Genomic DNA, 56,255 nt, shown 5'->3' with positions numbered 1-56,255 from the left:
GCTGGGTAAAACATGTGAAATGGAACTGGAAGCACACGGCGAGTTCGAAGTTAACTCCGCTCTGCATACTTATTTCAACGTTGGCGATATTGCTGATGTGAAAGTGAGTGGGCTGGGTATCAAGTATATTGATAAAGTGCTTAACGCTTCTGAAGGCCAGTTGACCGACGGTGTGCAGACCTTCCCGGACCGCACAGACCGTGTTTATCTGGACCCAGAAGAGTGCAGCGTTATTCATGATGCAAGCCTGAACCGCACCATTGACGTTGTTCACCACCACCACATCAATGTGGTTGGCTGGAACCCAGGCCCGGCATTGTCTACTTCTATGGCTGATATGCCAGATGATGGTTACAAGACTTTCGTGTGTGTTGAAACCGCATGTGCAAGCGCAACACAGAAAGCGACGGCTGATAAACCAGCTCGTTTAGCGACAACTATCCGTGTAGCGAAAAAAGCTTAAACCATATCTAAAGGCGTTTTGCGGCCCGGTGCCAGGAACGCCTTTTCCATCAGTGTTATTTCTTCCTGACTCAAGACAACTTCACGTGCCGCCGCATTTTCTTTCACATGCGCCACACTCCCCGCTTTCGGAATGGCCATCACACCATCGTGATGAATAACCCATGCCAGTAATAGCTGCGCGACGCTCACACCTTTACGCTTAGCCAACTCATTGAGTGCCGGATGGTTCATCAACCCACTGCGCAAACGCCCTGCCTGGGCTAACGGGCAATAAGCCATAACAGGCATCTGCTGTTGCTGGCACCATTGCAGTAAATCATGTTCAATCCCACGAGATGCAAGGTGGTAAAGCACCTGGTTGGTAGCACAACCGCGCCCACCAGCCATACTCCATAACTCCTGCATATCTGAATAGTCGAGATTCGAAACACCCCAACGGCGAATTTTGCCTTGCTCAATCAGTTGCTGCATAGCACTGACCGTATCTTGCAGGGGAATATCACCACGCCAGTGCAGTAAATAGAGGTCGAGATAATCTGTTTTTAGCCTTTTCAGGCTCGCCTCGCATGCGGCAATAGCCTGCTGCCCTGCGGCGTTCCACGGATACACCTTTGAAACGAGGAAAACCTCATTTCGCCTGCCGCTAATAGCTTCACCCACCACCTTTTCCGCGCCACCATCAGCATACATTTCAGCGGTATCGATAAGCGTTAAGCCGAGATCAAGGCCCGTTTGGAGCGCACGCACTTCATCCGCACGTTGCGAGGGGTTTTCACCCATATACCAGGTACCTTGCCCGATACCAGATAAAGGTTTTGATGCAGAGAAAGAAATTTGATTCGCCATGACAACTCTCCTTAAATGATTGCACCACCATAATGAAAACGGGGCGCAAGCGCCCCGTTTAAGTGCATGATTTGCACCATCAGAAACTGTAAGTCACGCCTGTCAGCAATACCCCAGTCCACTGCTTATCGATCATTGGGCTGTCAGTTACTTCGTCTGCCAGACGAACATAGCGACCCATACCGAATACATTCCAGCTGTCTGTCAGTTTGTAATTCACCGACAGCTCAACATACGGTGACCAACTGCTTTCAGCTTCGTAAGAACTCAGGCCACTGCGGCTGGACTCTTTCTTGCTGACACCATAGTAGTAATCGTTCTGGTTATCGCTGCTCCACTGCACACCGATTCCTGGAGTCAGAGTCAACCTATCGCTGTTGTAGCGATACAACCACGCGGTATCCCATGTGACGCCATTACTGTTGTCCAGGGTATCACCTGCAAGCACGGTACGCAGGAAACCATAATCGGTGTAATGCACATAGGAAAGCCCAGCCATCAGCGTCGCGTGGCGGTTGTCCAACTGACGCATACTTTTTGAATCACTGTCTTTCGCACGGAAAAATAGTGGTGAATAGTAAGCGGTGATGGAAAGTTTGTCGGTCTTGTCATTCCAGAGGTAGTAACCCGCGTTTAGACCACGCAGATAGAAACTGTCCCCTTCATAGCCGACCAGTGGAACCGGATAAACACGGTCCTGATCACCTTTATAAGGATTCGGGGTGACCAGTGCGGCAGCACCTAAAGACCATGGGCCGTCAGCGGCATGCACAGCAGAAAAAGATGAGGCAAGCAACGCCCCTAATGTCAGAATTTTGAATTTGCTCACAATCCATTAAGTCCTTTAATCAAATAATCAGCGGTAAGAGTGTAACCTCCCAAGCTCTTCACCCCAAATTTTTTACTCAAACTAAACCTAAAATCAACTTATCAACATCTCGCATACAGGTTTCACCTTCTTTTCACTTTTATGTACGACATATGAACGCCGTAGCTTCCCTTAACAACAAAAGGAGAAATAAATGGATGAGTTATTGATATGTCATTGAAATTGGCTTGTGGCCGTATGCAAGTTTTGCAAATGCCATCTACGCTTTATTTTAGGAAGATGAAATACGCTGAACGCAGCAATAAAACTGCCACTAATCAAGTTGGCATAAGGGTTGCTCAAGATTCAGGAGACGTCTTCCGGGAGCCCCCATTACTATTACCTTCGGCTCTCTAACCTGTGCTAAAAACGAAAGGACGGCATGCCATGAATATATTCGATCACTATCGCCAGCGTTATGAAGCTGCCAAGGACGAAGAGTTCACACTGCAGGAGTTTCTTGCTGTATGTAAGCAAGATCGCAGTGCCTATGCTAACGCGGCAGAAAGGCTATTGATGGCCATTGGTGAGCCAGTGATGGTGGATACTGCCACTGAGCCACGGCTATCCCGTCTCTTTTCGAACCGGGTGATCTCCCGTTATCCGGCGTTTGAAGAGTTCTATGGCATGGAAGAAGCCATCGAGCAGATTGTTGCCTATCTCAAACACGCAGCCCAGGGTCTGGAAGAGAAGAAACAGATCCTTTATTTGCTGGGGCCGGTCGGTGGCGGTAAATCCTCACTTGCTGAACGCCTGAAAGCATTGATGCAACGTGTGCCGATTTACACATTGAGTGCCAACGGTGAACGCAGTCCGGTAAATGACCACCCGCTGTGTCTGTTCAACCCACAAGAAGATGCCTCTATTCTGGAAAAAGAATACGGCGTCCCTACCCGCTATCTCGGCACGATTATGTCGCCGTGGGCGGCAAAACGGCTGCATGAGTTTGGTGGCGATATCACCAAATTCCGCGTGGTAAAAGTCTGGCCGTCGATTCTGGCGCAAATCGCGATTGCCAAAACTGAACCTGGTGATGAGAACAACCAGGATATCTCGGCGCTGGTCGGTAAAGTTGATATTCGTAAACTGGAAAACCACGCGCAGAACGATCCAGATGCTTATGGCTATTCCGGTGCTCTGTGCCGTGCAAACCAGGGCATCATGGAATTCGTTGAGATGTTCAAAGCCCCAATCAAAGTGCTCCACCCGTTGCTGACCGCAACCCAGGAAGGGAACTATAACGGGACCGAAGGCATTTCCGCCCTGCCGTTTAACGGCATTATTCTGGCTCACTCCAACGAATCTGAGTGGGTGACTTTCCGTAATAACAAAAACAATGAGGCGTTCCTTGACCGTGTTTACATTGTCAAAGTGCCTTACTGCCTGCGAATTTCTGAAGAGATCAAGATCTACGAAAAACTGTTGACCCACAGCGAGTTGCTGCACGCACCGTGCGCCCCTGGTACGCTGGAAACGCTGTCACGCTTTTCGATTCTGTCGCGATTGAAAGATCCGGAAAACTCAAGCATTTACTCCAAAATGCGGGTATATGACGGTGAAAGCCTGAAAGATACTGACCCGAAAGCGAAATCCTACCAGGAGTATCGTGATTACGCTGGTGTAGATGAGGGCATGAACGGGTTGTCGACACGTTTTGCGTTCAAAATCCTCTCCCGTGTGTTCAACTTTGACCACGTGGAAGTAGCTGCTAACCCGGTACACCTGTTCTACGTACTGGAGCAGCAGATAGAGCGCGAGCAGTTCCCGCAGGATATTGCAGAGAAATATCTTGAGCACTTGAAAGGCTATCTGATCCCTAAATACGCTGAATTTATCGGTAAAGAGATTCAGACGGCGTACCTCGAATCTTACTCAGAGTACGGGCAAAACATTTTCGACCGTTATGTAACCTACGCTGACTTCTGGATTCAGGATCAGGAGTACCGCGACCCGGATACCGGTCAGTTGTTTGACCGTGAATCCCTGAACGCGGAACTGGAAAAAATTGAAAAACCGGCTGGCATCAGCAACCCGAAAGATTTCCGTAATGAGATCGTTAACTTCGTCTTGCGTGCCCGTGCCAACAATAATGGTCGTAACCCTAACTGGACCAGCTACGAGAAGTTGCGCACGGTTATCGAGAAGAAAATGTTCTCGAATACCGAAGAGCTACTACCCGTTATCTCGTTCAATGCCAAAACCTCGACCGACGAGCAGAAGAAACACGATGACTTTGTCGATCGTATGATGGAGAAAGGCTATACCCGCAAACAAGTCCGTCTGCTGTGCGAATGGTATCTGCGGGTGCGCAAATCTTCATAACGTCTAAGTCAAAATGGGTGCCACAACCGTGGCACCCCTGCGCAGTTGGCAAAGAAGTTTGGGGGAAATATGGCCTATTTTATTGACAGGCGACTGAACGGAAAAAATAAAAGCGCGGTAAATCGCCAGCGTTTTTTGCGCCGTTATAAAGCACAGATTAAACAGTCGATTTCCGAGGCCATCAACAAGCGTTCGGTAACCGACGTGGACAGCGGCGAATCCGTCTCTATCCCAAGTGAAGATATCAGCGAACCGATGTTTCATCAGGGGCGTGGTGGGCTGCGTCATCGTGTTCACCCGGGTAACGATCACTTTGTACAGAACGACCGTATCGAGCGCCCGCAAGGTGGCGGTGGTGGTTCAGGTGGTGGCCAGGGCCAGGCAAGTCAGGATGGTGAAGGCCAGGATGAGTTTGTCTTTCAAATCTCAAAAGATGAATATCTCGACTTATTGTTTGAAGACCTGGCATTGCCGAATCTGAAGAAGAATCAGCATCGCCAGATAACCGAGTTTAAATCACACCGTGCGGGTTACACCTCGAATGGTGTACCGGCGAATATCAGTGTTGTCCGCTCATTGCAAAACTCGCTGGCGCGACGTACTGCAATGACTGCCGGTAAACGCCGTCAGTTACACGAACTTGAAGACAGTCTTGAAACGGTAAGCAACAGCGAACCAGCCCAGTTGCTTGAAGAAGAACGCTTGCGCAAAGAGATTGCCGAACTGCGCGAGAAAATAGCCCGTGTACCGTTTATCGATACCTTCGATTTACGCTACAAAAACTACGAAAAGCGCCCTGAGCCTTCAAGCCAGGCGGTAATGTTCTGTTTGATGGACGTTTCTGGTTCGATGGATCAGGCCACCAAAGATATGGCAAAACGCTTTTATATTTTGCTCTATCTGTTCTTGAGCCGAACCTATAAAAACGTGGAAGTGGTCTATATCCGCCACCACACCCAGGCCAAAGAAGTCGATGAGCACGAGTTCTTTTACTCGCAGGAAACGGGCGGCACGATTGTCTCAAGCGCCCTGAAACTGATGGATGAAGTCATGAAGGAGCGCTACGATCCGGCGTTGTGGAACATCTACGCTGCACAAGCTTCTGATGGCGATAACTGGGCAGATGATTCGCCGTTGTGTCATGAATTACTAGCGAAGAAATTACTGCCAATGGTGCGTTATTACAGCTATATCGAAATTACGCGCCGCGCCCACCAAACCCTGTGGCGCGAATATGAGGATTTACAATCTACGTTTGATAACTTCGCGATGCAGCATATTCGCGACCAGGATGATATCTACCCTGTATTCCGTGAACTTTTCCAAAAGCAGGCGAGTAAAAGTTACAACTAACCCCAAAATCAGCCAGTCTTATACTGGCTGATTTTCTTTATATCCCTCAAATAAAGTCATTTGATTTTTATATTCCTCAGTAAAGACATAACCTGCGAAAAATCTGCAATATCAATAAACATCATGCATTTGCACAAAAAAACGGGGAATAACTTAAAAAGGCTGACGCCATAACCCTCTTGCACGTAAAGTGGTTAATAACAATAAAAATAGTTTTCTCTTATTATATTTCGCAAGGAACAAAGATGATTTTCGACTCCACGCTATTAATCCTGCTGGCTCTCGCTGGGCTTGGGTTTGTCAGCCATAACACCACCGTTGCCGTATCAATTTTGGTACTGATTATTGTCCGCGTCACACCTTTAAGTCATTTCTTCCCGTGGATTGAAAAACAGGGTCTGACTGTGGGGATAATTATTCTGACTATCGGTGTAATGGCCCCGATTGCCAGCGGCACTCTGCCCGCCAGTACTCTTCTGCACTCTTTCACCAACTGGAAATCGCTGGTTGCTATCGCTGTGGGGGTATTTGTTTCATGGCTTGGCGGGCGTGGCGTTACGCTCATGAGTAGCCAGCCGAGTTTAGTGGCGGGCCTTTTAGTAGGCACTGTTCTTGGCGTGGCTCTATTCCGCGGTGTACCTGTAGGGCCGCTTATCGCTGCCGGACTGGTTTCATTGGTCATCGGGAAACAGTAACAGCGCTACTGTGGTTCCAGGGATGCAAGATAACGCCCTGGCGTGTTGCCAAGGGCTTTCTTAAACATGGTGATAAAGGCGTTGGTTGAGTCATACCCGAGTTCGCTCGCCACCTGTTGCACAGACAAACCACTAATTAATAACCTCAGCGCGATGATTAATTGCAGCTGTTGCCGCCAGCGCCGAAAACTAAGCCCTGTCTCTTTTACCACCAGGCGGGCCAGATTGCGTTCACTCATCGCCAATTGTGAAGCCCACTGTTGCAGAGTCTGTCGTTGCTGCGGATGCTGCACCAGTTGGTCAGCGATAAAGCGAATCTTCGGATGCCCAGACATCGGTAAATGCAGCGGCTCTACCGCCTGGCGCGGCAACTCATCAAACAGAACCTGCACCAGTCTTTGAGTTGTGGGCTGCGATAAATCACCTTCATGTTGTTCAGTCAGATGCAGGATAAGCTCGCGGACAAACGGTGAAATTCTCAGGGTGCAGCACTGAGCGGGCATCTCTACCGCCCCCGGTTCAATAAACAAAAAACACAAACGTGCATTAGCCGTGGCCCGGTTACTGTGAGGCATTTCCCCGGGGATCCAGACCGCATGCTGAGTTGGCACCATCCACAGCGCCTGCTCAACTTCACAAGTAATCCCACCGTGCAAAGCCAGAATTAGCTGCCCTTTTCTATGCTGATGGAAGGCAATTTCGTTCTCACTTTCTGATACCAGGATGCGAAATGCCTGCGCAGGTTGGCAATTGCTATCAGGGTCGAATCCTTCGAGGGCTAAACCGCGCTCCATAACCTTGTCCGAATTTAGGGATAAACTGGCATTTTACGTTGATTTCATCCATTCCTAAAGCGTGTATCTTGAGCGCTTCGTATTAAGGGATATTTCTATGACGTCAATTTCTTCCACAAGCGTGAAAAAACACGGCTTGTTGCTGCTCGGCATTTTAATGATTGCCACAACACTTCGCGTTACGTTTACCGGCGCTGCACCGTTGCTGGATATGATTCGCGATACTTTTGGGCTGACTACGGCGCAAACGGGCATCCTCACCACGCTGCCGTTGCTGGCATTTGCCATCGTTTCTCCGCTTGCTGCGGGTATCGCTCGCCGCTTTGGTATCGAACGCAGCCTGTTTGCTGCCATGCTGATTATCTGTGCAGGTATCGCACTGCGTTCTGCGGGAAATACCGCATTATTGTATGTCGGCACAGCTATTATCGGTTGCGGTATTGCCATGGGGAATGTGCTATTACCCGGCCTGATTAAACGTGATTTTCCAGGCCAGGTCGCACGCCTCACCGGAGCGTATTCGCTGACCATGGGCGTTGCGGCGGCGATAGGCTCAATGATGGTGGTCCCGATCGCACAACAAGGTTACGGCTGGCCCGGTGCACTAATGGCGCTGATGATTTTCCCAATAGTCGCTTTGTTTATCTGGCTACCGCAGCTATCGAACCACACTAAAGCTGCGTTGAGTTCAAGTAACGCTCTCCATAGCCGTGGGATATGGACATCCGCACTGGCATGGCAGGTCACGCTCTTCTTAGGTATTAACTCGCTAATTTATTATGTCGTGATTGGCTGGTTGCCTTCGATACTTATCAGCCATGGTTATAGCGAAGCGCAAGCCGGTTCACTCCATGGGCTGATGCAACTGGCGACCGCTGCACCTGGTCTGCTGATTGGTTTGATGCTAAGCCGCCTGAAAGATCAACGAGGGATCGCGATCCTAATGGCTTTGCTGTGTGCAGCCAGCGCCATCGGGCTACTGTTTATGCCAGCTCTTGCCAGCCTCTGGGTGGTGTTATTTGGATTTGGCACAGGTGCGACGATGATCCTCGGCCTGACGTTTATCGGCCTGCGAGCTAATAGTGCACACCAGGCGGCGGCGCTGTCTGGCATGGCACAATGCGTAGGTTATTTATTGGCTGCATTCGGGCCGCCAGTCATGGGGAAAGTACACGACCTTTCTGGTCAGTGGAGTCTTCCTTTATTGGGATGCGCAGTCCTTGCATGCGTGATGGCGGTATTTGGTGGTTTCGCCGGGCGTGATGCGGAGATCAGCCCAGCGCGTTCTCATCACTCTTCCTGATTAACGCCGCGCCGCAATGAGCAACGCTTCAACCAGCGGCGCAGGTTTATCCTTCAGGGCGTTACGCTCATGCTGGAAAAGCGTTGCGACGAAGAAGGGATGGCCGCTTAACTCAACGACACGAATATCACCTTGTCCATCCCACCCGGTGGCGTGTAGTTGAGACTGGATCAGCTGTTCGGCAAAATTTTCGGCTATCCCATAATTACAATGGTAGCCTTCCTCAATTCTCCCCCTGCCATACGCTTTAGCAATTATTGAGTTGGCTTCGAGTTCTATAACGTCGGATTTCTCCACCAGCGCGCAGATGAGTGGCGCAATAACCAGTCGGCCCTGGCTTTCAGTTTCCGCATGACCAGCATCTTCCCAGCCCATTACGTTCCGTGCGTACTCGATAATTGCGTGCTGAAACCCACCGCAGGTTCCCAGGAATGGAACCTGGTGCTCTCGGGCAAAACGAATTGCCAAAAAAGCCCCCTCTTCATTCTGATAAGGACTGGCCGGAACACACCAGATGGCGTCATACCCCACCAGATCTTCCGGACTTGTGACTTCTGGTGTCGGCAACCAATCATAGTCAACAGTTACGCCAACATATTCAGCAGCATTATCTAAAGCAAGAGGAATAGCCTGATGTGCAATGACCGACGGGTTATAATCACCCACCAGCGCAACGCGAAGGGTTTGTTTCAAAGGCAATGGAGGCATTTAATTGATTATCCTTATGTTTAGTAATTCCTGCTGCATAAGGAATGATAGAGTATGCCATTACCTTTTGCCCTGCAACGCCCAAAATTAGCAGGGTGGCGTAAATACAACATACTGTAGTAACGTGCTTTGTCTCTCACTTCTGCGTGATGTAATGAAAACAAAAATACTGGTCAGTGCCTGCCTGATGGGCTTTAAAATTCGCTATAACGGTCAAGATAAACCGCTGATTGCAGAGGTGTTAGCACGCTGGCAGCAAGAGCAGCGTCTGGTCGTTCATTGCCCGGAATTAGCCGCAGGTCTTGCAACGCCACGACTCCCGGCAGAGTTGGTCGGCGGTGGCGGTCAGGAAGCACTAAAAGGCATGGCAACCATTCTGGAAAGTGATGGATCGGACGTCAGTCAGCACTATTTATTAGCCGCATGGCTAGCCTTAAAAACCGCACAAGATTCCGGGTGCCAGCTAGCTTTAATGACGGATGGCAGCCCTACCTGTGGCAGTCAGAAAATTTATGACGGCTCTTTTCAAGGGGTAACGCAGCCAGGGATGGGCGTTGCAGCCGCATTGTTGCGACAGCACGGTATCGAAGTTTATGCGGAAACTGAACTCGTCGAACTGATTGCCAGAGTCGACGAGCTAGATAAGGCTAATAGCTGATAGTCGTGAATGAAGGCAAGGGTTGCGAATAGCTCACCTGCTCTGCCCTCATACTCTTTAATAAACCACCTGCGCTTCATCAACCTCAGGCAATAATGTCTTATCCAGTGGCATAAGATACTCGCCGCGAACAAAGGTATAACCTTCGCGGCCATCAAATGCCACGACATTGCCAGTGACCAGCCACAGTGGATAATTCGCATCATGTGGGAGTTGTGTCACCACACCGGTTACCGGGTTAACAAAGCTTTCACCCGGCTCACACAGCCCAAAAAGCTCGACTGATTTACCCACATTGACACGCCCGGCGGCAGTACGGGAACCGATGATTATTGCCAGCATTCCCGGTTTTAACTGAAACATAAAGTGACTCTGTAGCTCATTAAATAATTGGCTATATCAGAACATTCTTAGGTGAAAATGTAAACAGGGGGGTGATGAGCAGTAATACGAGGAACACGGCAAAAGGTGTTGCCGATAGCACGTTACGCAACTTTATAGCTTGCGTAACGCACGTAAAAACTTGCCTGCGTGTTTTATTTTATTTATCGCGGCTTTGCACCCAGAAGGCATGAATCAGGCCAGGGATGTAACCCAGAAGCGTCAGTACAATATTCAAAAGAAATGCCCAACCGAACCCTTTACCCAGCAAGACACCAAGCGGTGGTAAAATAATCGTAAAAACAATACGCCAAAAGCCCATAAAAAAACTCCAGTTATTAATACATGCGATGCTGAAATAAGTCTATTTCACTGGAAGCATAGTCTACCGGGTGTAAACCAACTGAGGGCACAGCGTTATTTAATGTAAATAATTGATTAGCCACAGAAGATGTATGGCATTGATAATAAGGATAAAAGGCGGGATTCAGGAAATTCAGACAACAAAAAACCCGCACATGGCGGGTTTATTCACTTTGACTTAACGGCTCGGGTTATTCACCGTCTTCGCATGCGTCAGTCTTAGTATGCGTTAGCAGTCTTACAGAGCAACAACGTTAGTTGCTGAAGGACCTTTAGCGCCGTTCTCAACAGAGAACTCAACTTTCTGACCTTCGTCCAGAGTTTTGAAATCATTGCTCTGAATGGCAGAGAAGTGAACGAACACATCTTTGCTACCATTGTCAGGAGTGATGAAGCCGAAACCTTTTTCTGGGTTGAACCATTTTACTAAACCAGTCATTTTAGACATAGATACTTCCTCGATATTTTATAGCCATTTAATATGGCGAACGTGGTCTGTATTGCAGAACGTTTCTTATTTAGGCACTTAGGAGGAGACTCACGAAGAAGGGTATCTGATGACTTGATAGCGCTTGAACTGAGGACTGCTTTACTAAAACTGCTTTCATAAGGTCTGTCTTCCAAACCGATGACGCATTTACTCATAGACGCTCATTGGAAGCAAGAATTATTTTCAAATAATAATTTTCTCATCTGAACGGCTAGCCTTCTTTCCCTCTACTTTACTGCAACAATATAGCGCACAGTTTTTAACCAGAACGATTTAGCACCAGCTATAGTTAAACAGTACCCGGCTGGAATGAATAGATGGTGTAACAATGGCCCGCTTGTTATTGGTACTACTCTTAGTACTTACGTTTATACCGATGACGCACGCAGCCACCGAAGCCTCCCCTTTGAAATTCGACACCAAAGTTAATACGGTTATGGGCGACTTTGATGTGATGCAAAAAAGGCGCGTCGTGCGCGTTTTGATTCCTTACAGCAAAACTTTCTACTTTATTGATAACAGCGGGACACAACGCGGCATCATGGTTGAACTGATGCAAGAGTTTGATAAACAAATTAATAAGGGCTTAAAACCCTCTAAGAAAACACATATTCTGTTTATCCCGACCGCTCGCGATCAACTTATCCCCCAACTTGTGGCCGGGCGTGGCGATATAATTGCGGCTAATTTGACGATTACCGAAGAGCGCGAAAAACTCGTCGACTTCAGCGCTCCATTGGCACAAAACGTCCGTGAAGTCGTTATTGCCAGTAGTAAAGCGCCTAAATTAAAGAATGTTGATTCCCTGTCAGGTAAATCTCTGTTTGTGAATCCTTCGACTAGCTACATCTCCAGTATTGATGCACTGAATAAAAGCTTAGCAGAGAAGAAACTTCCTCCGGCAGTCGTCACTAAAGCCCCTGGTAATTTTGAACCAGAAGATATTCTTGAGATGGTGAATGCTAACCTTGCGGATTACACCGTCGTCGATAGATACCTGGCATTGCTGTGGAAACAGATTTACCCCAATTTGGTGGTCTACGAAAACATTACCCTGCGTGATGATGGATCTATTGCCCTGGCAATGCGCAAGGATTCCCCGCTCCTGCGCGCGCAACTCGATAAATTTATGACCACGCATAAAATCGGTACCTCATTCGGCAACCAGCAGGTTTATAAGTACCTGCGCAATACGAAATGGGTGAAAGATGCGCGTTCCCAAGAAGAGCTGGATAAGTTTTATCAGGTGACAGAAATTTTCCGCAAATATGGTGAGCAATATAATGTCGACTGGCTTTTGATGGCAGCGCAAGGCTACCAGGAGTCCCGTCTTGACCAGAAGGTGCGAAGTAAAAGCGGTGCGATTGGCGTGATGCAAGTGCTCCCCACGACAGGGAAAGAGCTAAAAGTCGGTGATATACGGTTAATCGACCCAAACATCAATGCGGGTGTGAAATATATCCGCTTTATGTGCGACCGCTATTTTGCAGACCAGCCGATGACTGAAATGAACAAACTGCTGTTCACCTTTGCTTCCTATAATGCAGGGCCAGCTAAAATTGCCCGGCTACGTAAAGAAGCCGAGGCTAAAGGTCTTGATCCCAACATCTGGTTTGATAATGTCGAACGCATTGCCCAGCAACGAATTGGCAATGAAACCGTGCAATACGTGAGCAATATCTTCAAATATTACATTGCTTACCAATTAATCATGGAACAGATGAAAGCACGTGAACATGAGACTCCGCTTACAGGCGTTAAAGCAGAATAACCCTCACCACTCCTCTGCATACACTGTGTTTTTCGGGAACAGGCTTGCCTTGGATACCGATATTTATTACTGTATATAAATACAGCTTTAGAAGGAGCATTTTATGTTCGTTGAATTGGTTTACGACAAACGAAATGTAGCGGGCCTTCCCGGTGCAAATGACAAAATTCTTAATGAACTGACTCGACGGGTCCAGGCCATTTTCCCCGATGCCGACGTCAGGGTAAAACCGATGCAGACCAATGCAGTTCACAGCGACTGCACCAAAAATGAAAAAGAAAAGATTAACCGTCTGGTTGAAGAGATGTTTGACGAAGCAGATTTTTGGCTGGTTTGCGAAGAGTAAAGCCTGGCGGTTCAGTAAAAACGTGAGGTTTTCCGTCTTCAACTCCTGATATCATCCTCGCCACTCATCGTCAGATGTTTTAAACGGGTTTCGCAGTTATGAGAAAAACAACAATAGTATTAATCGTGGTAGCCATTCTTGTGTGGCTGGCAAGCCAACAGGGTTGGATCTAATTGAGTACAAAAGGAAGCGCTACCAACAGCTAGCCTTCCTTTCTTTTCATTGGGTAAAATACAGACGAAAAAAAACCACCTGAAAGGTGGTTTTTTTAATGTATGGTGCCGACTACCGGAATCGAACTGGTGACCTACTGATTACAAGTCAGTTGCTCTACCTACTGAGCTAAGTCGGCGTGGAAAACATATTATACAAAGCCGAGCCGCTATGCAAACCCCTGCGAATCGTTCGCTTAAAAAACCAACTTATTGCTATTAAATCAACCAGTCATAAATAAAAAATAGCCATTTAGATTAAAATCCAACCAATAATTTACTGCGGTTAAATTATTTAGTGAGAGATGTTACCCTTCCATTCAAATTCATTACAAAATGAGCTAGTTTATGAAACTCATTCTCTTTATTAGCCTTCTGGGCCTCGTTCAATCCTCTGCTTTCGCCGCCACAGCCACCCAATTGTCGTGCTCAATGCGGGAAAATGTTGTCATATCACGGTTTAACCATGACCTTTCTACCATGAAGTGGGACGATCACTTTCTGGTTGCTTCAGGTGTGAAAAAATCCAAAACAAAAAATGATGTTCCCTTCCGCGTCACCAGCTTCCAAAACGGAGATGACCTGGTTTTCTTCCCTGAAAAACAACAGTACTTCATGTTTTATTCGGGAAACCCGAATCCAGATCGCTGCACAATCGAAAGCACGAAGACTTATCAGATAACCCAATTGCCTCGGTATGAAAAACCAGACACATAAGGTTCCCGGAAAGCGGGAGAAAATGCTTCCCGCTTTGGCCCCGGCTAAATCACGAATAACACTTTAAAACTCCTGAATAACTTGCTTCTATACTGGGTTTATTAATAGAGGCTGTATTCACACGTTTTCAATATTGCCGTGTGGAAAACAATAATTATTTTATTTAATAAAAAACAAAGTAACTGAAACACCATTTCATTTATTTGATCAAGTTATCTATTTCCAAACTGAAAATTAATTAGCATCGTTACCAGTCCGATGACTGATTTTTAATTCACAACATGGAAAGATTAAATGAAGAGTCTCTTTAAACTTAGTGCCTGCGCAACACTATTGATCTCTGTTTCTTCAAACGCGGTTACACTTGATTATCGTCACGAATATAAACCTGAGAGCGGCACCAATGCAGACAGGATTAAAATTGGTCACACTACCCAAGATGGTTATTTTGCGAGCGTAGAAGGGAGAGTCTCTGAAAAGACTGAAACTGACAGTGAAGGCTTCAAAAATGGTATTGAAAAGTACAGTGGCAGTGGCAGCGAATTTGAATTTGGTAAAAACTTTATTATTAATGAAAAACTTACGCTAGCACCAGCCATTAACCTAGATGTAGGCGACAGTTATATTGCTTACCGTGCTCAAATTAAAGCTAACTACCAAATAAATGATAACTGGCTGACAACACTGCGCTGGCGTCCGGGTATTGAAGTTAATGAGAACCAATCGGTTAAAAATAAAAACTACAACCAATTCAATTGGGAATTTGGTTACGCAAATGATCAATTCTCAATAATAGGCGATCTGGAATATCGTCTTACTAACTATGATGATTATGAAGGCGACCATAATTATTGGCTGTATAATGTTGTCGCCAGCTATAATATTGACAAGCACTGGAAGCCCTATACTGAAATTGGATATGTTCCTCGTTACAACGAAGACCATGAGAAAGACGAAATGGAAGTTCGTTATCGAATGGGTATCAAATACACCTTTTAATTCCAGATAATAAAAATCCCGCTAACGTGGCGGGATTTTTACTGCACGAACATGGAATGACTCTTACCCTTTGCTTTATCAGTGCTTGATATCACGCTTTTCCTGGCGGCAATCGGCATTACCAACCAGACCGTCACGGCACTCTTGCTTGGCTTGACGCCCATCCTGGCGTTCCTGCGCCTGCTCCGTTGCCAGAACGGGTAATGCAGTCATCAGGGTGGAGGCAGCAAGCAGCATTAATACATATTTTTTCATTGTAAATTCCTTAACGTGTTAAACCCCTAAAGTGGGTTAGCACACCATCATGGCGGGCCCAAATAATACACTTCAGTTGCTTTGCTCGTCGTGCCAGAAGAAATACAATTTTAAATTTACGTACCCATCCCTATGATTAATATTTTATATCGCGGGCTTTATCACGCCCTTCCTGTTTGTTCTGGCGGTGATCCTGTCGACAGTCGGCATTGCCGACAACACCTTGACGGCACTCCTGCTTGACGTTACGCGATGCCTCCCGTGTGCCCTGCCTTACATCACGGGCACCCTGCCGTTGCCTGGACTGCTCAGTTGCTTGCGAAGGTATAGCGGTGATAAGCGTTGAAGCAGCCAGCAGTATCAATGCATATTTATTCATAAATTATTCCTTGAATAGGCGAGCCGCGCCAGTTTGGCGTATCTAAATTATAGACTTTATGGTTGCAACTGCTTAAGCATGATCCAACTTTCATGGGCGGTATTTATGCAAGCAGTCCAGACGCAACGGCAAAAGCAAATTCGCCTGCTTATAATCAGGTATACCAACTGGGACAAGACGAAAAAAACTATGGGTTTGACGCCGATACAAGCACAAACTCTGGCTGATGAAATTTATAAAGTTAACGCTAATGTGACTCGTAGTACGGTAACGTTTATGAATCATAAAGAGCATAAAACACAGATAACACGAGATGAGCTGGGGGCAAACACTGGATGGTTTTAAAGATGTTAAATAATCGAATGCAAAATGGAATTGTTTAATCTGTATTAATTTATTACCGTTTTGCAGAAGTATTTTGCCAGGTTTGACAGAAGAGTTTTAGAAGGATAGTAATACAAACTGTTTTCCAGTCCAGATTTTAGGGCATGATTGAATCTGTCAGTCTGCTTTGAGCTGACTGTTAGATATGAATAAACCAGAGAACAAAGTTCGCAGATTAAATTTGAGAAAAACAGTCTTTTAGGAATTTTTTGGAAAGGTTTTTGATTAAATGTTGATAACCATTGAAATGCTAATAATAAAAAACGGGAGCACCGGGCTCCCGCTTTGAAATCAGCAGTATCGCTAACTACATATGTTCGATCATTGCGTCGCCAAACTCTGAACATTTCAGCAGCTTAGCGCCTTCCATCAGGCGTTCGAAATCGTAAGTTACGGTTTTGGCGTTAATCGCGCCTTCCATACCTTTAACAATTAAGTCAGCCGCTTCGAACCATTCCATATGACGGAGCATTAGATTAGCGGTTTGTAACTAACTCATTGATATAAAATGCAAAGAAGATAAATAACGATGAGGTTTTCACTAAAAAGGGCTTTATCTAACTTATTGTTATAGCGAACTATTACGATAGTTTTGGGGAATGATTTTCTATCTTATCCGGCGAATTACCCACCCAAATAATGGCGGTGGGTTCAACTCCCCCCAGCTCCACCACTTAGGATAGGACAGTGCAAGGACAACACCTTGATAAACATGATGTTACGGCCCCAGACCGGACACTGTCGAGACACAAACAGGACTAAAAAGGATACGCAAAAGATACGCGTCTCCCGGTCCTAACAGAAACCCGCCTTGCGCGGGTTTTTTGTTGCCTGCTGTCACATTACCGGCACATCGTCGAACTCTCCATTCCTGGCATCGTTCAGTATCCACATCACCACGCCAAACACTCCATCGTCCTCAAAATAGTCATCCATCTTAAATTTCTGCTCAGGCCAGTCGATGTCTTCAAGGTGAACATTTGGCAGAGTCTTGTAACGCAGCACACGAAACTCACTCTGTACTGTCGCAACCACTATCGAGCCATCACATGGACGCTTGCTGCTGCGGTAAGTAATGAAGAGTAGTTGCTGATCAAAGTGGCGCAACATGCTAAAGTTTTGGAAAAATCCCATGTTCATATGAAGAAATACGAAATGCTCTTGAGAGATGTATTGAAAAAAGAAAATAACAACCTTGATTTAATCAGAATAATTGCCGCATGCTTGGTTATTTATGGGCATGCTTACTTCATATCACCCCAGGCTGGGGCCGATGATTTTGTTAGGAGTCTAATTGGGTTTGATTATTCTGGCTCTATGGCTGTAAAGGTATTCTTTTTCATTAGCGGCTTAGTTGTGACAAATTCATATTTCAGGAAAAAAGATATCCATGACTTCATAATAAGTAGATTTTTCAGGATATGGCCCGCTTTGATTACCATAATCGTAATTAGCTATCTATACGCATTAATAGCAACAACTTTTTCAGCCAGTGAATTTATGGCGTCGTCAAATCCACTTGATTATTTAGTAGGTTCTTTTTTTCTAAAATTTACATGGTCATTTCCTGGCGTATTTTCTAACAACCCATCTAGTACTTTCAATGGTTCTTTGTGGTCAATTACGTATGAGGTTGGCTGTTATATCATATTAATGTCCATTGCTTCACTTTTTAAATTCAATAAACTAGCAATATCAATAATTTGTGCCATGGTGATTATTGATTCAGTTTATCAGCCACTTGGTGTTTTTAGAGAGTCAATTGGCAGAGTGGAGGTGAAATATCTTCCTGCGTGTTTTGCAATTGGTGTTATTTCATCCATTTACCAGGATAAAATTCAAGTAAATATAAAAAACCTATCTACAATAATATTAGTCACAATGATTTTAAACGCTCAGCTATCGTCTTTATATGAACTATCATTTTACATTGCAATAATGTATTCAATTTTATTTATATGTTCTAGAAAATGTTTCATTAAAATAAAACCAAAATACGATATTTCATACGGGATTTATCTTTACGGGTTTCCGATACAACAAATAATACACAATAATTTTAAAGATTACGGAATCTCCACAAATCAATTGTTATCAATCACCATATCAATTTGCGCCGGGTTGTTTAGCTGGATATTAATTGAAAAAAGATTCATGAATATTGCAAGTGAGATATCAAGAAAAATCACAATCAGAAATACAATGTAAAAGACCACCTTCTTAGAAGGTGGCTTTTGAGAATGCCCCCTGTAAGGGGGGCTAATGTCACACTCCGCTTACTACTCTAGCAATTCCATCTGCTGTTCATGCGTTTGTTCCGTTTTCTCCTGATGTCTCACATACTGTCTGATTATTTCTTCGTTTACCCCAACCGTATCGACAAAATAGCCTCGGGACCAAAAATGGTTGCCCCATAACTTCTTTCTTATGTGTGGGAAACGATTGTAGAGACTGATGGCACTACGGCCTTTAAGGTGCCCCATCAGGGTTGATATCGAGATCTTTGGCGGGACGATCACAACTAGATGTACATGATCTGGCTGAATATTTAACTCCAGTATCTCACAATCTTTTATTCCATAGAGAATATATATCGTTCTGTAAAGCTCCTTGCCCAGCTTGTCCTTTAGGATCCTGAAACGGTACTTTGGCGTCCAGACTATGTGGTATTTGCAACGCCAACATACATGTGATGAACTCCTGTAAAGCCCCATGTCGGTTTGTCTCCTTTTACTTGTGGTGAGTAGGTAGAGATATTCGGACATGGGCATTCTTCAGGCTATAGCCTTACAGGAACAATCACCACCTCCCTAGGAGGTGGTTTAGGGGTGACAATAAAATTTATAAAAGTCTACCGCCATGCGGCAGTGATTTATAGAATTCTTATAATTCCCTCAAGTGTAAAATCTCCACTTGCTAACCATCCGCTATCCCCTCCCTCTGCCGGGTCTTCAATTCTTATTAATGTATTATCTCCATCCCTTTCGTAGTTGGTTGGGTTCCCTGCCATTTGATTTTTAAATCCATTCATCAAAAGTGCAGTGGAGTTATGCGTATTAGAAGGAAGTGAGCTCTGGTAATATGTAATTGCCACTAATATTAGGTTATTATCTGACCATTTGATGTCCGTTGATATGTTTAGTGTATTAGAGCTTTGAGTATAAGCGGCACCAGTTGCGCCTATTGCCTTTCTTGGTATTCTCGGAATATAGCCTGATATATTAACAGGAAGTTTTGCTAGATTTGTTTGTGATGTGTTTATTGGTACACCATCAGCGCTGAATGTTTCACCATCAAATATAATAATCGAAGCGCTGTCAAAAAAAATTCTGGATGCAAGACTGTCTATAGTCCTGTATTTACCGAGATCATTATAACTTACAACCCTTGCAACAGAATTATTAAATTGAATTTTACTCCCTTGGATTGGATTGTAATCATATTGGACTGCTTGCCATATTTCGCATCGCCCTTTCAAGTTATTGAAATGCCCTTGATTTTCAACACCATACACCCATAATGGCTTCCCTATAAATACATCAAAATGGTCTACTGTTGTAAACTCAAAAAGGTTGTCGGCAAGCTGTTCGGCATACCAGCCAGTATTCTGATACCCATAAGTTATGATTTTAACCTGCACACCTTTTGTTACCCCCTCATAGGTACACTCAGTGTGTGATATATTCTGGCAATTTGGCACTGCCCCAGCGGTAGTTGGTATGATATCGTCATCAATTAACTCACCATACTTACGCTCGGCAATGGTAATCTTTTCGAATCGAACCTGATTACATTGATGGCGCAACTGGTACGCGCTTACATCTTCAAAACCAGATTTTACTCCACGGATGAGTATATTCTTAAAGAACGGATAAAAAGATAGCCTTGCATCCCATGCGATCCCACAGTCCTTAAATGTCAGGTCTTCCATTCCGCAACGCTCAGTAAAACAGTTTAGGTGAAATACTTTTGAGACGCCAGAGAACATGATTCCTTTTATTACGACCCCGCGCAACGGGGCTTGACCTATGGCTACTGCATCATCCAGCCCGTGATTAGTTACAATATTACCATTACTATCTTTATAGGCCGATTCAAATATCCAATCTGATGATGTAGATGTAATAGTGGCCCAATTACCAATTAAACGCACATCAGTTGTAAGTAATACCTTACCTTCAATCCTGTAATGACCGTCAATAATAACATTAGAACTTGTACCCCAATGATTAGCTGCGCGAGATTTAATAGCCTCATTTAAAGCAGAAGTAGCATCCCCGCCCTCTATCGCCCCCCACCCGCGTATATCACCAGTATCTCTCCATCTGGCAATCTGCAATTCAGGATATTTAGTTGCGCCTTCAGGGTCAGAAATTTCCCCTCTCAGCACAGTATCTCCAACACTTAGCCACTTCCCAGGGCCAATCCCCCCTGCTGAATCTGGGGTTGAATCAGCTGGAACAATCTTTCCGCCCGTTGGGAACGCGCCAGTCCATTTGTAATATGTATCATTGGCATCGTTTAGTAATGCCTCATTCAACTTGACAGTGGCTCCGGTTGTGAACGTGACTCCGGATAAAGTGATAATTCCGTAAGATGCTGCGGCCTCTGCAACCATGACTTCTAATCCAAACCAACTACGACGGCCAACGCCAAATCGGTCAAGCCATATTGCCTGGGTAAGACTGTTTAATGCAAAGTCCAAATTCTGGGCGTTATCGTAGAGATCTTTAGCTGCTGAAGAACCAAGAGGATTACCGGTGTTATAGGTGGTCATGCTGGCCTCATAAAAAGAAAAACCCGCCGAAGCGGGTTATTAAAATTGGTGGTTAAGTTCAGGATACATTTCCGGGGTACAGAGTATTGTCGTACTGGTAGAAGCTGTCCTTGTATTCTTTAGCCGTTACCTGACAAGTCCCGTCAGATTGTGGCGCTATCTCAGCAATAATTCCGTTATAACCGACCCGGGAAGAATCACAGAAGATCAGGCGTGGAGGCTCAATTGCACCGTCATCCATAATGATGCTGGCGAACTCAGGCTGCTCTGGAATAGATAATTCATAGTCGCCAACTTTGGTTGCAATAAGCAGTCCCGACGCCGAACCATCCTGATAACGAATGAGCGCTCGCGGATTGGAAAAAGACCAGTCAAGAGGTTCACTTACCGTGAAGATGGTTGCTCCCCCATCGATAACCATGTCCTCCACCAGCGTGCTGACTGTTTTACTTCCCGGGATATCATCCGTGAAGACAATGCGGTCACCAACGTTATAACAAAGTGCATCCATTTCTGTGGTAGTGGTATGGGTGAGCCGCTGCTGTAAGTACTTCATCAACCGGCGCATGCCAATCTGGTAGGCATGGTCACGATCAAGAACACCATCCAGTGTGTAATCTTCAATCTTCACTGGGGTTGGATTATCACTGGTTCGACACTGCACAGTTTCTTCAGCCCAGGTTGAACCGTTGATATATGTTACATCCACTCCGTCATAGTCATCGGAAGAAGGTGCAATGAACGCAGTCTGAAGCAGTTCTGTCGTCTCCTGCGGGCTGATGATGCCAGCCCATGGCTTAACTCCTTCACGCGCTACCGAAGCAAGACCATCCGAAAGAAGAAAATAGCTTTTCCCAGCGTTGGTTATTGTTTGCAGAATTTCCAGTGTTGATGTGCTGTCATTTGTTTCGAAATCGAAAAACTCATTATTTGGCGACCAGTATGTTTCTTCCAGTTCTTCAATTGCCTCTACATCCATATTCAGGCCAATAGAATGACCAACATGAAAGAGCGCTGCAGAAATAGTTCGCTGAATGCCGGAATCATATATTCTTGTGGCCACAATATTTACACGCCGATCCGACTGTGCTGCCAACTTCCCGCCTGTTTCTACTGTGATGCCCATGGTGGTAACACCTGGATATGAAGATGGACGAGTTAACAACCTCCCGCGCAGTGATTGCCAGTACATATTGTCACGGGAATTATCCTCGCCCTGTTCGTTCGTGCGACGGGTTCGCACTTCAACAAGCCCTGGCGCACCCAGTGTGACTCGTTCGGTGAAACCAAGGCCGTTGATATTTTTCATATCATAGATACCTGTTTTACTTGACCACCCAGAGCCCGAACCATAAACACGGTACTGAATCTCCCACTTAACCTGGCGATTCTTTTTACTGCCACTATCTTTGTAACCACAAATACCGCTCGGGAAGAAGAAATTCACCTCGAACATATCGCAGACTTCATTCTCAGGGCAGGAAAGAAAAGGCCCCATCCAGTTATCATTTTCATTCAAACCTGAGGCAGTAAAGTCAAGAACAGTACGTGGATTAAAACCCGGCCATGATGGGTCAACAACACCAGCTACCAGCCGTTGAAGCGTTGTCGAAGAACCATCAACCTCAACTATTTTATATTCACTACCTGAGTGAGAAATTGAAAGACGAATGAATCCTTCAGGGATCCCCGTGAATGCTGTTCCGGTGGCGCTGTCATACGCCAGAGTTATTGAGGCTGTGACCTCTTCATCACTTCCAGATGCATCTGCATGCGGGGTATATGAAGCAATGAAGAGTTCATAATCAGAGCTGTTGTACCAGAGTGATACAGGCATACCAACATAGGGGGAGATTTCACTCAGAACATCACTGGTAATAAGGCTGTATGCCCCTTCGTTTGTCACGACATACGAATCAGGTACGATAATTTCTACTGTCGCTCCGGCAACCCATGAATCAGGTAGGTCATTTGTCGCATCGTCGCCATCATCTGTACTTAGTCCATTAAACGTGATTGTTGGCCCAGAAACCGTCAGGGATTTTGCGACAACATCATCAGTATCCGGTGCTGTCTGAGCCATATCTAAACCCGATCCAGATGTCGTTCCGCCAACCTCAGTGGAGTTAAACCAGTTCTCGCTTCGTTCGTCACCAGACACGTTTGAATCTGGCAAATATGTAAGATATGAGAACCCCTCTTCAAGTGATGAAACGGGAGTGGAACCGACACGCATATCCCCTTCACCGAATGAAGATTTACCCACGCCAAGAGATACAAACATAAGAACTCTCATGATTGTTGGGTCGTCAGGGTCAAATCGGGTCACTGGTTGAACAACATAATCTGGATAAATACGACGGCGGCCGAAAAGCTCTCGAATTGGATCACCTAACTTTGCCTGGTTCGCTTTTGCCGGATTTATATCAAGTCGGTTTCCAGATCCTGATGAATACCCACCTACATCACCAACGCCGGGTGCAAAAAATAATGCGTACGCTACAGACGCAACGGCCACAGCCGCCGCAATCCATGCAATTGCTACGACAGAAAGACCATAAGGGATTGGGTATATTTGTATGTCACTTTCCGGCTTGATTGCATAATCGAACCAGGCGGTAGCAGGTATATTCACGCCATCGACTTCAATGACGATAGGGTGTTTCATATCAGCACGATAATTTTCTACATTCCGTTTCAGCCATTGATGGATGGTGATAGCACCATGCTGATGCGTTTCCAGAGGTTCACCAGGTAAGCGGGAGGGATAAATTTTTATCGTCACTTCCAGAACTCCACTTTAACAAAACGGCGCTTCAATCGACTGAGCGGAATAAATGAAACGTTTTTCCCTGGATTGCACTCTGCTACATGTAGCTGTCCGCTTATTTCCACAACAACACCGACATGGGTCACTGTTGAACCGGAATAACACGCCACTCCTGCACCGGCGCAGGGAGCACATTTTTGCAAAGACAACATTAACTGGCGCGCTTCTCTGTTTAGTCCTCCATCGTCTTTGGTAATACCGGCAAAGTCAGGCCACTCCGGTAAACCGAGATCACGCCTGATTTCATTAACAATGCCAAAACAGTCAAGTTCTGGATAAGCGCGTCCGCCCTTCAGCCAGGTGACTGAAAGGTATTTATCTGGATTAAACATAGTGGTGGGTCCTTAACTCATATAACGAAGCCCTGGGTAATATGGCAGTGTGTAGCGATATCTCGGCCACGCCGTATCCAGAACATTCATATAGCCGGCTGTGATTTGTGCCTGAGTTGCAGTCCAGTAGCCATTTTTAACCGCTAAGGTGTATGGAGCAGCAGCTGGAGCAGCGAGGTCAGTAGATACGTAATTACGGTACGTCAGCGTAGCGCCGGTAAGATTACCCAGAGCATTGCGAACGGCCGTAGAAACCACCCCGTCAATATTGTCGATCGCAAATTGAAGGTCTTGTGTTCCGTCACTGTTCCTGGCCGGAAGAGCAATATCTATTGCGGCGGCCTTGAACGTAACAACATCACCATTTTCGGTAGTGGCAGTTATATCCTCATACCCTTTGCACAGATAATGAATTTCAGGACCTATATTTATCTGCAGCGTTTCAATTATCACCTCTTCACCAGAAGAAGCATAAAGCCTGTTCAGGATAGTCATGCGCCGGGCCACTCCCTGTTCAGAGCAACATCTATAATGCTGCTATTGATAATGTAATCCGGGAATTCTGCCCAACCCGGTGCAAGTACTGGCCGTTCCCATAACTCAAGAACTGCGGTGTATCGCCAATAATTTCCACCTTCAATTGTCGGCCCTTCGTAGATATCAACAAAACGACAGACATATAAATCAGTAGTACCCAGCGGGGAACGCAGTGGCATGTTGAACCAATCTGCTCCATCGTGAATTGTATCCCGGTACCATGCTTCGAAAAGCTGCCCCTCTGGATCACTGAACGACCAGGAGACAGCCGCCTGAGTTGGCGTAGACGTATACAAGCGCCGCTGCCTTGCCCTTCCTGATACCAGGTCAGTCCTGAGTAGTGGACTTACCGGCTTTAGCCCATAGCCATCCTGTAATGGAATAGGCAAATAATCGGCTGGGTAGTTTATGCTGGTTTTCTTGCCCATTAGCCCGTTCTCCTGCCGGTGTTCCACCGTTGCATTGCTTTTGAAATATCACCTTTGCCAGTCGCCAGATCACTCGATGCCTGCCGGTACCCCATCTTTGCCCCATCTGCCGCTGCTTTCTTCATCATGGCAATCTGAGTATCAGAAGGGTCACCGTTTACGTTGAACTGGAACGTTGGCGCATATTCCTTGCCGCCCGTGGTTTGCTGATTTACTCGATTAAGCGTTTCATCAAGCTTTGCCGAGGTCTGAGAAGTAACAACACGCTCACCCTTTTGAAGTAACCATGTCCCCGTTTCTGGCACACTATCGATACCATCATGGGCCATACCTGCCAGTGCTGAAGCTCCGACGCCGGCAACTAATGGCATGGTTACAGCGGCGGCGGCCGCCATTGCGCCCGGTGCTAATGCAGGGCCAACAATGGGGATTGCAGCTGTGGAAGCGAACGCAGCTAATTGAGCCTGTAATGAGGTGGCCTGAGCATTAGCAATCAATGTTCCTGCCGCAGAAGCCTGAGTGGTTTTACCCACCAGCAATTGCACTGCCTGATAAACCAGCCATTGAGCGGCCATATCAGAAAGCGTCTTGATGATGGTTTCTCCGAGGTCGGAAAAGATATTACTGAAGAAATCACCCAGGCCTTCAGTGTCATGAATTAATGCCTGGATGTTTTCTGATATCGAAGATGTGGCGCCGCCGATTATTGAGGTCATGCTGTCAGCGGCGATCTGATAATAATCACTCGCGTTGTCAGCATAGTCATTGAGCGAATCCATGATGCCGTCTTGCCAGTCCCCCATCTGAGCATCTGACTTTTTGTAGTAATCCCTCTGAATCTCCAGCCGCTCATCTAAAGCCTGCTGCAGAGCATCCGTTTCCTGATCGTAAAGGGATTTACTGATGTCACCACTTTGATATTGCTTCTGAAGATCAGCCTGCTTGTCCAGGAATTCCCGCTGAATATCCAGCTCTTCCTTCATCCGCTGGCGTGCTTTATCACCCATGCCAGCGCCGACAAACTCAGCATCGTTTGAGGCTTTTGAGTTCTGATTCTGCTTGCGAAGGTTGGCAGTAAACTCAGCTAATTTTAGGTTATCCTCATTAGCTTTTTTTATGCTGGTAAGAGTATCTAGCTCAGTAGCAAGCTGCTTTAACCTTTCCTGCTCGGCGGCATTCAGGCCATTTAATTTACCGGTAGTAAGGTCAAAGTTAAGTTTCGCCAGTTCAGTAACATCTGCCGTTTTTTTACCTGTGGTATCAATGAGAGCTATTTGACGAAGATAGCTTTGCTCAGTCGACTTGAATGCACTTTCGAGTTTTTTGATATTGGCATCAGGAGTGACTTTTCCGTTTGTCCCGCCTGGAGGTAAAGCAAATGCACTTGATGTTCCTGTCGTCGCCGGTGCCAACGGCAATACAGGTTGCTTCTGCTTACTGAGTTTATCTCGCGTAGCAATGAGCGTATTGAGCTCTTCACTTAACGTTTTAACGCTATCGTCGCCACCCGATATCCATCCAAAAAATGATTTTTCCTTATCGTAGAAACCATCCCGTCCATCAAGGTTCTTTTTGAGATAATCAATTCTCTCGCTGATCTGGTCAATATTGGTGAGATCAACGTTCCCACCAAGTGCAGCCATACGGTTGCCAGTGTTAGCAGCCAGTTCTCCTGCTGACGCCGCAGCCTTAACCAGCCAGCCGGCTAACTGTGCAACCTCAGAAACAAGATTTGTGATCCCCTGTAGTATTTGAGGGTCAGTTAATACATCGCGCAACTGCCCAAGTGATGACTGGAGTGGGGAAAGGTCAACCTTAGCCAGGCCCGCCGCAATCTCCATTTTTAGCCCTTGAACCTGGGCTTCCATGTCTTCAAACAGGGCATTAACCTTTACCAGGTCGTCAATTGATTGCGGATCGGGTGCGATTCCGTAATCTTTCGCCAGGCTGATGAACTGTTCTAATTTTTTATTATTGTTGTCAAATAGCGGCAACAATTTGGACAGGTCATTACCAAGGCTTTCGAGAATTGTGGTTTTCTCGGCGTGGGTGCCAATTTTCCCCAAAGCTTCACTGATAGCCAACAGTTGTTTATCGACCGGTACTTTGGATAATTTCTCAGCCGACAGACCAAGGGCATTTAAAGCATCGACCGCTTCGCCCGACTTATTGAGTACCGCATCACCAATTTTATCGCCGATATCTTTGAAGATATCAGCCATCTGATCACCAGTTACCCCGGCTTTTTCAGCTGCAAACTGCCAGGCCAGTAAATCCTGAGTGGCAATATTTAAAGATTTTGCCCAGCGATCGGTTTCAGCAATTTGCTTCGAAGTAGATTTAAGCAACTGAAAACCAGCAGCACCTATTGCAGCACCAGCGGCAATAGCGGCGGCAGCTGTTCCGGCTATTGCCGTACTCGTGGTTTCAGCATCCTTCTGTACCTGCTTACCCCATTTTTCTGAGGCCCTTTCAGCCTGGTTCATTCCTGATATGAAGCCGCCAGTTTTAGCGATCAGGTCAATCGTCAGCGTGCCGAGTGATTTACCAGCCATGCTTATGTCCACTCCTGCATTGCCTGGTCCAGGGAAATGGCAGGCTCATTAATATGGGGGGTAAAATCAGTAACTTTGAAAGGTGGGGTGTCTTTTCCCCGATTGACGTTTGCCAGCACAGATGAAACGAGGCCAGCAGCCCACTCCGTGCGCATCATTGGATTAAGGCTTCCATACTTCTGCCTGTACAGCACCCAGTCACGGTACTCGGTTATACTGATGCGCTCTTTTGCCTCGGCTACTGTTCGCCCGCCTATCCCGTTAAGTACTAGTTCGCACCAGAACTCGTCGTCTGCGCTGAGCTCGCCTTTCCCATACTGTTAACTTCCTGAATGGCTACCAGGAGAGCAACTGTCAGGCTACCGTCAAGAGCACCGCGTTCCGGATCCGCTTCACCAGTAATATCGGCTATCGTGAATACCTGCTTGCCATCTTCATCACAAATGGAAGCTGCAATGCGACCGGCCACACCATCAACTTTCCCTGTGATCGCCAACACTTCACTAGTCGCTGTGTGATATCCCATTGGCCGGACATACGTAGTTGCTTTGTGCTCGGTACCGTCCTGGGCTTTCCAGTTAATTTCTTTCTCAACCGGGCGCCCGGTAAATGCGCCTGTCTGCTTAAGTGAGTTCAAAGTCAGTTTCATTGCATATTCTCAATTGGCGGGGTTTCCCCCGCTGGTGATTAGCTGGTTGGTTGAGCTTTACGAACCCATTGCCCCTGGCCATTACGCTGAATGGTTGCGGAAGTCTGGACTACCGTATTAGCTTGGAAATCAAACGGGAAATCTGACACATACCCTTTAAATAAATACCAGGTTCTGTCATCAGGAAGCACAAGCCCATCGACTGCGTCAGGATTTAAGCCAGTTGCATCGTATGTTGGAACTGAGTCACCATCGGCCCAACCGATAGCAAAAACCAAGTCTTGCTGATCGTTACTCTCTGCAAGGTCGCTGAGCATTACATGACTATCATTTGCTGGGTCAGCATTGAGAGTTGCTGTTGCCTGCCCTGGGGTGCGAAGCCCCTTTTTATAACTACGAGTGTTTCGCTCGCTTAAACATGTGTCCTCAATTTGATCTGCTGGACTACTACCAGGTGAGAATGAAGTAATACATTCAACTTCACTGACCACGTTGTTATTGACTACAAAAAGCTGCGTGCCTTGAGTCACTACTGACATAATTATCTCCGGACATAAAAAAACCGGCTCAAGGCCGGTTATGAAAGGTTTCGTTATCTGCTGACTATCCAGTCAACATCGAAAGAATATCGGTATCGTTTCGTTTCAGGATCGCGCTTCTGATCACCCCATCGCGTGATGTAAGCTTTCCCTTCAATCGCATCTCGCAACGCGCGCGCCACATTCATCGACTGAATTGGAGTGTCACCATAGATATCAACTTGCAGCGAATACTTATCCGCGTCAGGACGCTGATTAAGATAATTTTCAGGCCCACCACCGGGAATATTCTGCCAGACAGCATAGGGATAAACCTTTACGTCATCCTGAAGACCAAATGGGTAGAGACGAACTGGGGAATCGCCAAGCAAACTTTTAACCGCTGCATCTGCAGAGCAAACGGCGAATATCGGGGGGATCACGGTTTCACTCCTTTTTTCTGTGCTCGCTTAATGGCCCGGTCGATACCGATTTCATATTCATTAGCAAAGGTGTTGAATGTTTCGTTCATCCTGGATGTGGCCGCGGCGCGAACAAGTGGTTTGGAGGCCATGTTCTCGGTACCGAACTCGAGCAAGCGCCAGTGCGGGGTCGGGGCGTCTTTGCCCAAGCTGGGTTTCTTCTTCAGTACGGCGCCCTGGAGTATCCCGATACGAAATGCGAGATCTCCGGTTTGCTTGAATACCTTCCCGTTCCAGCGCTGAGCTGCGTTATCGGCGATGCTTCGAGCCGTATGTGTGTCATCAAGCCGTAGTGCGTTATTCTTTATCTGAGTGACAATGATATTCCCGGCCTTACGCAACGCTGCTCGACCACTTTTCCTTTTCAGGTCATCACCTATTTCGGCAAGCTTACCCAGTAAAGAATCAAGACCATCGAGCTTAACTTCCACACCATCAGCCATCGTTTACACCCTCTGAACAAGGAAGTGTCAGATACTCCAACCCGCTATCCGGATCCGGGAGCACCGCCTCGATGTTATAAATCCTCCCCCTGAACAGGATGCGATTTTTGTCGCTTATGTCTGTCCGGTAGCGAATTTTAATGCGGGATATGATTTGGTTCTGATATGCCTGTGCCGCGACAAAGTCACGGGCCGACACGGCGGTAACTTCGGCCCAGACTGGTTTCACATCTACCCAGGAATCAATCATCGCACCAGTAATCTGGTCCTGAACCTTCACAGTTTCCTGCAGCATAATGCGATGCCGTAACGGTCCAGCTTTCATAATTACCGCCTGATAGTTTTTTGGCTTAGATATTGAGGCCGGGTATCATTCAATTCGGTAACCTCTACATCATCGCGATCTTCACTAAGTACTTGAACAATTACGGAGCATAACGCTTCGTTTGATTCAGCCAGGCGGCTTATTGCTGCTGTTTGTTTCTCCATCGCCAACGCCTGTTTGTTCATTGCCTCGATTAGCTGATTTACCAGTTGTTCGTTCATATGCAATTTTCACCCACTTTTTTAACCATGCCTTTCGGCGTTCACAACCTGCACATGCCATAAAGACTCCTAAATAATTGTTGTCCGGCGTAGATCATAAATAAGCATCGTTACCGCGTAGGGTAGCTCTCCCTGCTTCAATTTCTCCTCTTCCTCCCCGCCGCGATTGCGGTCCAAGTAACCAAGCAGAACCAGCAACGCCGTTTGCATCCGTGTTAGCGGTTCACCTTCGATAAGATCACCATTTTCGGTGACAACTTTATCGCGGCTACCCTGGATATAAGCCAACAGCGCAGCGCTGCCGCCCTGAATTTTTAATGTCAGATCGGAATCGCCGTAATCCTCATCAATGCGCAAATGCATCTTCGCTTCATCAAGCGTTACGAGTTCAATCACGTTTTATCTCTCCCGTCCCGGCCGCGCTTGGTCGCCAACGTCCAGCCTTTTGAACCATTTTCGCCTGGCTTATCAGCGGACTCTTCATCGCAGTGCCACATTGATCCGCCCCAGGTAACCGTATCGCCTGGTTTGTAAACCTCACCAGATTTGAATGCACCGCGATAAATCAACGTTGGCATGGAGAAAGATTTAATCTCTGTTGCACCGCTGGCGCGCGTAACGGTAACGGTGAAGTTCCGCTCGTCGGTGTTGACGATATCAATACCCGCAACGCCATCGACCAGACATTCCCAGCCACGCATGCCGTGGGTTTTTTCGTAAGCGCGCCACAGGCCGCCTGAATGGGTTGCATAGCTGCCTCGCGGGTAGCTTTTCTCTTCGTCAATGAAGGGTGAAACTTCTAGTTGAAGAGCGTCGCGTCCATGTTCGCCATCAATCGCGGGCTCAGGTGCTGGCAGCGCTGCAATAGCGTCACTCACCATCACAGCAATATCTGGGAGTTCCGGTGCAGAAGGTGCTGGAATATCTGCAACAGCCTCTTTCACCAGTTTCTCAAGCATTGGCCTAACGTCTTCAGGCATGATGCTTTTTGCTGGCTCAGGTGCTGGCAGCGCTGCAACAGCGTCACTTACCATCGTAGGTATATCTGGCATGGCTGGAAGCTCAGGAACCTGCACAAGGGCAGCGGCCTCACGCGCCAGCGCTGAAACGTCAGGTTCTGAAGCTTCTTTCAACTCATCAACAGACTTGCTCAACGAAGAAAACTTTTCCTCAAAAGCTTTCAGCTGATCTTCTAGTTGCTTTGCAAAATCCATTTTAAGACCTGAAAGCACAGTGCTGAATTCTTCAGTGATCGCCTTTAATATTTCAATTTCGCGTTCATTCATTTGGCAATCATCCCTCTAATCATGGCCTTCATTGCAATCACCTCAGAATCAGAAAGAGCTTTGGATGCTGGTTCATCTGGTTGCACAGTTGGTTGAGATGACGATGTACTGAAGGGGTTATCCGATGCATCACGCCGGGCTAACGCTGGCAGGCTGTAATTCTGCTGTTGAAGATAAAGCGCATCACCGCCTTCAACGGGTGGAAGATTCTCTTTTTTGCGAGCTTCATTTGGTGTCAGGATGGTATTTTTCACCCCTTCACCAAGGGTTTTCATCCTGCGCTCGCTGTCCATGCGCAAAAGAGAACTGATATCCAGTTCAACTTGTTTCCTGACATCAAGCTCGAATGCCTCATTAAGCAATAGCTCAATAGATTCGATAAGTACCTGAAGGCATTGCGAATAATACTGTTGCTCAAGGGCTTCGATGTTGTCATATGAGGGCGTGTCGCCAACGCCAACTTTGTAGGCTGGAACATGAAAAGCAGAGCACACCATTTCAGCGGACAATTTTTGCTGTTCAACCGTATCAGCATCAACGGCTGACATGGTAATTGGCTTGTATTCTGCCCCACCAGACAACAACCCCGTCTTACCGGCATTATCTCCGGTATATCCGGTATCCCAGTTATTTTTGATTTCTTTGGCCTTCTCAGCATCGATGGCGCCAGGGATAGTAATTACCCCGCTCGGCTTGCCGCCGTTCTTGAAGAAGAATGCAGAGCTTTCCAGAATATGTTTGCCCTGCATTGCGGCCATTCCGCATGCGTAAATTGGAGAAACACCAATCAAAGGATGGAAAAGGCAGTTGAAACGATCGTGAATAATTTCACGCGCTGGCACAGTAACCTGTGCAGGTAGGCCGCTAATGTTATCCGGGTTTATTTGATAGAAAACAGAACCATCATCAGCAACTAATGGGACAACTTTTTCCGGATCAAGAATTCTCAGCTCAGTAATAACACCAGAGTTGTTCCTAATTTTCATCACGTAGGTATTACCATGACAAAGCTTTGAATTAATCCAGGTTTCTTGAAACTGAATTCGGTTTTGGAACTGGTTTGGTTTATTGAAAAGGGTGTCTATTTTCGAATCTTGTGTTTCTTTCCATACCCCGTTTGAGTCTTTAGCTTTCAGGCCAGGAGGCATCTTTGATATATCACTGGCAATAAGTGATATGCAGGAGAACACGGCGTAATACGATAATACTGTCGGGTTACTGATCTCCATGTTCCGTTGCCATGCCCCGGAAGATGGTTCTCTCACGAAAGAGAATATCGACGTCCAGCCGCGAGATGATGGTTGCTGTAGCGACTTATCTTTTCGCTTCAAAAAATTCCACATCATCCAGTCCCCGTTTTATTTTTTTTATTTTTACTACCCGGCCCACAAGTACGGCGGCCGGTAATAAATTCAGCCTTACCAAGCAGAACCAGTACCTTCGCGCACTGGTCATTCACGGTTTTTTCATCGCCAGGCAATGAGTCATGCGTTCGCTGAAGGTATTTGATCCTTGCCATAAAAATGGCGGGGTTCTCCCCCGCCCTCCGTTTTAGCTGGTTGCACCAGTGCTGTAATCGACACCAGAGATAACAGCCACTGCTGCTTCGCGGCGGCGTTTCCAGTTAATCCAGCGCTCTGCACGAATAGCTACGCTGTTGGTTTGGAACATTGAAACCAGCTCAACCGCTGTCGGCGTAGTACTGTCGTGGGTTGGAGCGCTCTGCATTTCCAGAGATGCTTCGCGGGACATATCTACCGCAACGCCACCATCATCTGCCAGGTAAATATCTGGAGCATTCACCAGAACCAGCTGATTACCTACATACTGAGAAACAATCACAGGCAATCCCTGGAATGTTCCGCCCAGCATTGTCATATCCGGATATTCTTTCTGGCCAAGTGCATTCTTACGCATAGATAGCGTCAGAGCGGTAGTGCTGGACATTAACCAGACGGCACCGTTCGGCTGAAGGTTGTTCGTGATGAACGTACCAAATGCGGCAGAGGCATCAGCATCCGGATCACCAGTTGATGGGATTGCAGTAATACCGTTTGTGATTGAAGCAGGTGATACATCAGCCACTGCGGCTTTAGCCGGATCAATGAAGTCGGTATCAAGACGTGCAATAACAGCTTCAGCTAATGCGTTGCGCACCAAAGCATCGGCAGAAGGGTTGGAGAAACGAATCAACTCTTCTGTCAGCACCGCGATGGATGCAACTTTTGAGAAGCCAAAAGTAATTGTCGCAAAGTCGAATTTAGTCAGCGGCTTGGCTTTACCCTGGCCTACCCAGTTTGCCGAACCGCCAGATGTTTGGGCAGGAATACGCACATTGAATGGCACCTGGCGTAGCGAAGGAATATTGCCCTGACCAAAGCGACCAATAATGGTCTGAGGTCGCAAAAACTCAACAAAGTCCTGAGCATAGTCCTGATATTCAACCAATGCGCCAGCCCAGGTTGGGTCTGTTGTCGTACCAGCACTTACCGCAGCCTTTAAAACATGATGAAGCTTGGTGTCATCTGGATACTGATTTTTTGCAATCTGCAAGGCTTCAGAGCGACTACCGTTACCAGCGGCCAGAGATTTGGCGAATCGGGCAAAGGCAATACCTTTTTCCAATTTTTGCTCAACGCGAATAATAGCCGGGGCATTATTAACAATAGCAACTTCACCTGCTGCAGCTTTAGCTACAGGCTTGGCAGTCGCTGCCATATTGTTTTCCATGTCACGCAGTCGTTTTAAGTGCTCGTCTACGGATTTCACTTCGGAAGAAACGTTGTCGTATTGCTCCGTTTCTTCGAGATCAAGGGTGCGACCTTCATCAGCTGCTTTGCTCATGACGTCATTCAGTGATGCTGCCAGCGCTGCACGCTTAGCTTCAAAGCTTTTAATCTGCTCTGCGATATTCATATTTTTTCCTTTATTTTCGGTAGATTTTTTTGCTGTAGCGCCAGCAGATGGAGTTGCTATAACTACCTGTTTCTCATTACCTGACGCGGCGAGTAACTGGCGGTCAAAAGATTTAACGGTCTGGATGGAACACTCTGCATTTGCCGGGATTGTCACCGCCGACACTTCGAGAAGATCCCATTTCAGGAAACGGACGCCACCTTCATCCAGATAGGAATACTCCTTGGGAAGGAAGCCAATAGATAAGCCACGAACTAAGCCTGCCTTGATTGATGCCCAGGCTTCATCGAGCCGAGCGGCAAGTTGCGATGGCATATCAGGTGTTGGTTTTGCCAACTTAGCAGTGATTTGCATCCCCTCTTTAACCATCTTGGGGGTACAGGTCCCGATAGGCTGAGAGCGGTCGTGCTGCCATAAAAATGGAGTATCACTTCGGTAGGTCGCCCCACCTGACTCCAGAATGTCACCGTCTCGATCGGGTGAAGGTGTGGAGGCAATGCCGGTAATAATCCGTTCATCCTCGTTAACCGACTTCACCGTCATGAGGGTGCAGGCGCGTTTAAACGTCATTGACTGCCTCCAGAAACGAAAAAACCCGCCGAAGCGGGTCATTAACTGACGTGTATGTCATATGAAAAATACCTGGTAATCTTGTTTCTTCGCTTCCGGGTTCAGCGCCATCAGCGATACGGCGTTAAACAAGGCCATGAGGGGGTCAATTTTTCCCTTCCCGCTGGCCTGTTTGGTTATCAGGATGGCGTTGCCTTTTGGTTCAACGCGAGCATTCCCAACGCACCAGGCCATCATTGGCTGACCGGCGTGAATTAGCACACCCTCGGCCAGTTTCCGCTCGGTCGTTTTGATAGAACCACCCAGGCGCCAGCCCTGGCTGATACCGACCACGCTTTCAGCCGGTATCTCTACCTCGGTCAGCGCATCCAGAATCGAACCAACCCCAGAGGGGTCAATGCCAATCTTGTCGAGCAATTCGGCTTCGTGGATGCGGCCCACCAGCTCAGCCAGTTGGTCAGTATCTTCGCCGACAAATTCAACGATGGTGAGATCACCTTCTTTCTGGAAACCAAGAAGGCGGGATGCTTCACTTTTTCGGCGCTCAAGTACAATTTTATGGGCCCAGGCATGGCACCAGCACAACCACTCGCGGGTGTTTTTGTCCCGACCAATGGCAGAAAACCCAAGTAAGTCGTCCAGTCCACCGCCGTCTATACCGACAGTGATGACTTCAGCGCGGTTGAGTAAATCTTCAAATGTTACCGACTGGGCCTGTTGCTCCCAGAAATCAACACCTGCCCAGCGGTCACTCCGCAGGTTAAGCCCGATCTCAATATTGAGGTGTTTCGCCAGGAACTGTTGCAGCGTGCCGTCTGTTTTGGACTGGTTCTTACGCAACTGGTCTTCAAGCCATTCCGCACTGACAGAACGGCCCATATTTGGGTTCGTGATATAGAAGTTTTCAGGAAGAAGATATTTTTTATTTTCGACCATCGATTCCGGGAATTCGTAAAGAATTCCCAGGGTTTTTCTGTCAGGTATTTTTCCGTCTCTGACGTCTCGCCAGTACTGAAGTTTCTCTTTGAATACCCCGGCTGGCGGTTCGTCGCTTTGGGTCGTCAGGAAGATAACCCAGCCTTCTTCTCGGGATACCTGCCCACCGAGCGCTTCCATAAACATGGCCTCAGCATTTTGCCGCTTGCCGAACAGCCAGAGTTCGTCAACAAGAATGCGTCCGGCTTTTTTACCGGAAACCGTATCCGTATCAGCGGCCACAACCTTCAAGGTATTTCGGGTGACTCGATGGGTGATCGTCCTGATATGGTCCTGAATCTGGAACATATCCGATAATTCTTCGTCGGCACGTATCATCCCTGCTGCCGGTTTGAAGCTGTTATCCGCAACCTCTTTTGTGGGTGCGAGGATGAGATGCTCTTCGTCTTCACGCCAACACAAGATTACCGCCGTCAGCATGATTCCGGCTGCGATGGTCGATTTAGTGTTCTTCTTACTGATCAGCAGGCCATATTCACGAATAAGCTGCTTCCCGGTTTCGGCATCGTAACCGCCAAATATGGCTTTCACAAAATCGAACACCCATTGTTCAGAGCACTCGCCAAAAGTCGGCTTGCCTGGCAAATCTGAAACACGAAGCTCTTTAAATATGCCCAGAGCATATTCAGCCTGATCGGCAAATATCGGAGCTGGGATAATCGAAGCCCTTTCGACCAGGCGCTTCTCCCACTCGAGGCAGGCCGTGGTCCATTCAGCCATGGATTACCCCTTGTTGTTTACGACAAGCTTTGGCGGTGCCATCGCTCCAAATTTGCTGGCGCCAGCTGCTACTTTTGCAGCGGCATTTCGCGCATCTTTTTTACCACCCTCGCCTTTCTTAGGATGGATGTAAGGCAGCATGGCTTTGGCAGCGTCTTTTCTGACATCTGTTTCTTCAGTGAGATCGTTCATCACCGACTTTAAAAACTCGAGGGGATCTTCGAACTTACCACTCAGATTGTTAACAACCGGAGGTGGTGTTTTTGGCTCATACACTGGCACTTCAACAGCGGACTCCGAATCACGCTTTTTGTTCATAAACGCAATGACATCCGGGTCTTTAGCCAGCTGCGAACCCTTGGAACGCGCGGATTTCTCAGAATACCCAGCCTTTACGGCGGCGGCGGCCTGAGTTGATCCGGACATCAGCGCGATAGCAAACTTGCGCTTCTGCCCTGTTAACATGTTTACACCCTCCAAAAGGGGATTTTTTCTGTGCGTGAGAGGGGGCGCGGTGTCCAGCCCGATCGGGGTTTACTTTTGTTGATACCCCCCCGGCATTGGTGATAATTGTTATCATTCACGATAAAATGATTTCAAATGCAACTATCACCGACGCGCACTTGATATTGATTCTCATTTGAATTAGATCGCGATGACTCCATCACTTCCGATGGGTTCGGGCGCCTTGCATCGTAGCGCCACCTCGTCAGGCTGGCCGGTTGCAGCCTCCCTGGCTGACTTCCCATCATGGCACTCGGTGCAGAGCGTCCAGAGATTTCTTTCATCGTTGGTACCGCCGAACTGCAGCGCCACACGGTGATCAAGTTGGCTGTCATACAGGTCAACTACTCGTTTGCACATGCAGCAATGACCACCATCGCGCTTGTAAATCCTGCGCTTCATCCCAACCCTTGCACTTCCACTAATGCGGCGTTGCTCGCTATAGGCTGGCTTAATGCGCCGGGTTTCTATCACTTTAAGTCTGGGTTGTAGCGTTGTTAGCTTTGCCATTTAACCTCCAGGCCTTGCGTCTTTCGAGGCGTGGCATGTTGTCTTTAGGTTTCTCCGCCAGCATGCCATCAGCATGATCAACAAGGGAGTAGCACGGGTACAGAACCGGGCCGCCGTAAGCATCGCCGACTGCATAGTCAGCCGCTTTGCTATGGCTCCATCGGGTTAGTACTTTAGGGAGATGCTGTGGCGGCACGCTGTAGCAGACGCCATGTATCAGCCGAGGGATCGTGATGTAGTCCGTTCGGTTCTTGTCAGACAGCACCAATTTGGTAGCTATCTCGAGCTGATACTGCGGTGGGCGACCGGTCCCCAGATAAAAACTGATAAGGGTATCGGGGAATCTGGATAGCCATTCGTTGGCCAACTCAGCAAAGCCACTGACGGGGATCGCATCATCTTCCAGCACTACAACGCGAACATCCTGCTCTTCTGCCCAGACTAAAGCGCGACGATGATTCCAGTTCGCGCCGTGATCTGCCTCATCAATAAGAAGGTGAGCATTAAGCAAAGCTGCAAGGCTGGTAGCCATTTCACGCCGTGAGTGATGGCCAACCACAACAAACTTTATTTGTGTTTCCACCAGGCGTACTCCTTGCCGATCCCATCAGTCTTGAAGACTGTATGGATTTTCGGACCGGTAACTATTCGGTCGCCAAATGATTTAGCCACAATACCGAACGCTGCCATATCGACCTTTGTCTGAGGTGCTTTCTCAGTGCCCCAGAAGCGATGGCTTTCGATATCACCATTAGGCAAACTGTCTGATCAGCTTTTCCACCTTGCCGGTGCGCAGATCTTCCTGGTGATCCGCCGCGAAGAGAAAGTAATCCCAAGCGCCGTTATCAAAGATGAGCTGGCAGAGAAGATTTCTAAACTTGAATCTGATCAGGGCCGCAGCCTCAAGAAAACAGAGAAAGACTCACTGCGTGATGAAGTTCTTCACTCTCTGTTACCCCGCGCCTTTAGCCGTAATTCATCAACAAAAATCTGGATCGACAACAGCAAGGGCCTGGTCATTGTTGATACTGGTAGTTCTAAGCGCGCCGAAGATGCCCTTGCCCTGCTCCGCAAAACTATTGGTTCACTACCAGTGGTTCCGTTAACGATGGAATCACCAATAGAACTGTCCATGACTGAATGGGTACGCAGTGGTGATATGCCAGCTGGTTTCACCATGCGTGATGAAGCGGAATTGAAAGCCGTTCTGGAAGGTGGCGGCGTGGCGCGTGTAACCAATCAGGATTTGGTGAGCGACGAAGTGGCCACACACATTGGAGCCGGCAAAGTGGTAACCCGACTGGCCTTAGACTGGCAGGAACGAGTGACTTTCACCCTTGATGATTGCATGGTGATCAAGAAAGTGAAGTTCTCTGATTCTTTGCTCGACCAGAACGACGATATCGACCGTGAAGATATTGCTCAGCGATTCGATGCCGACTTTATTCTGTTTACTGGCGAGTTCTCGCACCTTATTACGAGCCTGACTGCTGCCCTCGGCGGCGAAGCACAGCGATAAACAATTAATTGCGAAAGCCCATGCTCAATGGGTTGGGCTTTCTACACCCAAAATTCACCGCCAGTGCAGTGGCGCTCTTATTTAGTGGAGATCTTAATGCAACGTTTAACCGATATGTCCACCAGCGAACTGATTCAATTCGCTGGCCAGCATTCAGCCAGCATCAAAGAAGTGGGTATCTATTCAGAACTGATGAAAGAACTCACTACCCGTCTTGGTGCTAATACAACTGCTGTTACCCAGGCACTTAAAGAACGTGACGAAGCGCGGTTGGAACTATCCAGCGCCCAGCTCACTATCAGCCAGATAACGAAAGTTATGGGCACCAGCGACACGCTGAGTATTTCCGAGCAGGTCTCAACGCTTAACCAGCAGGTAGTTAACTTGGCAACGGAGAATGCATCGCTAAAGTCGAACCTGATGTTCTGGGATGCTGATAATCCTGAACTGCCCTATGACAGCCCAGAGGAAATCGCCAGCGAGTGCGAGCTTAATTACAACGAGGAGTTAGTTGTCCAGGTGGCAGCCAAGCTTCCAAATCGAACCTATCGGGTCTGCGAAAGCTGGGAGACCGATTGCAAGCTAGAGCTTGTTGAAGGCGCAGAGCTGCAAACACCAGCCACCGACGCCGCCATTGCAAACATTCAGGCGCAGGGCGTGGATATGTTCATCGCACATATTGACTACCCGCACAGCCCGGTGGATTTCACGCATGGATATGTTGATGAGCTTGCAAAAGCATTCGCCTCGCAACTGCGCAAGGAGTCCAATCATGACTAACCCAGCATACGAAGCCACTAACAGTGATGTGGAGAAGCTGAAGCCTGGAAAATACGCAATCCTCTACCGTGATAACTGGGATGGCGAAGGCGATGTTTACCACTGCCTGGCCGACCTTGATATGGACGGGAGATGGTTGAGTGAAGAAACCGGAAAGCAGTTGCTTGAATACGTTGGTGACGAAATTCTGAAGGCGTGGCCGCTGGATGATGGTGCTGACATCCAGACACTGATAGCGGCGCTGGAGCAGGCGAAGTTACGGGGCGATGAGTGGAAGGAGAAATGCCGTGAGGCTGTCGAGCATGGCGCTAATCGCATCGCAGAACTGGAAGCCACCTCCACTATGCGTGAACCTTCCGCACTATGCGTTAAGCCGTTATGCGTGAAGCTGCCTGATGAATTTGCTCGCATTGCTGAAAACCTTCGTACCCAGGACAACCGCGTCACTTCCGATCCGATGTTCTGCGTATTTCAGAAGCGCGAAATCGTTACTGACGAAGATTACGACTATGACCGCATTGTATGGATTGATGAAGATGGTAACGAAGCCACTACGCATCAAAGAAGGCGTCTTGAACTGCTTCATGAAAACAGCCGTGAAGCACCAGAGAAATGGCGGCGTATAGCTGTGAAGGAAATCAACGATTTCGTTACCTGCTGCTTCACCGAGCAGGGCTGCAAAGACTACCTGGCATGCAACGGCCACAACCTGCGATTACCGTTTATTTATGTGAAATCGGGCTTCAGGAACGCTGAGTATCAAACCATGCGCAACTGGTTGATGGCGGTCGGAACTGTTGAAGGGAGTGAGTGAGATGCTTAAGGGACAGCTAATCAGCAGCCAGCGCTACCTTGACCGGACAAAGGTTATAGATAAAGCATCACGCTTTAAGCGGTTCATCGTATGCGTTTACCCAATAGTTTTGCGTGGTAAGCAATACACGATCCTTATGGACGGCCATCACAATTACGCCGCGGCGAAACTGGCTGGTGTGAATCCGGATTATCGGCCTATTGGGAAAAAGGCCATGAAAATAATCGGAACATTAAGCGAGCGTGAGCGTGAAGCATTTTTCATTAACAACATTACCGATTCACATTACTACCTGGTTGAAACAGGTGATGTAGTTGAAGAACTTGTGATGCCGGATACAGGCTGCAAATTTCAGGTTCACGTTAATAATCGCTGGGTTCTGGGGAGTGAGTGACATGGCAATCACCAAAAAACAACGCGCAGAGCTGCGAATGAAATTTGGTGGCCGGTGCGCGTATTGCGGCTGTCAGTTGCCCGAAAAGGGCTGGCATGCAGACCATGTTGAGGCTGCTTTACGTAAATGGGAATTTGGTGAACGCCAGGCAAACGGTACTCGAAAAATCATATATAGCGGGGATCATTGGCGGCCAGAGAATGACGTGCTGGAAAACATGTTTCCCGCGTGCGCGCCATGCAATCTTTTTAAAGCCACGCTGACAGTTGAAGTTTTTCGTGAGCAGATAGCGGCGCAAGCCGATCGCGCCAGGCTGTACAGCGTTAACTTCCGCACCGCAGAGAGATTCGGTTTAGTGGAAGTAATCGTGAAGCCAGTAATTTTCTGGTTCGAACAGTACCAATCGGAGGTTATATGACCACCAATCTCATGGGATTAGAGCAGACGCTGAGTGATGAGCGGCTGGCCAAGTTGGCGGCAGAAGACGATTTATACAACTACCCACCAACACAAGAAGAACTAAACGGAATGGCGCGTGAGTTGCTGGCGTACCGGAAGGAGAGCAGTGAGCCGGTGGCTGATGTTGTTGCGTGGAACAAGCCGGGCGAAGAAAGAAAGTGTGATATTCGCTGGCGGCGTTTTGATATAGCGCCGGGCCCATTGTTTACAGCCCCACCACTCCAGCTTGTGCCTACTGGCTGGAAACTGGTTCCAGTTGAGCCAACAGAGAATATGGTAGTTGAAGGTTTTGAATCTGAGCCTGATTCTTTCTTTAGTGATTCGGATGAGTGGGCGAAGTATGAAGCGATGAGCGGATGTGAGCAGGCTGCGCATAAAGCCAGGCTATGCTGGGCTGCCATGATTGCAACTTCACCAAGTGTCACAAATGAACCATAACCACCAATTCACACGAAAATAAGCTCATATGTGAGCCATTACGCCCGTAAAGGTTTATACATGAGCTATTTCGATTAAATTTCACAACTAAAGACCATATATGACCCTAATTAATAATATTTTACTCATCAGTACCGATATTTAATCATTTCAGCCCGGGTGCAGCCGGGTGTTGCGGAGGACTTATGGCACGAATGATCCCTTTACTCGAATGGGCTAAAGAAGAATTTGGCGAGCAGGCGCCCAGTGAGCGAATTTTGAAGAAGTTCGCCAAGGGGAAAATGATTGCTCCACCAGCAATAAAAGTTGGTCACTGCTGGATGGTAGATCGTGAAGCCCGGTTTGTGGGTGTAGCCGCACCACATCAGGTTCCTGCTAACGCCAACCCAAGACTTTTACGGATTATTGCCGATGGCTGCTAGACCGAGAACTCATAAAGTTACTATCCCTAATTTGTACTGCAAACTCGACAAACGTACTGGTCGGATTTACTGGCAGTATAAACATCCAACATCAGGAAAGTTTCATAGCCTAGGTACTGATGAAGAAGAGGCAAAGCAAATAGCGAATGAAGCTAATACCATCATTGCCGAACAAAGAACACGGCAGATCCTGAGCATAAATGAGCGTGTTGCCAAAATTAAAGGGGATAGAACAAGTATCACTGTCACTGAATGGCTGGATAAATATCTAAAAATTCAGGAAGAGAGAGTGAGTCTTAATGAACTTCGACCAAATTCATATAAGCAAAAAATTAAACCGGTAAGGCTTTTCAGGGAGCATTCAGGAATGCAATACCTAAAAAACATTACCGCACTGGATATTGCTGAAATTACGGATAATGTGAAATCTGAAGGTCACAACAGAATGGCCCAGATTGTACGGATGGTAATGGTAGATGTTTTCAAAGAGGCTCAGCACGCGGGGCATGTGCCACCAGGATATAACCCGGCACAGGCAACCAGGCAACCTAGAAATAGAGTCACACGCCAGCGTCTTTCCTTTGAAGAATGGCAGGCGATATTTAAACAAGCAGAAAACCATCCTCCTTATTTAATTAGTGGGATGCTACTTGCTTTAGTAACTGGTCAACGTATTGGCGATATCACGAATATGAAATTTAGCGATATCTGGGACGACATGCTGCATGTAACACAGGAAAAAACTGGCAGCCGTGTAGCGATCCCTTTAAGCATCAAATGTGAAAAGATAAATATGACATTACGAGAAGTCATTGCTGTTTGCCGTGATGCGGTTGTCAGTAAATACCTGGTGCATTTTCGTCACTCTACTTCAATGGCAACTCGTGGGGATCGCGTATCAGCCAGTTCGCTAACAACGACGTTTAAAAAGGCCAGGGAAAAATGCGGATTAACCTGGGAAGACGGTACTGCCCCAACCTTCCACGAACAACGATCTTTAGCGGAAAGGGTATACCGGGACCAGGGTATCGATACACAACGACTACTTGGCCACAGAACAAGAAAAATGACCGATAAATATAATGATGACCGAGGTAAAGAATGGGCAATAGTTGAGGTCAAAACGGGTTAAAAATCGGGGGTTTTGGGGAAGAGTTTTGGGGAAAGTTTTGGGGAAGAGATTTTAGGATGGCATAAAAAACGGGAGCACCAGGCTCCCGCTTTGAAATCAGCAGTATCGCTAATTACATATGTTCGATCATCGCGTCGCCAAACTCTGAACATTTCAGCAGCTTAGCGCCTTCCATCAGGCGTTCGAAATCGTAAGTTACGGTTTTAGCGTTAATCGCGCCTTCCATACCTTTAACAATTAAGTCAGCCGCTTCGAACCATTCCATATGACGGAGCATCATCTCTGCGGACAGGATGATGGAACCTGGGTTCACTTTATCCTGGCCTGCATATTTTGGTGCTGTGCCGTGGGTGGCTTCGAACAGTGCGCATTCGTCACCGATGTTAGCGCCTGGTGCGATACCGATACCGCCAACCTGAGCTGCCAGGGCGTCGGAGATGTAGTCACCGTTCAGGTTCATACATGCAATTACGTCATACTCAGCAGGACGCAGCAGGATCTGTTGCAGGAATGCATCAGCAATCACGTCTTTAACGATAATCTCTTTGCCGGTGTTAGGGTTTTTCAGTTTCACCCATGGACCGCCATCGATCAGCTCGCCGCCGAATTCTTCACGCGCCAGTTGGTAGCCCCAGTCTTTGAAAGCACCTTCGGTGAATTTCATGATGTTGCCTTTGTGAACCAGGGTCACGGAATCACGGTCGTTGGTGATTGCGTATTCGATGGCTGCACGAACCAGGCGTTTGGTGCCTTCTTCAGAGCAAGGCTTGATGCCGATGCCGCAATGTTCTGGGAAACGAATTTTCGTTACGCCCATTTCATCACGCAGGAATTTGATGACTTTTTCAGCTTCTGCGCTGTCAGCCTTCCACTCGATGCCCGCATAAATATCTTCTGAGTTCTCACGGAAGATAACCATGTTGGTCAGCTCTGGGTGTTTAACCGGGCTTGGCGTGCCCTGGTAGTAACGCACCGGACGCAGGCATACGTACAGGTCGAGTTGCTGGCGCAGAGCAACGTTCAGGGAACGAATGCCGCCACCAACTGGCGTGGTCAGTGGCCCTTTAATCGCCACGCGGTAATCACGAATCAGGTCCAGAGTTTCTTCTGGCAGCCAGACATCCTGGCCATAAAGTTGGGTAGATTTTTCGCCGGTATAGATTTCCATCCAGGAAATTTTCCGCTCGCCTTTGTAGGCCTTCTGCACGGCGGCATCAACCACTTTAATCATAGCTGGCGTCACGTCCACACCGATACCATCACCTTCAATGAAAGGAATGATTGGGTTGTGAGGAACATTCAGTTTGCCATCTTGCAGGGTGATCTTTTTACCTTCCGCCGGAACAACTACTTTGCTTTCCATTAACCTTCTCCTTCGAGCGCTTCTTTTTGTTAATGATTTGTAATGTGCGTGTCAATACTACTTGAATATCAGGCCCGCGCCAATCACTGGTGATTTCCGTTATAATGCGTTAATACCTAACATCTGAAAACACTATGAATAAAACTTCTTTTAGAAACCAGCAAGTTAAACGATTCAGCACACAACGACCTGCCAAAAAACCACAGCATAGCGGACCGAAGCGGCTGGTTATCTTCAATAAACCCTATGATGTGCTACCGCAATTTACCGACGAATCCGGGCGCAGCACGCTGAAAGATTACATACCGTTACAAGGAATTTATGCGGCGGGACGTCTGGACAGAGATAGCGAAGGTTTGCTGGTGTTAACCAATGACGGCGCATTGCAGGCAAAACTGACGGAGCCTGGTAAACGCACCGGTAAAATTTATTTAGTGCAGGTTGAAGGTGTGCCGACGGAAGAAGCGCTGGAATTGTTGCGAAATGGCGTGACGCTCAATGACGGCCCTACCCTGCCAGCAGGTGCGGAGTTAGTTGATGAGCCAACATGGATATGGGCGCGTAACCCTCCAATTCGTGAGCGTAAGGCCATTCCAACCAGTTGGTTGAAGATCACTTTATATGAAGGCCGCAATCGCCAGGTTCGGCGGATGACGGCGCATGTCGGTTACCCGACGCTGCGCCTGGTGCGTTATGCAATGGGTACGCTGGAACTGGCAGATTTAGCGCCAGGTGAATGGCGCGAAATCCCAATGGACACGCTATAAAAGGTGCTGGGTATTCACGCCGTGTTGAGTGACATGCGAAACACGGCTACTGAGGAAAGCATCGCTATCAGGTACGGTGATTTCCAGCGCCTGCTCAAAGAGCGATGAATGAATCAAGAAATTGGCGCTACATGCGTTGCTGGCAATCGGGATATTCCAGGCCGTCGCCAGCCGCATCAAAGCTTTGACATCAGAATGATGTGGCACTGCGCTGAGCGGGTCCCAGAAGAAAATCAGTACATCTATCTGGCCTGATGCAATCAGATATCCTAGCTGTTGGTCGCCCCCTATCGAACCACTCATCAACGCCAGAACGGATAACCGAGTGTGTGCCTGCAATAGGTTTCCAGTGGTGCCTGTTGCGTAAATGATATGTTGGCTAAGAGCCGTCTGGTTATCAACCGCCCAGTTCAGCAAGTCGGGTTTACAAGGATCGTGAGCTACTAAAGCGATACGTTTCTGTTGCGGCATAATACGCGTGGTAAGCTGCATGATGGTGCCCTCGTGGGATTTTTGAAATCCAACAGAGTATAGGTCACAGTAAAAATATGTGATCCAGATCACTTTCTAATGATCGTACTAACGAATTTGAGACAGGAAAAATAACGATGTTTAAGCCGCACGTTACCGTCGCCTGCGTGGTTCAGGCACAAGAGAAATTTTTGGTTGTTGAAGAAACAATCAATGGCAAAGCCACGTGGAATCAGCCTGCCGGGCACCTGGAAGCTGACGAAACGTTAATAGAAGCGGCTACGCGCGAATTATATGAAGAAACCGGTATTTGTGCGCAACCGCAAACCTTTATCCGCATGCACCAATGGATAGCCCCGGATAAAACCCCTTTCCTGCGATTCCTGTTTTCCATCGATCTCGACGAGCAACTCCCGACAACGCCCCACGATAGCGATATCGATCGTTGTTTATGGCTCGATGCGCAACAAATTGTTAACGCTGATAATTTGCGCTCACCGCTGGTTGCCGAAAGTATTCGCTGCTACCTACGTGCGGAACGTTATCCACTCAGCATTCTGGGCGCATTTAACTGGCCGTTTAGTTAGGGGTGATAGCTTTGGGGATGCGTGATAGAATACGCCGCCTTATAAGTTCAATGTCGTGAGTTACTCCAATGTCTGAAAGCCCAAAAAAAGTGATTGTCGGGATGTCCGGCGGTGTCGATTCCTCCGTTTCCGCTTACCTGTTGCAGCAACAAGGTTACAAGGTGGAAGGCCTGTTCATGAAGAACTGGGAAGAGGATGATGGCGAGGAGTACTGCACTGCAGCTGCTGATTTAGCTGACGCGCAAGCCGTTTGCGACAAGCTCGGCATTGAACTGCATACCGTAAACTTTGCTGCAGAATACTGGGATAACGTATTTGAACACTTCCTGGAAGAGTACAAAGCCGGGCGCACACCTAACCCGGATATTCTGTGCAACAAAGAGATCAAATTTAAAGCCTTCCTCGAATTTGCCGCCGAAGATTTAGGTGCCGATTACATCGCTACCGGTCACTACGTGCGTCGCGAAGATGTGGACGGTAAAAGTCGCCTGTTGCGCGGCTTAGACAGCAACAAAGATCAAAGCTACTTCCTTTATACGCTGGGGCACGAGCAAATCGCACAAAGTCTGTTCCCGGTCGGCGAGCTGGAAAAACCAGAAGTTCGCCGCATTGCTGAAGAGTTAGATTTGATCACCGCGAAGAAAAAAGACTCCACCGGTATCTGCTTTATCGGCGAGCGCAAATTCCGCGAATTCCTTGGCCGATACCTGCCTGCACAACCGGGTAAAATTGTCACCGTTGATGGTGAAACCATTGGTCAGCACCAGGGTTTGATGTACCACACTCTGGGCCAGCGTAAAGGCCTGGGCATCGGTGGCACCAAAGACGGTAGCGAAGAGCCGTGGTACACCGTCGATAAAGACGTTGAGAACAATATCCTGGTTGTGGCTCAGGGTAGTGAGCATCCACGCCTGATGTCCGTTGGCTTAATTGCACAGCAACTTCATTGGGTTGACCGTGAAACGTTGACCGAACCACTGAAGTGTACGGTCAAAACCCGCTATCGCCAGACTGACCTTCCATGCGTGATTACGCCGCTGGATGCAGACCGTATTGAAGTGCGTTTTGATGTACCTGTTGCTGCCGTCACACCAGGCCAGTCTGCCGTGTTCTATCTCGGTGAAGTATGCCTCGGTGGTGGTGTTATTGAGCAGCGTCTGCCGCTCACTGTTTAAAAATTGTCAGCAAGGAAGAAGCTCCGTGGCCAAGAATTACTATGACATCACCATCGCACTGGCAGGGATCTGTCAGTCTGCCCGTCTGGTTCAGCAATTGGCACACCAGGGGCATTGCGATAACGATGCGCTGCATGTCTCGTTGAACAGCGTTATCGATCAAAACCCGGGCTCCACGCTGGATGTTTTTGGTGGCAACGAAGCCAATCTTAAACTCGGTCTGGAAACCTTGCTCAGCGTGTTGAACGCCAGTAATCGCCAGGGTCTGAACGCTGAACTGACGCGCTACACATTAAGCCTGATGGTGCTCGAACGTAAACTTCACGGCAGCAAAGGCGCAATGGATAAACTTGGCTCAAGCATTGCCGGGTTGCAGCGCCAGCTTGATCATTTTGATCTTGAGTCCGACACACTGCTTAGCGCCATGGCCGGGATTTATGTGGATGTGATTAGTCCATTAGGCCCACGTATTCAGGTCACCGGCTCCCCTGCTGTGCTGCAAAGCCCGCAGGTGCAGAGCAAAGTCCGCGCCTCATTATTGGCCGGTATTCGTGCCGCCGTATTGTGGCATCAAGTTGGCGGCGGCCGCTTGCAGTTAATGTTTTCTCGTAGTCGCCTGTGTGCTCAGGCCAAACAAATTCTTGCTCAATGTTAACCTCTCTGGAGTTGTAACTTATGGAATTATCCTCACTGACCGCCGTTTCCCCCGTTGATGGACGTTACGGCGACAAAGTCAGCGCTCTGCGCGCTATTTTCAGCGAATTTGGTTTGCTGAAATTCCGCGTACAAGTCGAAGTACGTTGGCTGCAAAAACTGGCCACGCACGCAGCGATCAAGGAAGTTCCTGCTTTTGACGCAGACGCAATCGGTTACCTTGATAAAATTGTTGCTGAGTTTAGTGAAGAAGATGCCGCGCGCATCAAAACCATTGAACGCACCACCAATCACGACGTAAAAGCGGTTGAGTATTTCCTGAAAGAAAAAGTAGAGGCCGTCCCTGCCCTGCATGCGGTATCTGAATTTATTCACTTCGCCTGTACTTCTGAAGATATCAACAACCTGTCCCACGCGTTGATGCTGCAAACTGCACGCCAGGACGTGGTGCTGCCGTACTGGCGCAAAGTGATCGACGCGGTGAAAGACCTGTCGGTTCAGTATCGTGATATTCCTCTGCTTTCCCGTACCCACGGCCAACCAGCCACCCCATCAACAATGGGTAAAGAAATGGCAAACGTGGCGTACCGCATGGAGCGCCAGTTCCGTCAGTTAGAGAAAGTGGACATTCTGGGCAAAATCAACGGCGCGGTGGGTAACTATAACGCCCATATGGTTGCTTACCCGGAAGTTGACTGGCACCAGTTCAGCGAAGAGTTCGTGACTTCACTGGGCATTCAGTGGAACCCGTACACCACGCAAATCGAGCCGCACGATTACATCGCTGAGCTGTTTGATTGCATGGCACGCTTTAACACCATTCTTATCGACTTCGATCGTGACGTCTGGGGTTACATCGCGCTGAACCACTTCAAGCAGAAAACGATTGCCGGCGAAATTGGCTCTTCCACTATGCCGCACAAAGTTAACCCAATTGACTTCGAAAACTCCGAAGGCAACCTGGGTCTGTCTAACGCAATGCTGCAACACCTGGCGAGCAAACTGCCTGTTTCACGCTGGCAGCGCGACCTAACTGACTCCACCGTGCTGCGTAACCTTGGCGTGGGTATTGGCTATGCGCTGATTGCATACCAGTCCACCCTGAAAGGTGTGAGTAAGCTGGAAGTGAACCGTGACCGCCTGCTGGCAGAACTGGATCTCAACTGGGAAGTGTTGGCTGAGCCAATTCAGACCGTGATGCGCCGTTACGGCATTGAGAAGCCATACGAGAAGCTCAAAGAGCTGACTCGCGGTAAGCGTGTTGATGCGGAAGGCATGAAGCAGTTTATCGACAGCCTTGAGCTGCCAGAAGAGGAAAAAACTCGCCTGAAAGCGATGACCCCGGCTAACTATATTGGCCGCGCCATCACCATGGTTGACGAACTGAAATAACCTTCCAACGCCACCCTTCGCGGTGGCGTTTTTTTCATCCCCGCCTGTTTATACATGGTTTATGCCCCCTCGTTGATAATTAGCGTTAAACTATCAATGCCGTTTATATTCTGGGGGATAAAGAATGCGAGTTCTGGTTGTAGAAGATAATGCTCTGTTACGTCACCATCTCAAGGTTCAGCTACGTGAGTCCGGGCATCAGGTCGATGCTGCTGAAGATGCCAAAGAAGCTGACTATTTCCTGAATGAACATACCCCCGATATTGCCATAGTCGATTTAGGCCTGCCCGATGAAGATGGCCTGAGCCTGATTCGCCGCTGGCGCAGCCATGACGTGACGATTCCTATCTTGGTTCTGACCGCGCGTGAAGGCTGGCAAGACAAGGTCGAAGTGCTGGGTGCGGGTGCTGATGATTACGTGACCAAGCCGTTTCATCTCGAAGAAGTGGTCGCCCGCATGCAGGTGTTAATGCGCCGCAACAGCGGCCTGGCGTCTCAGGTTATTTCCCTGCCCCCTTTTCAGGTCGATTTGTCACGCCGCGAGCTGCTTATCAACGACAGCCTCATCAAGCTGACCGCCTTTGAATACACCATTATGGAAACGCTGATTCGTAACAATGGCAAAGTGGTTAGCAAAGATTCACTCATGCTTCAGCTTTACCCCGATGCCGAACTGCGTGAAAGCCACACCATTGATGTATTGATGGGACGTCTGCGCAAGAAGATCCTGGCTGAATATCCCCACGAAGCCATCACAACAGTGCGCGGTCAGGGTTACCGCTTCGATTTGCGTTAACCATGAAATTCATCCGCCATTTTTTACCGTTATCGTTACGAGTTCGCTTTTTACTCGCAACCGCCGCCGTAGTTTTGGTGCTGTCATTGGCCTACGGCGTTGTGGCACTGGTGGGTTATAACATCAGTTTTGATAAAACGACTTTCCGTCTGCTGCGCGGCGAGAGCAACCTGTTTTATACCCTTGCGACCTACGAGAACGGCAAGATAAATGTAGTGATTCCTGAAAACCTGAATCTGAAAACTCCGACTATGGCCCTTATCTACGATGCTAAAGGCAAGCTGATGTGGGCTCAGCGTGATTTGCCGCATGTCGCGCAGCAAATTAAAAAAGAGTGGCTCACCACCGATGGTTTTCACGACCTGGAAGCCAATTTTGATACCAGCCATGACTTGTTGGGCAACGACCAAAATCTCCAGAACCAGCTAAAAGATTTTTATGATGGCGACTATAGCGATGAAGTCAGCCACTCCGTTGCAGTCAACAAATACCCGGCAATGGGCAAAATGCCCGCCTTAACCATTGTGGTTGTCGACACCATTCCTATTGAGCTAAAACGCTCATATACGGTCTGGAGTTTGTTTACCTGTGTTTTCCTCGCCAACCTGCTGTTAGTCATACCGTTACTTTGGGTCGCCGCGCGGTGGAGCTTGCGCCCCATCGAAGAACTGGCAAAAGAAGTGCGGGAGCTGGAAAAACATGACCGCGACAGCCTGAACCCAGAAACAACACGCGAGCTGACCAGCCTGGTGCGCAACCTCAATCGCCTGCTGCGCACGGAACGCGATCGTTACGATAAATACCGCACCACACTTACCGACTTAACGCACAGTCTGAAAACACCCCTGGCGGTTTTACAGAGCACCTTGCGATCGATGCGCACGAAGAAGCTGAATATTGAAGAAGCAGAACCGTTGATGCTGGAACAAATCAGCCGTATCTCGCAGCAAATTGGCTATTACCTGCATCGCGCCAGCATGCGCGGCGACAGTGCACTTATCAGCCGCGAGCTTCATCCGGTCGCCCCACTACTCGACAGTCTGTGTTCCGCACTCAACAAGGTTTACCAACGTAAAGGGGTGAATATCACACTCGATATTTCACCGGAAATCACCTTTGTGGGCGAGAAAAATGACTTTATGGAAGTGATGGGCAATGTTCTCGATAACGCCTGCAAATACTGCCTTGAATTTGTTGAGATCTCAGGCCGCCAGCTCGATGACGCGCTGCATTTAATCGTTGATGACGACGGACCGGGCATTCCTGAAAGCAAACGCAGCATGGTGTTTGACCGTGGGCAACGCGCCGACACCTTGCGACCCGGCCAGGGCGTGGGTTTATCCGTTGCACGTGAAATCGTCGAACAATACGACGGTGAGATTCTGGCCTCGAGCTGTGAACTCGGTGGCGCACGCATGGAAGTGATTTTTGCGCGCCAGCGTCCAGACCGGGAAGAAGATTGAAAATACTCCCGTAACGGCGGGCGCCATCCGTTATAATCCTCGGCAGGCTCCTTCACCTGCCGGATAATAATATGGACTATCAACTCGACCTAAATTGGCCCGATTTCATCGCGAACTACTGGCAAAAACGCCCGGTGGTTCTAAAACGTGGCTTCAAAAATTTCATCGACCCTATCTCCCCGGATGAACTCGCAGGCCTTGCCATGGAAAACGAGGTGGACAGCCGCCTTGTCAGCCATAACGAAGGCAGTTGGCAAGTCAGCCACGGCCCGTTCCAGAGCTACGATCATCTGGGCGAAAACAACTGGTCTTTACTGGTTCAGGCAGTTAACCATTGGCATGAACAAAGTGCCCGCCTGATGCGCCCCTTCCGCGCTCTGCCCGACTGGCGAATTGACGATCTGATGATCTCTTTCTCGGTTCCAGGCGGCGGCGTTGGCCCGCATTTCGACCAGTACGACGTGTTTATCATTCAGGGCGTTGGCCGCCGCCGCTGGCGTGTCGGGGAAAAAGTCGCCCTGAAACAACACTGCCCGCATCCTGATTTACTGCAAGTGGAGCCGTTCGACGCCATCATCGACGAAGAGTTAGAGCCGGGCGATATTATCTATATTCCGCCTGGTTTCCCGCACGAAGGTTACTCGCTGGAAAACTCGATGAACTACTCAGTCGGTTTCCGTGCGCCAAGCGGTCGCGAGTTAATCAGTGGTTTTGCCGATTACGTGCTGCAACGCGAACTGGGCAGCCAGCGTTATACCGACCCTGACGTGCCTGTACGCCAGCACCCTGCCGATGTGCTGCCGCAGGAAATGGACAAGTTACGCGAAATGATGCTGGAGCTCATCAACCAGCCGGAGCATTTTAAAACCTGGTTCGGTGAGTTTGTTTCCCAGTCACGCCACGAACTTGACGTCGCGCCACCAGAGCCGCCATATCAGCCTGACGAGATTTATGACGCCCTGAAGCAAGGTGATGCTATTACTCGCCTCGGTGGACTACGTGTGCTGCGTATCGCCGATGAGATTTACGTCAACGGCGAGAAAATTGACAGCCCGCATCGCCCGGCGCTTGAAGCACTGGCGAGCCATATCACACTGAAAGCAGAAATGTTTGGTGATGCGCTCGAAGACCCGTCGTTCCTTGCCATGCTGGCCGCGCTGGTTAACAGCGGATACTGGTATTTCGAGGATTAACGTCTATCCCGCCTTCTCAGCCGCTTATTGGCTGAGAAGGAGTTAACACAGTTTTAATGAATGGCTGGAATGACTTCTCCACCAATCATCGCCAACCCGCATGCCGTACGGATAAAGCGCGGCGCTTTCAAATCCTCAGCCAGCATGGTCAGTAATTCAAACAGCAATTCTTCTATATGCTCCTGCTGATCCTCAGTGACCTGTTGATTCAGTAATACCATGGTTAATGCGGAGCAATATTCGCAGGTAGTCTCTGAATCTGTGGAAAGTTGACTGCGATATTCATCGGCATTATTTTCATTCACCGTTAATTGCTCAATAAGATGCTTTGGCAACGGCGATTTCAAAACCACTTTCAATACATTCAACCCCGCCAGTAAACGCCCACACAGCGCCATATATTCAGCGTGATTATCAACTTCGATTAATTCATCAGCATAACGTTGGCAAATATCCACAACCTGAAATAAATCATGCGTGGCACCCAACGGTAATTTTAATAAAGCTGCGATATCCCCTGCAATAATGGATTGAGTAGCAGTAATTTCAGCGCGAGCAAATGTGTTACTATTGGCAACAGCCATAGCGTGACTCCTGTGAAGTTAACGTTGTGGTTAGCCCTCGTTTGGTGTTGCTGCACCAGGCGGGGGCGTTTCATTTAATACCCTTCATACTTCGAGCTGCATTTTTGTTGGCTGCGCTCACTCACCCGCATCACTTACTTGAGTAAGCTCAGCGGGATTCATTCACTTGCCGCCTCAATGCAACTCGAATTATTTTGGGTATAGGATAATATTGTTTTCTATCCACCTACTCTCGGCTAAAAGTACTGTACAAGTCAACAGTGGAGCTGTGCTTAATTATTAGAAACCAAAAGTCTTCGGCACAGGTCACAATTAAAGGAAAACTAGCAGTGGAAATTTCAGAAGAATTAATGACTGCTTTAAGCGTTTTTAATTTTATATAAATAATGAGTTACTGAGTTATATTTTTTATATTTCGTTATGGGGCAATTATTTTTGATGGTGGCTACTTAGAATGTACGTTTTAATTTGGTGCCAAAAAACATAGATCTAGCCACTACCAAGACTTATTGCCAAAGGGAATACTATATGTCTGGAAGGCGCTTCAGTTGCCTGGAGTTCGCCTTGGCGAGACTAGATGAAAGCCATGAACGAACGTCAGCTATGAGCGAGGAGCGGAAGCTAGCCTCGCACGCACAAATTAGTTTTTCGTAAGATCTCTAAAAGTGAATGAGCCGTTTTGAAGGGATACTTACACCTCATCCTCCTTCTAATCGAGGTGACAGTATAAGTAGAACCTAAGCCACATTTTTACGTTACAGGTACGTTAATCCACTGATTAAAAATCAAATTTTGTTATCCAAAGGGTATTAGGTTTTTTGGGTTCTATGGAATACTAAGCAAATCTAAAGACAACAATAAGGTAACAGCAATGAAACTTAACCAATCACTTTCTCTGGCTTTCGTTCTCACTTCATCTGCAGTAATGGCCGGTTGTTCATCAAATGTTGGAAAGACCCCTGATACAGCCCAAAAGTCGAATTCCCATGGTACTTATTGGACGGCTAATCCGACTGATTCTGTCGCTAAAAACGCGTATTCATTCGCAGGTGTCGATGTTTCATTTGCCGATTCTGAGGTTAAACCCGGCAGTTCAGATGAAGCAGGCATTTCCAAATACCTTATGAATGGTGCAATGGGGGCAGTTACTGGAGGGTTGTCCGGCTTAAGTATCATGACCTTAGGCTCTTTATATAGTAAAGATGATGCTGAGTATATTGCTGTTGAACAATATGTAGTCTTCGTTCCCAATCCAAATAACTTACCCTACGATGATCCTTCGCTCGTAAAGGAAGGTGCTCGTTATACGTTTAACTTTGTAAAGGACAGTTCTGCGAAACGTGGATTTAACGCTGACAAACAAGTAAAAGCTGTAGACGAGTGCGTGATTGAAATGTCAATGATGGCAAAATTCAATGAGTGTGTTTTATCATCAAAACCAACAAAAGATATTGCTTATGATAAACGAATTTTTATGTTTCAAGCTATCAGGCCAGCAGTTGGTACAGAGATTTCTCAGTTAAAATTGCCTAAAGGAAATTACTCAGTCATTCGTTACGGTCTTATTCAGACTACATTGGACAAAAGCTCTAAAGGGTTTAATGGTTTTATCATGAGAGCAGATTCAAAAAATACGTCCCCTCGTATGTTAGCTGTTTCAATCGATGGTGCAGATTATTACCTGCTTAAAGGTGAACTCGGTAAAAAGGGTTACCCTGAAAAAACACTTGTCAAAAAATTCTGGTAAGTACCCCAATATGTTATAAGGGGCCAGAACGGGCCCCTATATTAAAACTAATATTTCGGTAGTTGCTTTCCGGTTATTGGATCTAATGATGTTGATCCCACTTCACAAATTGCCGGTCGAGGTAGATAGCTACAATCAACGTTAGCCTCTTGTATCGCCTGAGAGTTCTCCTGTTTAGCTTTAATCATATTCTCCCC

Annotated in this window: 61 protein-coding genes, 1 tRNA gene and 4 pseudogenes (1 of these 66 running past the window's edge); 28 read left to right on the top strand and 38 right to left on the bottom strand. The window is 47.7% G+C overall.

The window, feature by feature from the left end; translation table 11 throughout:
* Positions 1-463 carry the 3' portion of a D-hexose-6-phosphate mutarotase gene (locus tag M977_RS19215; protein WP_064518117.1) on the top strand. Its footprint begins 425 nt before the window's first position, so 463 of the gene's 888 nt are visible here — the last part of the coding sequence; its start codon lies off the left edge, out of view; it ends in the stop codon at positions 461-463.
* Here the strand turns inward: M977_RS19215 and M977_RS19210 are convergent.
* Both M977_RS19210 and M977_RS19205 read right to left on the bottom strand, forming a co-directional pair.
* The gene (locus tag M977_RS19210; protein WP_064518115.1) at positions 460-1,311 is read right to left on the bottom strand and encodes an aldo/keto reductase; all 852 of its coding nucleotides are present in this window, start codon (positions 1,309-1,311) and stop codon (positions 460-462) included. The genes M977_RS19215 and M977_RS19210 overlap by 4 nt on opposite strands.
* 79 nt (positions 1,312-1,390) lie before the next feature.
* Positions 1,391-2,140 (bottom strand): MipA/OmpV family protein, encoded by a 750-nt coding sequence (locus M977_RS19205; RefSeq protein WP_064518112.1) that lies wholly within the window; start codon positions 2,138-2,140, stop codon positions 1,391-1,393.
* 426 nt (positions 2,141-2,566) lie between these two features.
* Here M977_RS19205 and yeaG point away from each other — a divergent pair, with 426 nt between their 5' ends.
* From yeaG to M977_RS19190, 3 genes are all read left to right on the top strand, one after another.
* Positions 2,567-4,501: a protein kinase YeaG gene (gene yeaG / locus M977_RS19200; RefSeq protein ID WP_064518110.1), complete on the top strand. Its 1,935-nt coding sequence runs from the start codon at positions 2,567-2,569 to the stop codon at positions 4,499-4,501.
* Positions 4,502-4,570: 69 nt separating this feature from the next.
* Complete coding sequence (locus M977_RS19195; protein ID WP_064518108.1) at positions 4,571-5,854, top strand: YeaH/YhbH family protein; 1,284 nt, start codon at positions 4,571-4,573, stop codon at positions 5,852-5,854.
* A 248-nt stretch (positions 5,855-6,102) separates the two neighbouring features.
* Positions 6,103-6,549 carry a DUF441 domain-containing protein gene (locus tag M977_RS19190; RefSeq protein ID WP_064518150.1) on the top strand — a complete coding sequence of 149 codons (447 nt, stop codon included), beginning with the start codon at positions 6,103-6,105 and terminating at the stop codon, positions 6,547-6,549.
* Positions 6,550-6,554: 5 nt separating this feature from the next.
* Here M977_RS19190 and M977_RS19185 read toward each other — a convergent pair whose 3' ends face one another.
* The gene (locus M977_RS19185) at positions 6,555-7,343 is read right to left on the bottom strand and encodes an AraC family transcriptional regulator (RefSeq protein ID WP_064518106.1); all 789 of its coding nucleotides are present in this window, start codon (positions 7,341-7,343) and stop codon (positions 6,555-6,557) included.
* A gap of 97 nt (positions 7,344-7,440) precedes the next feature.
* Here M977_RS19185 and M977_RS19180 point away from each other — a divergent pair, with 97 nt between their 5' ends.
* Positions 7,441-8,646, top strand: a complete 1,206-nt coding sequence (locus tag M977_RS19180) for a CynX/NimT family MFS transporter (RefSeq protein ID WP_064518103.1) — start codon at positions 7,441-7,443, stop codon at positions 8,644-8,646.
* On the opposite strand, the gene M977_RS19175 is transcribed toward M977_RS19180, so the two are convergent.
* Positions 8,647-9,354 carry a CTP synthase C-terminal region-related (seleno)protein gene (locus tag M977_RS19175; protein ID WP_064518101.1) on the bottom strand — a complete coding sequence of 236 codons (708 nt, stop codon included), beginning with the start codon at positions 9,352-9,354 and terminating at the stop codon, positions 8,647-8,649.
* A gap of 154 nt (positions 9,355-9,508) precedes the next feature.
* Here M977_RS19175 and M977_RS19170 point away from each other — a divergent pair, with 154 nt between their 5' ends.
* Positions 9,509-10,012 (top strand): 2-thiouracil desulfurase family protein, encoded by a 504-nt coding sequence (locus M977_RS19170; protein WP_064518099.1) that lies wholly within the window; start codon positions 9,509-9,511, stop codon positions 10,010-10,012.
* 57 nt (positions 10,013-10,069) lie between these two features.
* Here the strand turns inward: M977_RS19170 and M977_RS19165 are convergent, their stop codons facing one another.
* From M977_RS19165 to cspE, 3 genes are all read right to left on the bottom strand, one after another.
* A complete protein-coding gene (locus M977_RS19165; RefSeq protein ID WP_064518096.1) occupies positions 10,070-10,375 on the bottom strand; it encodes a hypothetical protein in 306 nt (101 codons plus the stop codon).
* A 178-nt stretch (positions 10,376-10,553) separates the two neighbouring features.
* Positions 10,554-10,715, bottom strand: a complete 162-nt coding sequence (locus M977_RS19160; protein WP_064518094.1) for a YqaE/Pmp3 family membrane protein — start codon at positions 10,713-10,715, stop codon at positions 10,554-10,556.
* A 279-nt stretch (positions 10,716-10,994) separates the two neighbouring features.
* Positions 10,995-11,204 (bottom strand): transcription antiterminator/RNA stability regulator CspE, encoded by a 210-nt coding sequence (gene cspE / locus M977_RS19155; RefSeq protein WP_034456078.1) that lies wholly within the window; start codon positions 11,202-11,204, stop codon positions 10,995-10,997.
* A 370-nt stretch (positions 11,205-11,574) separates the two neighbouring features.
* Here cspE and M977_RS19150 point away from each other — a divergent pair, with 370 nt between their 5' ends.
* Both M977_RS19150 and M977_RS19145 read left to right on the top strand, forming a co-directional pair.
* Positions 11,575-13,017, top strand: coding sequence for an MltF family protein (locus M977_RS19150; protein WP_064518092.1), 1,443 nt, complete (start codon positions 11,575-11,577; stop codon positions 13,015-13,017).
* Positions 13,018-13,120: 103 nt separating this feature from the next.
* The gene (locus M977_RS19145) at positions 13,121-13,363 is read left to right on the top strand and encodes a DinI-like family protein (protein WP_064518090.1); all 243 of its coding nucleotides are present in this window, start codon (positions 13,121-13,123) and stop codon (positions 13,361-13,363) included.
* 276 nt (positions 13,364-13,639) lie between these two features.
* Here M977_RS19145 and M977_RS19140 read toward each other — a convergent pair.
* A tRNA-Thr gene (locus tag M977_RS19140) sits at positions 13,640-13,715 on the bottom strand.
* 208 nt (positions 13,716-13,923) lie between these two features.
* Between M977_RS19140 and M977_RS25840 the strand changes: the two genes are divergently transcribed.
* On the top strand, positions 13,924-14,292 hold the full coding sequence (locus M977_RS25840) for a hypothetical protein (RefSeq protein WP_064518089.1): 369 nt from the start codon (positions 13,924-13,926) through the stop codon (positions 14,290-14,292).
* A 294-nt stretch (positions 14,293-14,586) separates the two neighbouring features.
* Positions 14,587-15,291 carry an oligogalacturonate-specific porin KdgM family protein gene (locus M977_RS19130; RefSeq protein ID WP_064518087.1) on the top strand — a complete coding sequence of 235 codons (705 nt, stop codon included), beginning with the start codon at positions 14,587-14,589 and terminating at the stop codon, positions 15,289-15,291.
* A gap of 78 nt (positions 15,292-15,369) precedes the next feature.
* Here the strand turns inward: M977_RS19130 and M977_RS25520 are convergent, their stop codons facing one another.
* From M977_RS25520 to M977_RS19115, 4 genes and pseudogenes are all read right to left on the bottom strand, one after another.
* A complete protein-coding gene (locus M977_RS25520) occupies positions 15,370-15,546 on the bottom strand; it encodes a hypothetical protein (protein ID WP_166672021.1) in 177 nt (58 codons plus the stop codon).
* 136 nt (positions 15,547-15,682) lie between these two features.
* On the bottom strand, positions 15,683-15,925 hold the full coding sequence (locus tag M977_RS19125) for a hypothetical protein (RefSeq protein ID WP_064518086.1): 243 nt from the start codon (positions 15,923-15,925) through the stop codon (positions 15,683-15,685).
* A gap of 691 nt (positions 15,926-16,616) precedes the next feature.
* Positions 16,617-16,793: pseudogene (locus M977_RS24550) on the bottom strand (isocitrate/isopropylmalate family dehydrogenase); the annotation flags it as partial.
* A 353-nt stretch (positions 16,794-17,146) separates the two neighbouring features.
* A complete protein-coding gene (locus M977_RS19115; protein WP_074392076.1) occupies positions 17,147-17,419 on the bottom strand; it encodes a S24/S26 family peptidase in 273 nt (90 codons plus the stop codon).
* 30 nt (positions 17,420-17,449) lie between these two features.
* Between M977_RS19115 and M977_RS19110 the strand changes: the two genes are divergently transcribed.
* Complete coding sequence (locus tag M977_RS19110) at positions 17,450-18,517, top strand: acyltransferase family protein (RefSeq protein WP_083962962.1); 1,068 nt, start codon at positions 17,450-17,452, stop codon at positions 18,515-18,517.
* A 71-nt stretch (positions 18,518-18,588) separates the two neighbouring features.
* Here M977_RS19110 and tnpA read toward each other — a convergent pair whose 3' ends face one another.
* The 23 genes and pseudogenes from tnpA to M977_RS25825 form a co-directional block, all read right to left on the bottom strand.
* Positions 18,589-19,023, bottom strand: coding sequence for an IS200/IS605 family transposase (tnpA, locus tag M977_RS19105; protein WP_064518081.1), 435 nt, complete (start codon positions 19,021-19,023; stop codon positions 18,589-18,591).
* 1,691 nt (positions 19,024-20,714) lie between these two features.
* A pseudogene (locus M977_RS26155) lies at positions 20,715-20,927 on the bottom strand (tail fiber/spike domain-containing protein); the annotation flags it as partial.
* A gap of 217 nt (positions 20,928-21,144) precedes the next feature.
* Positions 21,145-23,871, bottom strand: coding sequence for a host specificity factor TipJ family phage tail protein (locus tag M977_RS19095; RefSeq protein WP_064518077.1), 2,727 nt, complete (start codon positions 23,869-23,871; stop codon positions 21,145-21,147).
* Positions 23,868-24,248 carry a hypothetical protein gene (locus tag M977_RS19090; protein ID WP_064518075.1) on the bottom strand — a complete coding sequence of 127 codons (381 nt, stop codon included), beginning with the start codon at positions 24,246-24,248 and terminating at the stop codon, positions 23,868-23,870. The genes M977_RS19095 and M977_RS19090 overlap by 4 nt, the downstream gene beginning before the upstream one ends.
* Positions 24,249-24,260: 12 nt before the next feature.
* Positions 24,261-24,743 (bottom strand): DUF1833 family protein, encoded by a 483-nt coding sequence (locus M977_RS19085; RefSeq protein WP_064518073.1) that lies wholly within the window; start codon positions 24,741-24,743, stop codon positions 24,261-24,263.
* On the bottom strand, positions 24,740-25,213 hold the full coding sequence (locus M977_RS19080; RefSeq protein ID WP_064518071.1) for a hypothetical protein: 474 nt from the start codon (positions 25,211-25,213) through the stop codon (positions 24,740-24,742). The genes M977_RS19085 and M977_RS19080 overlap by 4 nt, the downstream gene beginning before the upstream one ends.
* Positions 25,213-27,768, bottom strand: a complete 2,556-nt coding sequence (locus M977_RS19075) for a phage tail tape measure protein (protein ID WP_064518069.1) — start codon at positions 27,766-27,768, stop codon at positions 25,213-25,215. The genes M977_RS19080 and M977_RS19075 overlap by 1 nt, the downstream gene beginning before the upstream one ends.
* Before the next feature lie 2 nt (positions 27,769-27,770).
* Complete coding sequence (locus M977_RS26150) at positions 27,771-27,983, bottom strand: phage tail assembly protein T (protein ID WP_425339050.1); 213 nt, start codon at positions 27,981-27,983, stop codon at positions 27,771-27,773.
* Between the two features lie 53 nt (positions 27,984-28,036).
* The gene (locus tag M977_RS19070; protein ID WP_064518067.1) at positions 28,037-28,417 is read right to left on the bottom strand and encodes a phage tail assembly chaperone family protein, TAC; all 381 of its coding nucleotides are present in this window, start codon (positions 28,415-28,417) and stop codon (positions 28,037-28,039) included.
* 38 nt (positions 28,418-28,455) lie between these two features.
* Positions 28,456-28,956 carry a phage tail tube protein gene (locus M977_RS19065; RefSeq protein ID WP_064518065.1) on the bottom strand — a complete coding sequence of 167 codons (501 nt, stop codon included), beginning with the start codon at positions 28,954-28,956 and terminating at the stop codon, positions 28,456-28,458.
* A 53-nt stretch (positions 28,957-29,009) separates the two neighbouring features.
* A complete protein-coding gene (locus M977_RS19060) occupies positions 29,010-29,378 on the bottom strand; it encodes a DUF3168 domain-containing protein (RefSeq protein WP_064518063.1) in 369 nt (122 codons plus the stop codon).
* A complete protein-coding gene (locus tag M977_RS19055) occupies positions 29,375-29,860 on the bottom strand; it encodes an HK97-gp10 family putative phage morphogenesis protein (protein ID WP_064518061.1) in 486 nt (161 codons plus the stop codon). Before M977_RS19055 ends, M977_RS19060 begins: the two co-directional genes overlap by 4 nt.
* Complete coding sequence (locus M977_RS19050) at positions 29,853-30,185, bottom strand: phage head closure protein (protein WP_064518059.1); 333 nt, start codon at positions 30,183-30,185, stop codon at positions 29,853-29,855. The genes M977_RS19055 and M977_RS19050 overlap by 8 nt, the downstream gene beginning before the upstream one ends.
* A 2-nt stretch (positions 30,186-30,187) precedes the next feature.
* Positions 30,188-30,406: a hypothetical protein gene (locus M977_RS19045; RefSeq protein ID WP_064518057.1), complete on the bottom strand. Its 219-nt coding sequence runs from the start codon at positions 30,404-30,406 to the stop codon at positions 30,188-30,190.
* Between the two features lie 69 nt (positions 30,407-30,475).
* Positions 30,476-30,802, bottom strand: coding sequence for a head-tail connector protein (locus M977_RS19040; RefSeq protein ID WP_064518055.1), 327 nt, complete (start codon positions 30,800-30,802; stop codon positions 30,476-30,478).
* On the bottom strand, positions 30,799-31,692 hold the full coding sequence (locus M977_RS25705; RefSeq protein ID WP_064518053.1) for a hypothetical protein: 894 nt from the start codon (positions 31,690-31,692) through the stop codon (positions 30,799-30,801). Before M977_RS25705 ends, M977_RS19040 begins: the two co-directional genes overlap by 4 nt.
* Positions 31,689-33,035, bottom strand: a complete 1,347-nt coding sequence (locus M977_RS25700) for a phage portal protein (protein WP_064518145.1) — start codon at positions 33,033-33,035, stop codon at positions 31,689-31,691. The genes M977_RS25705 and M977_RS25700 overlap by 4 nt, the downstream gene beginning before the upstream one ends.
* Before the next feature lie 208 nt (positions 33,036-33,243).
* A complete protein-coding gene (locus M977_RS19025) occupies positions 33,244-35,178 on the bottom strand; it encodes a phage major capsid protein (protein ID WP_064518051.1) in 1,935 nt (644 codons plus the stop codon).
* Between the two features lie 57 nt (positions 35,179-35,235).
* Positions 35,236-36,894: a terminase large subunit gene (locus M977_RS19020; protein ID WP_064518049.1), complete on the bottom strand. Its 1,659-nt coding sequence runs from the start codon at positions 36,892-36,894 to the stop codon at positions 35,236-35,238.
* A gap of 3 nt (positions 36,895-36,897) precedes the next feature.
* Positions 36,898-37,359 carry a terminase small subunit gene (locus M977_RS19015; protein ID WP_064518047.1) on the bottom strand — a complete coding sequence of 154 codons (462 nt, stop codon included), beginning with the start codon at positions 37,357-37,359 and terminating at the stop codon, positions 36,898-36,900.
* A gap of 180 nt (positions 37,360-37,539) precedes the next feature.
* On the bottom strand, positions 37,540-37,908 hold the full coding sequence (locus M977_RS19010; protein WP_064518045.1) for an HNH endonuclease: 369 nt from the start codon (positions 37,906-37,908) through the stop codon (positions 37,540-37,542).
* Positions 37,874-38,494: a hypothetical protein gene (locus tag M977_RS19005; RefSeq protein WP_064518043.1), complete on the bottom strand. Its 621-nt coding sequence runs from the start codon at positions 38,492-38,494 to the stop codon at positions 37,874-37,876. Before M977_RS19005 ends, M977_RS19010 begins: the two co-directional genes overlap by 35 nt.
* Positions 38,476-38,652, bottom strand: a pseudogene (locus M977_RS25825) (glycosyltransferase family 2 protein); the annotation flags it as partial. The gene M977_RS19005 and the pseudogene M977_RS25825, both read right to left, overlap by 19 nt.
* On the opposite strand from M977_RS25825, the pseudogene rdgC reads away from it, so the two are divergent.
* The 8 genes and pseudogenes from rdgC to M977_RS18965 form a co-directional block, all read left to right on the top strand.
* Positions 38,651-39,427 (top strand): annotated as a pseudogene (gene rdgC, locus M977_RS19000) (recombination-associated protein RdgC); the annotation flags it as partial. The pseudogenes M977_RS25825 and rdgC overlap by 2 nt on opposite strands.
* A 96-nt stretch (positions 39,428-39,523) precedes the next feature.
* Complete coding sequence (locus tag M977_RS18995; protein WP_064518038.1) at positions 39,524-40,207, top strand: hypothetical protein; 684 nt, start codon at positions 39,524-39,526, stop codon at positions 40,205-40,207.
* Positions 40,200-41,021 (top strand): hypothetical protein, encoded by an 822-nt coding sequence (locus M977_RS26145; RefSeq protein WP_064518037.1) that lies wholly within the window; start codon positions 40,200-40,202, stop codon positions 41,019-41,021. The genes M977_RS18995 and M977_RS26145 overlap by 8 nt, the downstream gene beginning before the upstream one ends.
* Before the next feature lies 1 nt (position 41,022).
* A complete protein-coding gene (locus tag M977_RS18985) occupies positions 41,023-41,415 on the top strand; it encodes a hypothetical protein (RefSeq protein ID WP_064518035.1) in 393 nt (130 codons plus the stop codon).
* A gap of 1 nt (position 41,416) precedes the next feature.
* The gene (locus M977_RS18980; protein ID WP_064518033.1) at positions 41,417-41,833 is read left to right on the top strand and encodes an HNH endonuclease; all 417 of its coding nucleotides are present in this window, start codon (positions 41,417-41,419) and stop codon (positions 41,831-41,833) included.
* The gene (locus M977_RS18975) at positions 41,830-42,312 is read left to right on the top strand and encodes a hypothetical protein (protein ID WP_064518032.1); all 483 of its coding nucleotides are present in this window, start codon (positions 41,830-41,832) and stop codon (positions 42,310-42,312) included. The genes M977_RS18980 and M977_RS18975 overlap by 4 nt, the downstream gene beginning before the upstream one ends.
* A 185-nt stretch (positions 42,313-42,497) precedes the next feature.
* The gene (locus M977_RS18970) at positions 42,498-42,734 is read left to right on the top strand and encodes an excisionase (protein ID WP_064518030.1); all 237 of its coding nucleotides are present in this window, start codon (positions 42,498-42,500) and stop codon (positions 42,732-42,734) included.
* Positions 42,724-43,866, top strand: coding sequence for a phage integrase Arm DNA-binding domain-containing protein (locus M977_RS18965; protein ID WP_064518028.1), 1,143 nt, complete (start codon positions 42,724-42,726; stop codon positions 43,864-43,866). The genes M977_RS18970 and M977_RS18965 overlap by 11 nt, the downstream gene beginning before the upstream one ends.
* A gap of 112 nt (positions 43,867-43,978) precedes the next feature.
* On the opposite strand, the gene icd is transcribed toward M977_RS18965, so the two are convergent.
* Positions 43,979-45,229 carry an NADP-dependent isocitrate dehydrogenase gene (gene icd, locus M977_RS18960; protein ID WP_064518026.1) on the bottom strand — a complete coding sequence of 417 codons (1,251 nt, stop codon included), beginning with the start codon at positions 45,227-45,229 and terminating at the stop codon, positions 43,979-43,981.
* Positions 45,230-45,363: 134 nt separating this feature from the next.
* Here icd and rluE point away from each other — a divergent pair, with 134 nt between their 5' ends.
* Positions 45,364-45,996, top strand: a complete 633-nt coding sequence (rluE, locus tag M977_RS18955; RefSeq protein WP_064518023.1) for a 23S rRNA pseudouridine(2457) synthase RluE — start codon at positions 45,364-45,366, stop codon at positions 45,994-45,996.
* On the opposite strand, the gene M977_RS18950 is transcribed toward rluE, so the two are convergent.
* A complete protein-coding gene (locus tag M977_RS18950) occupies positions 45,991-46,488 on the bottom strand; it encodes a methylglyoxal synthase (RefSeq protein ID WP_064518021.1) in 498 nt (165 codons plus the stop codon). The two genes, rluE and M977_RS18950, sit on opposite strands and share 6 nt — an antisense overlap.
* Positions 46,489-46,604: 116 nt before the next feature.
* On the opposite strand from M977_RS18950, the gene M977_RS18945 reads away from it, so the two are divergent.
* From M977_RS18945 to M977_RS18915, 7 genes are all read left to right on the top strand, one after another.
* Positions 46,605-47,054, top strand: a complete 450-nt coding sequence (locus tag M977_RS18945) for an NUDIX hydrolase (RefSeq protein WP_064518019.1) — start codon at positions 46,605-46,607, stop codon at positions 47,052-47,054.
* Positions 47,055-47,122: 68 nt separating this feature from the next.
* On the top strand, positions 47,123-48,229 hold the full coding sequence (gene mnmA, locus M977_RS18940; protein ID WP_064518017.1) for a tRNA 2-thiouridine(34) synthase MnmA: 1,107 nt from the start codon (positions 47,123-47,125) through the stop codon (positions 48,227-48,229).
* 25 nt (positions 48,230-48,254) lie between these two features.
* Positions 48,255-48,884: a high frequency lysogenization protein HflD gene (hflD, locus tag M977_RS18935; protein ID WP_064518015.1), complete on the top strand. Its 630-nt coding sequence runs from the start codon at positions 48,255-48,257 to the stop codon at positions 48,882-48,884.
* A 20-nt stretch (positions 48,885-48,904) separates the two neighbouring features.
* Entirely contained in the window at positions 48,905-50,275 is a 1,371-nt protein-coding gene (purB, locus tag M977_RS18930; RefSeq protein WP_064518013.1) for an adenylosuccinate lyase, read from the top strand.
* 124 nt (positions 50,276-50,399) lie between these two features.
* Positions 50,400-51,071: a two-component system response regulator PhoP gene (gene phoP / locus M977_RS18925; protein WP_064518010.1), complete on the top strand. Its 672-nt coding sequence runs from the start codon at positions 50,400-50,402 to the stop codon at positions 51,069-51,071.
* 2 nt (positions 51,072-51,073) lie between these two features.
* Positions 51,074-52,534, top strand: a complete 1,461-nt coding sequence (gene phoQ, locus M977_RS18920) for a two-component system sensor histidine kinase PhoQ (protein WP_064518008.1) — start codon at positions 51,074-51,076, stop codon at positions 52,532-52,534.
* A 71-nt stretch (positions 52,535-52,605) separates the two neighbouring features.
* Positions 52,606-53,727, top strand: a complete 1,122-nt coding sequence (locus tag M977_RS18915) for a ribosomal protein uL16 3-hydroxylase (protein WP_064518005.1) — start codon at positions 52,606-52,608, stop codon at positions 53,725-53,727.
* A 53-nt stretch (positions 53,728-53,780) separates the two neighbouring features.
* On the opposite strand, the gene M977_RS18910 is transcribed toward M977_RS18915, so the two are convergent.
* Positions 53,781-54,311, bottom strand: a complete 531-nt coding sequence (locus M977_RS18910; RefSeq protein ID WP_064518003.1) for a hypothetical protein — start codon at positions 54,309-54,311, stop codon at positions 53,781-53,783.
* Positions 54,312-55,182: 871 nt separating this feature from the next.
* On the opposite strand from M977_RS18910, the gene M977_RS18905 reads away from it, so the two are divergent.
* The gene (locus tag M977_RS18905) at positions 55,183-56,058 is read left to right on the top strand and encodes a hypothetical protein (protein WP_064518001.1); all 876 of its coding nucleotides are present in this window, start codon (positions 55,183-55,185) and stop codon (positions 56,056-56,058) included.
* The last annotated feature ends 197 nt before the right edge of the window (positions 56,059-56,255 follow it).

Source organism: Buttiauxella gaviniae ATCC 51604, from assembly GCF_001654835.1.
In the GTDB taxonomy this organism is placed as follows: Bacteria; Pseudomonadota; Gammaproteobacteria; order Enterobacterales; family Enterobacteriaceae; genus Buttiauxella; species Buttiauxella gaviniae.
Note: the sequence above shows the minus strand (reverse complement) of the source record. Positions and strands in the feature narration are given on the sequence as shown.

What these genes read in the sequence shown, in the direction of transcription:
- M977_RS19080 (WP_064518071.1), bottom strand. Translation starts at nt 25,213, where the DNA reads ATGGGCAAGAAAACCAGCATAAACTACCCAGCCGATTATTTGCCTATT.
- M977_RS19090 (WP_064518075.1), bottom strand. Translation starts at nt 24,248, where the DNA reads ATGTTTAATCCAGATAAATACCTTTCAGTCACCTGGCTGAAGGGCGGA.
- M977_RS19025 (WP_064518051.1), bottom strand. Translation starts at nt 35,178, where the DNA reads ATGACGTTTAAACGCGCCTGCACCCTCATGACGGTGAAGTCGGTTAAC.
- M977_RS19110 (WP_083962962.1), top strand. Translation starts at nt 17,450, where the DNA reads ATGAAGAAATACGAAATGCTCTTGAGAGATGTATTGAAAAAAGAAAAT.
- M977_RS19115 (WP_074392076.1), bottom strand. Translation starts at nt 17,419, where the DNA reads ATGTTGCGCCACTTTGATCAGCAACTACTCTTCATTACTTACCGCAGC.
- M977_RS19065 (WP_064518065.1), bottom strand. Translation starts at nt 28,956, where the DNA reads ATGTCAGTAGTGACTCAAGGCACGCAGCTTTTTGTAGTCAATAACAAC.
- M977_RS19160 (WP_064518094.1), bottom strand. Translation starts at nt 10,715, where the DNA reads ATGGGCTTTTGGCGTATTGTTTTTACGATTATTTTACCACCGCTTGGT.
- icd (WP_064518026.1), bottom strand. Translation starts at nt 45,229, where the DNA reads ATGGAAAGCAAAGTAGTTGTTCCGGCGGAAGGTAAAAAGATCACCCTG.
- M977_RS19070 (WP_064518067.1), bottom strand. Translation starts at nt 28,417, where the DNA reads ATGAAACTGACTTTGAACTCACTTAAGCAGACAGGCGCATTTACCGGG.
- M977_RS19050 (WP_064518059.1), bottom strand. Translation starts at nt 30,185, where the DNA reads ATGAAAGCTGGACCGTTACGGCATCGCATTATGCTGCAGGAAACTGTG.
- yeaG (WP_064518110.1), top strand. Translation starts at nt 2,567, where the DNA reads ATGAATATATTCGATCACTATCGCCAGCGTTATGAAGCTGCCAAGGAC.
- M977_RS19175 (WP_064518101.1), bottom strand. Translation starts at nt 9,354, where the DNA reads ATGCCTCCATTGCCTTTGAAACAAACCCTTCGCGTTGCGCTGGTGGGT.
- M977_RS26145 (WP_064518037.1), top strand. Translation starts at nt 40,200, where the DNA reads ATGACTAACCCAGCATACGAAGCCACTAACAGTGATGTGGAGAAGCTG.
- M977_RS18975 (WP_064518032.1), top strand. Translation starts at nt 41,830, where the DNA reads ATGACCACCAATCTCATGGGATTAGAGCAGACGCTGAGTGATGAGCGG.
- M977_RS18995 (WP_064518038.1), top strand. Translation starts at nt 39,524, where the DNA reads ATGCAACGTTTAACCGATATGTCCACCAGCGAACTGATTCAATTCGCT.
- cspE (WP_034456078.1), bottom strand. Translation starts at nt 11,204, where the DNA reads ATGTCTAAAATGACTGGTTTAGTAAAATGGTTCAACCCAGAAAAAGGT.
- M977_RS19125 (WP_064518086.1), bottom strand. Translation starts at nt 15,925, where the DNA reads ATGAATAAATATGCATTGATACTGCTGGCTGCTTCAACGCTTATCACC.
- M977_RS18915 (WP_064518005.1), top strand. Translation starts at nt 52,606, where the DNA reads ATGGACTATCAACTCGACCTAAATTGGCCCGATTTCATCGCGAACTAC.
- M977_RS19045 (WP_064518057.1), bottom strand. Translation starts at nt 30,406, where the DNA reads ATGAACGAACAACTGGTAAATCAGCTAATCGAGGCAATGAACAAACAG.
- M977_RS19170 (WP_064518099.1), top strand. Translation starts at nt 9,509, where the DNA reads ATGAAAACAAAAATACTGGTCAGTGCCTGCCTGATGGGCTTTAAAATT.
- M977_RS19150 (WP_064518092.1), top strand. Translation starts at nt 11,575, where the DNA reads ATGGCCCGCTTGTTATTGGTACTACTCTTAGTACTTACGTTTATACCG.
- M977_RS19075 (WP_064518069.1), bottom strand. Translation starts at nt 27,768, where the DNA reads ATGGCTGGTAAATCACTCGGCACGCTGACGATTGACCTGATCGCTAAA.
- M977_RS25705 (WP_064518053.1), bottom strand. Translation starts at nt 31,692, where the DNA reads ATGAATGAACGCGAAATTGAAATATTAAAGGCGATCACTGAAGAATTC.
- M977_RS18905 (WP_064518001.1), top strand. Translation starts at nt 55,183, where the DNA reads ATGAAACTTAACCAATCACTTTCTCTGGCTTTCGTTCTCACTTCATCT.
- M977_RS18970 (WP_064518030.1), top strand. Translation starts at nt 42,498, where the DNA reads ATGGCACGAATGATCCCTTTACTCGAATGGGCTAAAGAAGAATTTGGC.
- M977_RS18965 (WP_064518028.1), top strand. Translation starts at nt 42,724, where the DNA reads ATGGCTGCTAGACCGAGAACTCATAAAGTTACTATCCCTAATTTGTAC.
- M977_RS25700 (WP_064518145.1), bottom strand. Translation starts at nt 33,035, where the DNA reads ATGTGGAATTTTTTGAAGCGAAAAGATAAGTCGCTACAGCAACCATCA.
- phoP (WP_064518010.1), top strand. Translation starts at nt 50,400, where the DNA reads ATGCGAGTTCTGGTTGTAGAAGATAATGCTCTGTTACGTCACCATCTC.
- M977_RS19130 (WP_064518087.1), top strand. Translation starts at nt 14,587, where the DNA reads ATGAAGAGTCTCTTTAAACTTAGTGCCTGCGCAACACTATTGATCTCT.
- M977_RS18910 (WP_064518003.1), bottom strand. Translation starts at nt 54,311, where the DNA reads ATGGCTGTTGCCAATAGTAACACATTTGCTCGCGCTGAAATTACTGCT.
- M977_RS19145 (WP_064518090.1), top strand. Translation starts at nt 13,121, where the DNA reads ATGTTCGTTGAATTGGTTTACGACAAACGAAATGTAGCGGGCCTTCCC.
- M977_RS19210 (WP_064518115.1), bottom strand. Translation starts at nt 1,311, where the DNA reads ATGGCGAATCAAATTTCTTTCTCTGCATCAAAACCTTTATCTGGTATC.
- M977_RS19165 (WP_064518096.1), bottom strand. Translation starts at nt 10,375, where the DNA reads ATGTTTCAGTTAAAACCGGGAATGCTGGCAATAATCATCGGTTCCCGT.
- M977_RS19055 (WP_064518061.1), bottom strand. Translation starts at nt 29,860, where the DNA reads ATGGCTGATGGTGTGGAAGTTAAGCTCGATGGTCTTGATTCTTTACTG.
- M977_RS19180 (WP_064518103.1), top strand. Translation starts at nt 7,441, where the DNA reads ATGACGTCAATTTCTTCCACAAGCGTGAAAAAACACGGCTTGTTGCTG.
- M977_RS19085 (WP_064518073.1), bottom strand. Translation starts at nt 24,743, where the DNA reads ATGACTATCCTGAACAGGCTTTATGCTTCTTCTGGTGAAGAGGTGATA.
- M977_RS25840 (WP_064518089.1), top strand. Translation starts at nt 13,924, where the DNA reads ATGAAACTCATTCTCTTTATTAGCCTTCTGGGCCTCGTTCAATCCTCT.
- M977_RS19195 (WP_064518108.1), top strand. Translation starts at nt 4,571, where the DNA reads ATGGCCTATTTTATTGACAGGCGACTGAACGGAAAAAATAAAAGCGCG.
- M977_RS19020 (WP_064518049.1), bottom strand. Translation starts at nt 36,894, where the DNA reads ATGGCTGAATGGACCACGGCCTGCCTCGAGTGGGAGAAGCGCCTGGTC.
- M977_RS18980 (WP_064518033.1), top strand. Translation starts at nt 41,417, where the DNA reads ATGGCAATCACCAAAAAACAACGCGCAGAGCTGCGAATGAAATTTGGT.
- mnmA (WP_064518017.1), top strand. Translation starts at nt 47,123, where the DNA reads ATGTCTGAAAGCCCAAAAAAAGTGATTGTCGGGATGTCCGGCGGTGTC.
- M977_RS19010 (WP_064518045.1), bottom strand. Translation starts at nt 37,908, where the DNA reads ATGGCAAAGCTAACAACGCTACAACCCAGACTTAAAGTGATAGAAACC.
- M977_RS25520 (WP_166672021.1), bottom strand. Translation starts at nt 15,546, where the DNA reads ATGAAAAAATATGTATTAATGCTGCTTGCTGCCTCCACCCTGATGACT.
- M977_RS18945 (WP_064518019.1), top strand. Translation starts at nt 46,605, where the DNA reads ATGTTTAAGCCGCACGTTACCGTCGCCTGCGTGGTTCAGGCACAAGAG.
- M977_RS19185 (WP_064518106.1), bottom strand. Translation starts at nt 7,343, where the DNA reads ATGGAGCGCGGTTTAGCCCTCGAAGGATTCGACCCTGATAGCAATTGC.
- M977_RS19015 (WP_064518047.1), bottom strand. Translation starts at nt 37,359, where the DNA reads ATGTTAACAGGGCAGAAGCGCAAGTTTGCTATCGCGCTGATGTCCGGA.
- purB (WP_064518013.1), top strand. Translation starts at nt 48,905, where the DNA reads ATGGAATTATCCTCACTGACCGCCGTTTCCCCCGTTGATGGACGTTAC.
- phoQ (WP_064518008.1), top strand. Translation starts at nt 51,074, where the DNA reads ATGAAATTCATCCGCCATTTTTTACCGTTATCGTTACGAGTTCGCTTT.
- M977_RS18985 (WP_064518035.1), top strand. Translation starts at nt 41,023, where the DNA reads ATGCTTAAGGGACAGCTAATCAGCAGCCAGCGCTACCTTGACCGGACA.
- M977_RS18950 (WP_064518021.1), bottom strand. Translation starts at nt 46,488, where the DNA reads ATGCAGCTTACCACGCGTATTATGCCGCAACAGAAACGTATCGCTTTA.
- tnpA (WP_064518081.1), bottom strand. Translation starts at nt 19,023, where the DNA reads ATGGGGCTTTACAGGAGTTCATCACATGTATGTTGGCGTTGCAAATAC.
- rluE (WP_064518023.1), top strand. Translation starts at nt 45,364, where the DNA reads ATGAATAAAACTTCTTTTAGAAACCAGCAAGTTAAACGATTCAGCACA.